We start from the raw sequence: 57,046 nt of genomic DNA, 5'->3' as shown, positions 1-57,046 counted from the left end.
AGTGTTGATCCCACGTAACACACTGCTGGATGAAAAGTGGTGTAAGGTGATCAACGATAACTCGGTTGACCAAATCAAAGTGCGTTCAGTGGTAACTTGTGATTCTGACTTCGGTTGTTGTGCGCAGTGTTACGGTCGTGACCTTGCACGTGGTCACTTGGTAAACCAAGGTGAAGCGGTTGGTGTTATCGCGGCACAGTCAATCGGTGAACCAGGTACACAGCTGACGATGCGTACGTTCCACATCGGTGGTGCGGCATCAACAGCGGCAGCAGAAAACAGCATCCAAGCGAAAAACAACGGTTCTGTGAAACTGCACAATGCGAAGTTCGTAATCAACAAAGATGGCAAGCTTGTTATCACCTCTCGTGCTTCTGAGTTGACCATTATTGACGAATTTGGTCGTACCAAAGAGAAACACAAACTGCCATACGGCTCTATGCTGAGCAAAGCCGATAGCGATGCCGTTGCAGCCGGTGAAACGGTTGCAAACTGGGAAGCGCATACCATGCCAATCATCACTGAAGTGGCAGGTCGCGTACAGTTTGTGGATATGATCGATGGCGTAACCGTTTCTCGTCAAACGGACGATCTGACTGGTCTGTCTTCAAGTGAAGTGACTGAAGCCGCAGCGCGTCCTGCAGCAGGTAAAGACATGCGTCCAGCCATTAAACTGGTTGACGCAAATGGTAAAGATGTCCTGATCCCAGGTACTGACATGCCAGCTCAATACTTCCTGCCAGGTAAAGCGATTGTGAACTTGGACGACGGTGCTGAAGTGAATGTGGGTGATACACTGGCTCGTATTCCTCAGAAGTCTGGCGGTAACAAGGACATCACCGGTGGTCTACCACGCGTTGCTGACCTGTTTGAAGCGCGTAAGCCAAAAGAGCCTGCGATTCTGGCTGAGCACTCAGGTACCGTATCGTTCGGTAAAGAGACTAAAGGTAAGCGTCGTTTGATCATCACTCGTGACAGCGGTGACACTTACGAAGAGATGATCCCTAAACATCGTCAATTGAACGTGTTTGAAGGTGAGCGCATTGAGCGTGGTGATGTGATTGCGGACGGCCCAGAGTCGCCACATGACATCCTGCGTCTGCGTGGTATCCATGCAGTGACCACTTACATCGCGAACGAGGTTCAGGAAGTTTACCGTCTACAAGGCGTTAAGATTAACGATAAGCACATCGAGACTATCGTTCGTCAAATGCTGCGTAAGTGTACGATCACCTTCGCGGGTGACTCAGAGTTCTTGCCTGGCGAGACAGTTGAGTACTCACAAGTGAAGATCGCGAACCGTAAACTGGTTGAAGAAGGCAAAGAGCCAGCTCGTTTCGAGCGTGAGCTGCTGGGTATTACCAAAGCATCTCTGGCGACTGAGTCTTTCATCTCAGCAGCATCGTTCCAAGAAACCACTCGCGTTCTAACGGAAGCAGCGGTATCTGGTAAGCGTGACGATCTGCGCGGTCTGAAAGAGAACGTGATCGTTGGCCGTCTGATCCCGGCTGGTACAGGTTTTGCGTACCACCAAGATCGTCAAGCCAAACGTGCACAAGAACAGCAAGGTCCATCGGCTGAACAAGCCACTGACAACCTCGCTGCACTGTTGAATGCAGGTTTCTCTTCTGACGACGAGTAAGTCATCAAGCTATGAAAAAAGGCACCTTAGGGTGCCTTTTTTATTGGTGCTTATCTTTTGAAATTTAAGATGTTCTACCCACACAAGGGAGGGCTGATTGGTTAAGCGCCAGGCGGTACGGCAAGGCTATCGGCAATCAACTGGATTAAATGATCTTCGAGAGAGAAACGAGCTTCAAGCACTTCACCCACTTCGGATAAATCACGATCTAAATCGAGCAGCTCATCATATTCACTGATGGTGGCGTACTGATCGTTAAAGTTCAGTAGCGGCTCAGTCGTAGTGACGATTTTGGCGTACACCTGATTAATCTCATTGGTGGCTTTAAAGCCGGTAGCTTGCCATTTATTCATGACCATGTCGTAGATCTTGAAATGACCTTCAGAAATGTAGTCCACCAATTCTTGGCAAAAGTACAGCAAAGCCTGCGGAGAAGGGAGTTCTGATACGGCAGTCTTATTAGCACAAGGCTGTAGAGCTGCCAGCTTACAATACTCAACGATCACATGTTGTCGTTTGTCCAACCAGTGATCAATGATCTCGTTCGAACCGCCCCATTGGTCTTGAGTGTTTTTGAATCTTTTTAGCATGACCATGTCCTCATGATCGGATCGTCACTGACGATCGTTCCTTTGCCTTCTTAGTAATATCAATAAGATATAACTACTGCCCTCACAAAAAGTTATAGTCAATAATTCTTGTGCTGACAAATTGTGGTGTGAATTTAGATTGCCAGTAAAATGATCCGACTGCAAGCAATCAGGAGAAGCAGAGTGGAAAAGAGTGACGGCAAGAACGCTTATTGGTGTGTTGTTTCAGGCAGCGATCTTTGGCTGGTGGATGGCCAAATTCCTTATGGCAGCGCAGAGCAGTGGGATCTGCCGCAAGATAAGGCGATCTTGGTGGATCGTTACCAAAACTCCCCTGTCTACTGGTTGAATGCTGCAGATATTGAGCAGGATCGTCCGCTCAGTTCATTACGTGAGTTATTGGGTGTGGATGAGGCGCTGTTTCTTGCTGCAAGCAAAGCGGTGCAATATGGCCATATGAGCCAAACCATACGATTTTGTCCGCAATGTGGGGGGCGTAACTATCTCAATCATCAGCAACTGGCAATGCAGTGCCACGATTGCCGAACCTTGCACTATCCGCGTATTTTTCCCTGCATTATTGTTGCCGTACGTAAACAGCAGAAAATTTTGCTGGCGCAGCACCCACGCCATCGCAATGGTATGTACACCGTGATTGCCGGCTTTGTTGAGGTAGGGGAGACGCTTGAACAGTGTGTCGCGCGTGAAGTATTGGAAGAGACAGGTATCGTCGTGACCAATATTCGCTACTTTGGCAGCCAACCTTGGGCATTTCCGTCGAGTATGATGATGGCGTTTTTAGCCGATTATGACACTGGTGAGCTTAAACCCGATTACAGTGAATTGAGTGATGCCAATTGGTTTGGTATCGAAAACCTTCCTCCTGTTGCACCTCGAGGGACGATTGCCCGCGCTTTGATTGAGCAGACGTTGGCCGATATTGCCCAAGATCAGGCTTAAAAGGCAAAAAAAACCCTCCGGTTAAGGAGGGGGTAAGTAAGATGTCGTTATGAGATGCTGAGTCGAGGACTCAGTTTATGGTTATAGTTTTCGCTAGCGAACAAATTTTTAACACCGTTAAGGGTTGGACGCAATTTAAGCATTGATTTAAAAGTTAATAACTTGATCCCGCTTGCAAAGCCAACCGCTTTTGTGGGACAAACGATGTTAGAATACGCGCCAAAGTAAAGAAGCCGAAAAAGTGGGAATCACCATGACTGAATTAAAAAATGATCGCTACCTGCGTGCTTTGCTCAAGCAGCCAGTCGATTACACTCCTGTATGGATGATGCGCCAAGCGGGGCGTTATCTCCCTGAATACCGTGCCACTCGTGCTCAAGCGGGTGATTTTATGGCGCTGTGCAAGAATGCAGAGTTGGCTTCTGAAGTGACTTTACAGCCGCTGCGCCGTTTTCCGCTTGATGCTGCGATCCTGTTTTCTGATATTTTGACGATTCCTGATGCGATGGGACTTGGGCTGCGTTTTGCGGCGGGCGAAGGACCGGTTTTTGAGCGTCCCATCTCCTGCAAAGCCGATGTCGATAAGATTGGTATTCCCGATCCAGAAGGGGAATTGCAGTATGTGATGAACGCCGTGCGTCAAATTCGCAAAGATCTGCAAGGTGAAGTGCCGCTGATTGGTTTCTCTGGCAGTCCTTGGACGCTCGCCACTTATATGGTTGAAGGGGGCAGTTCAAAAGCCTTCACCAAAATCAAAAAGATGATGTACAGCGAGTCTGCCGTGCTGCATGCGCTGTTAGATAAATTAGCTGACAGTGTGATCAGCTACCTGAATGCTCAGATTAAAGCCGGCGCACAAGCGGTGATGGTGTTTGATACTTGGGGCGGCGTGTTAACACCGCGTGATTATCAACTGTTCTCTTTGCAATACATGCACAAGATTGTCGATGGCTTGATTCGTGAAAACGAAGGCCGCCGTGTACCAGTCACGCTGTTTACCAAAAATGGTGGCATGTGGCTGGAGCAGATCGCGGCTACAGGTTGTGATGCTGTGGGTTTAGATTGGACGATCAATATCGCCGACGCTAAAGCGCGTGTGGGAGACAAAGTGGCACTGCAAGGCAATATGGATCCTTCCATTCTGTATGCTCCTGCCCCACGAATTCGTGAAGAGGTGGCGAGTATTTTGGCTGGATTTGGCCAAGGTGGCACAGGCCACGTGTTCAACTTGGGGCATGGTATTCATTTGGACGTGCCGCCTGAAAATGCCGGTGTGTTTGTTGAAGCGGTGCATGAGCTTTCGAAGCCGTACCATCCATAGTAAACGTGAAAAGCGTCTGCAGGTCAGACGCTTTTCACATCTTGAGCCCGACTGTTTTATACTTCGGTAATCCAGACAGAAAGACGAAGCGAATCATGATGAAAACTAAGGATCGCATAGTGCATGCGGCACTTGAGCTGTTTAATCAGCAAGGTGAACGTAACATCACGACTAACCATATCGCTGCTCATATTGAGATCAGCCCAGGTAATTTGTATTACCACTTTCGAAATAAGCAGGAGATAGTGCGTGATATTTTTGCGCTCTACTCGGCGGAGCTGATTGAGCGTTTTACTCCGCTACAAGGTCAGTATGAGAGCCTTTCTCTACTCAAACACTATTTGGATTCGATTTTCACTCTGATGTGGAAATACCGTTTTTTCTATGCCAATTTGCCGGAAATCTTGCAGCGCGATGAAGAGTTGCATGCTGACTATATTCGGGTTCAAGAACGATTACAGACCAATTTGATTGATATCGTGCGTAATTTTGTCAATCTGCAACTGCTGGAGTTGAATGAGGATGAGATGCCGAAACTGGTGCGGACTCTGCATCTGATTGCGTCTAGCTGGCTTGGTTATCAATCGGCGATGTCACACAAAACTCAGATCACGGAAGAGGTGATTCATCAAGGCATGTTGCAGATGATCTCCGTCGTTAAACCTTGTGCCACTAAGGCGGGGCGTGAACAGCTTCAACTGCTTGAAGAAGGTGTGCGAGCTATGCATGCCTGAGCATGAGTTATAACCAATCTGTCTTGGGCATGGAGCCGATTCGTTGCTAACTTCCTGAACATTCCCAGCCAGAAAGGAAGCTTTACGTGGATTACGATGTATTTAATGGGGATGCTGATGGCATTCTTTCTCTTGTGCAATGGCGTCTAGCACATCCTAAATCGACTCAGCTAGTCACGGGCGTTAAGCGCGATATTGCCTTACTCGATCGACTGACGGTAACGGCTGGTGATGAGCTGGTGGTATTGGATATCTCCATGGCTAAAAATCAGCTCGGCTTGCAGCGAGCTTTGCAAGCGGGAGCCCATGTATTTTATGCCGACCATCATCAGCCCGGCGATATTCCTGCCCATTCTGCACTGCAAGCGCATATTGATACCGATGCAAATCTCTGTACGGCATTGATCATTGATCGGCTACTGAAAGGGCGTTTTCGTGACTGGGCGATAACGGCTGCGTTTGGCGATAATTTACACCGTGTGGCACACACTCTGGCGGAAGAAGCGGGATTCGATGCCGCACAAACCGATGCCCTTTGTGAATTAGGAACGCTGATTAACTACAATGGCTATGGCCGCACCGTATCTGAACTGCATTTCGCGCCTGATACGTTGTATCAAACTTTACTCGCCTATCAAACACCGTGGGCTGTGCTGGCCGATCTCAACTCGCCTTTTTACCAATTACGCAGCGCTTATCAGCAAGATTTTGCTTTTGCCCTTGAGCAACCGGCTTATTATCAGAGCTCAAGTTTAACCGTGGTGATCTTACCCGATTGTGCAGCAGCGCAGCGCGTGAGCGGCGCATTCGCCAATCATCTTGCTAATCAGGATGTGCAACGTGCGCATTTGATTGTGACGTATGCGGATGAACAGCATTACACGCTCTCTTTACGCGCACCCTTGAGCGATAAACGAGGCGCGGGAGCTTTGTGTGCACAGTTTCCTTCTGGTGGGGGGCGAGAATCGGCCGGGGGAATCAATCAACTCCTCTATGCGCTGCTCGATAACGTGATTGAGGTTGTTGAGGCGTTTTACGCCTCTTAGCGCTGTAACCATTGCGAAGGGTTTTCCGCGCGGCTATTACGACGGATTTCAAAGTAGAGGGCAGGGCGTGATTGACCACCAGTATCACCCGCAAGAGCAATGGTTTCACCTGCGATGACTTTGTCGCCCTCTTTCTTGAGCAGAGTTTGGTTGAAGCCATACAGTGTCATATCACCTTTGCCGTGGTCGAGGAGCACAACCAAGCCATAACCTCGCAGGTACTCGGCAAACACGATCGTGCCCGGATAAACCGCTTTGACCTCTTGGCCGTAATTGGCATCAATGACCAAACCTTTCCAATCAATCTGCCCAGTTTGGCGTTCACCGAAGTTATGTAGCACACGCCCTTTCAGCGGCCACGGCAGTTTACCGCGTTGACTTGCAATCCCGTTCATCAATACTGCATTGCGTTTGGCGGCTTTGGCTATTTCAGCTTTGAGGCGCGTTTCGTTGCGCTGCAATTCGGCAAGGTAGACTTTGTCGCCGGAAATGCTGCTCTCAATTTTCTTTACGGTTTGCTTACGCTCACTTTGCGTTTTAGCCAGTTTGTCTCGCTGTTGGGTCTGCTCAGCCAGTAATTTCTCAATCTGTTCACGCTCGGCTTGTCTCTGCTGTTGACTGGCATTGAGATCGGCTTGGGTTTTTTCTAAAGCTTCGATAGCTTGCGCGCGGCTTTTTGCCAAATGTTGATAGTACTGGCTGATGCGGTCTTCATCGGCACTGCGATGAAAAAATTGACCATTCGTCAGTGAACGTTTAGTGAGATAGTAGGTCTGCAGTAGGCGTCCGAGTTTATCGGCTTGTTGCTGCTTCTGTGTTTCCAGCGCCTGAATATTACTATTGAGCTGAGCAATGTTGCGATTGGCATTCTCCAGATCGTTTTTGGTTTTAGTGATCTGATTTGCGATACTGTTGATGCCAAGCTCTTGTTGTTTAAGGGCTTGTTGTAGTTGGTCGAGCGATTTTTGTTGTTCGGCCAGTGATTGTTGTTGGCGAGATATTTCACTTTTTACCCCCGTTAACTCCTGTTGCGTAGCCGCAAAGAGCGACGGTGAAACCATAAATAACAGGCAGGCCAGCAGACGTCGGGTCAAGGTTTTTCCTAGAAAGTCACTGAAAATCGCGTGCGGATCCGTTGCTGTCATTGAGTTTGGTCTAGTGTTAGTGAATAAAAACGGGTGCTTCAGTATACCCAAAGCTTTGCATCAGGCGAGCCTGTGATGTCAAAAGTTTGCAATTCTCATCGCACTCGGTGGGAAAAGCGTATAAAAAAGCCCTGAGTATTCAGGGCTTTCATCATCATCGAGTCAGCTTAGCTGTACAACACTTGGCCTGACATGTCTGCTGGAATATCCAGATCCGACAGCGCCAACATGGTTGGAGCCAGATCCGATAGCTTTCCGCCTTCTTTTAGGCTGATCGCTTTGTTGCCGACATAGATAAGTGGTACAGGTAGGCTAGTGTGCGCTGTGTGTACGCCGCCCGTTTCTGGGTCAATCATCATTTCTGCGTTGCCGTGATCAGCGGTGATCAGCAGTTGACCATCCACTTCTTTGATGGCTTCAACCACACGACCAATACACTCGTCTACGGCTTCACACGCTTTCACTGCAGCTTCGTAAACGCCAGTGTGACCGACCATGTCGCCGTTTGGATAGTTACAGATGATCGCATCGTATTTGCCTGATTTGATCGCTGCAACCAGCTTGTCGGTCAGCTCTTTAGAGCTCATTTCGGGTTGCAGGTCGTAGGTGGCGACTTTTGGAGAGGCGACGAGTTGACGCTCTTCACCTGGGAATTCATTTTCAACGCCGCCGTTGAAGAAGAAGGTTACGTGCGCGTATTTCTCGGTTTCAGAAATACGTAGCTGAGTTCTACCCGCTTTTGATAGCCACTCACCGTAAGTGTTTTCCAGTGACGCTGGACCAAACGCACACTGGAGTGGGATGTCTGCTGCGTATTGAGTCAGCATCACAAAATCCAGCGCTGGGAAGGCTTTGCGGCTAAAGCCTGCGAAATCAGGCACGAAAGTACGGGTGATTTGACGCGCGCGGTCAGCACGGTAGTTCATGAACAGCAGGGCATCGCCATCTTGCATCGCGGCAGATTCTTGACCCGCTGCGCGGATTTCAGTCGCTTTCACAAACTCATCGTTTTCTTCACGAGCGTAAGCCGCTTGCAGTGCTTCAACCGCAGAGTCACAAGTAAACTCGCCTTGTGCCAGAGTCAGTAGGTCATAGGCTTTTTCAACGCGATCCCAGTTGTTGTCACGATCCATCGCGTAGTAACGACCCACGATAGAAGCGATACGACCTTTGCCCAGTTTGGCAAACAGATCTTGGAAGCGTTTCAGTGACGCTTCTGCGCTGCGTGGTGGTGTGTCACGACCGTCAAGGAAGCAGTGCAGGTAGATTTTCTCTGCGCCGCGCGCGGCTGCCATTTCTACTGCTGCGTAGATGTGGTCTTCGTGTGAGTGTACGCCACCTGGAGACATCAGACCCATTAGGTGAACGGCTTTGCCAGCAGCAACCGCTTTATCAATGGCAGCTACCAGAACTTCGTTTTGTTGGAATTCACCATCCATGATCGCTTTGGTGATGCGAGTCAGGTCTTGGTAAACAATGCGGCCAGCACCGATGTTAGTGTGACCTACTTCTGAGTTACCCATTTGACCATCAGGCAGACCTACGTCCATACCAGAAGCAGAAATCAGAGTGTGAGGGTTGTTCGCCATTAGGCTATCCATCACAGGTGTACGCGCATTGTTGATCGCGTTATTTGCGTTGTCTTCGCGGTAACCCCAACCATCTAGGATCACCAGAGCCATTGGCTTCTTAGCTGACATAGTTCTAACCTCGTCAAAATCAAAATAACTGAAACGTAAAATTAGCGTAATTTTACTACAATCTAGACGCTTTGCATCCGGTTAAGATCAATGATTCTCTCTATCAATGCAAGTAAATGTAGCCTATTGATCAAAATCGCGTTTAAGACACCAACAAGCTGGTGCCCCCAACGGCAAGGATAGCCCCTAACCAAGCATAGCGGTTTGGACACTGTTTAGTGTAGATCCAAAGCAGTGGTAGCAGCATGATGGGCGTGGTGGAGGAGAGCAGTGCGACTATGCCGACATTCCCTTCACGCAGAGCGTAGAGGATCAGCGTCATACCAACCGCCATGGCAATAAAGCCGTTGAGTGCCGTGACCAAAAAGATATTGAGCGTGATGGTTTGTGTAGGACGAGCAATGCGCGCGCCGGTTAAGCGCAGTAAAGAGTGAGCCGCAAAGGCGGTGATCATCCGCATTGCAGAGGCAGCAACCGGATCGATCTCTGTTTGCATCACGGGTTTGGCAATAATGCCCCCGAGGGCTTGGCATAAGGCGGCGGTTAAGCCGAGTCCAATTCCAACCCACACACTGCCATTGATGCTATCCAAACTAGGCCCAGTTTGCCCACGGCGACCAAAGAAAATCGCCATCAAAACGCCGCTAAACACTAAAGTAGAGCCGAATAGCTCTTGCTTAGTCATGCTTTCACTAAACAGGAAATAACCGAGCACGGCAGAAAACACCGCATGACAGGAGAAGAGTAAGCCGGACTGTCTTGGCCCCATGCGATTCAGACAAGCAAAAAGCGCGGTGTCACCGATAAAAATCCCAATCAAACCAGACAACATCATGGCTGGAATTGCACTGCTGTGTACGGTTAACCAACCTCCGCTGAAGAGGGCAATGCTGGTTAAGATGACGGAAGTACACCCCATACGCCAGCGGCTATAAGCAAAAGAGCCGAGGTGTTTCGCGGGCGTGATAGAAAGTAAACTGGCGATAGCCCAAAGACAGGCTGCGGCAAGTGCCAGCCATTCGTAACCCATTGCGTCATCCTTGCAGTTGGGAGTGATGAGGGCACTCAATATGCCATTAAGCGATCAGGAAGACAAAAGCAATTTTAGTGCGATTAGAAGGTTCACACCTTGCCGTATCAATAGTGACGACAAGGTGTGAAGGAGAGGAGGAAGAGGGAGTTTATCCGAGTAGGAACACCATCAGATAGACGATGCCAAGCCCAATCACCCCAATGACTAAACCCGTTTTTGCCATATCTTTGCTTTCGATAAGCCCCGTTGAGTAAGCAAGCGAGTTGGGCGGTGTCGAAACGGGCAAAATCATCCCCAGTGACGCGGAAAAAGCGACCACGACTAACAGCGCTTGTAAGCCGCCGACTTGCTCAAGACTACTCATCGAAGTACCAATTGCTGCGGCAATCGGCATGATCAAGTTGGCAGTCGCCGTGTTAGACATAAAGTTGGCCATCAGCCAGCACACCAATGAAAGGGCAATCACAATCAGCATAGGTGAGAGAGATTGATAGTCGATGGCGTGTGCTAACGCTTGGGCGAGTCCAGTCTGTTCAAGGCCGATGCCAATCGCTATCCCGCCGGCAACTAACCAAAGCACATCCCAGTTGATTTGTTTCAGCTCTTCTTTGCCCATGATGCCAGTGAGGGTGAACACGGCCAGTGGAATAATCGCCACCACATAAGTGTTCATGCCGTGCCATGTGGTGGTCATCCACAGCACAATAGTTAAAGCAAACGTGATGTAGACCAGCATGGCACGCCAGCCGCGTTGAAATTCGCCTTTGAGTTTTAAGGTCATTGTGGCTTGTGAGGAGGGGAAAAGCTTTTGCAGTAAGAACCAAGCAATCGTCAGTTGTACCAATACGAACGGTAACCCCATCATCATCCATGACAGAAAATCAATGCTGTTTTCGCCCGTTAGATACTGCAGTGCGATGGCATTAGGTGGCGTGCCGATCGGGGTTGCGATGCCTCCTGTGTTGGCCGCAATCGGAATGCACAGCACCAGAGCTTTGATGCCTAAATCCCCTTTGGGGGCAGAGGCAACAATAGGGCCAAGCAGCGCCAACATCATCACTGTGGTCGCTGTGTTGGACATAAACATCGAGAAAACTGAGGTGATCAGCATTAACCCTAGCATGATGTACTTAGGCTGGTGGCCAAAAGGTTTGAGTAGCACTCGCGCTAAGTTGTTATCCAATTCGTATTTAGATGCGGCGATGGCTAAAGCAAAACCGCCCATAAACAAAATGATAATGGGAGAGGAAAAGGCACTGAAAATATCGGTGTATTTAAGGAGTTCACCGAGCGGATGATGCGGATCGGGCACTCGAAAGCCATGCAAACCTTTATCGGAAATCATGACGAGCTCAAGGGCAATGATCAGGATCGACGTGGCAAACACAGGAACAGGCTCCAACACCCACAGTAGTGCGGCAAGAAGAAAAATAGCCAGTAAACGGTGTTGAACCAAGGTGAGATCTTGAATCGGGATTGCATCAATCGGCATCAATAGTACGCCCAACGGCAGTAAGAAACAGATCAGGAGTTTGACGAGTAGACCTCGTTCCAGTTGCGGCATGGGCTTTCCCTCTTAGCTCAAGTGAAAGCTTAGAGTAAGCGACTGAAATCTATGGGTCTTAGAGGGCGGTTAAATTTTTGGTTTTTGCTATCAGTGACAGTGCAGATGTGTGGCGAGCTTCAAAAGACAACATCCCAGCCGAAGCTGGGATGTTGAGTCTTCCGACTTGAAGCAGCGTTGGTGTTGGCTGCAACTCTAAGTCGTATATTAAGCTTGGTGTGCGTAGGGCTCGCCCATGCGGGTTGGTGCGCCCAGTGCCATGCTGTCATCAAAGCGAATAGCTTGTTTGGCAAACAGGTTGATCACGGTGGAGCCCAGTTTAAAGCGACCCATCTCTTCGCCTTTTTTGAGAACCACGGCTTGGTTACCGTTGGCTGGGTAGTCCCAACGATACACGGTGTTGCCACGCGGCGGAGTCACTGTGCCCGCCCAAACCAGTTCAATACTGCCGACAATGGTGGCACCCACTAGCACTTGTGCCATCGGGCCAAATTCGGTATCGAAAATACACACTACACGTTCGTTACGGGCAAACAGGTTCGGTACATTTTCCGCTGTCAGAGGGTTTACCGAGAACAGATCGCCCGGTACGTAGATCATTTGACGCAATGTGCCATCACAAGGCATATGTACGCGGTGGTAATCCCGTGGCGAGAGATACAGAGTGGCGAAATCGCCATCGCGGAACTCTTCCGCGAGCTTGGCATCACCACCGAGCAGCTCTTGGGCTGAGTAAGTGTGGCCTTTGGCTTGGATAAGTTTACCGTCTTCAATCGCACCAAACTGACTCACGCACGCATCGGCAGGATGAGTAATCACCTTTTCGCCTTCAGAGAGAGGGCGCACGCCAGCTTTTAGCTCACGTACAAAAAATTCATTAAACGTCTTGAAGTGGGTCGGGTCAGAGTGCAGAGCCTCGTCCATGTTGACGTTATATTGCTTGATGAACCAGCGGATGATGGCCGTGGTCAGGCTGCCTGCACGCGCAGACGCCAACTTGCCAACCAAGCGGGTCAGGGCATGTTGTGGAATCCAATATTGCAGTCCAACTTTAATCTTATCCATGGTTTACATTCCAATAGAGTGGTGATGGGCGCGAGATGTTACTGAAAATCGCGCCTTCTGTCAGTAGATGCTCTAAACTTGCTAACAATTTGCTCTTACAGATCGGCTTTTTTGCTGCGCGAATACTGCCGATTGGCTTTGTTTTCCGTCATGCTTTGCACAATTCGATGGTAATTATCAAAACGCAGTGCGCTGATTTCTCCCTTGTTTACGGCCTCACGCAACAAGCAACCCGGGTCATCCCCATGTTTGCAATCACGAAATTTACAGCCGCCTAAGTAAGGGCGAAATTCGACATAAGCTTTGGTGACATCATCGGTTTCTAAGTGCCACAAACCAAATTCACGTACCCCGGGTGAGTCAATCAAATTACCTCCACTCGGAATATGATAGAGTCGTGCGGCGGTGGTGGTGTGTTGGCCTAAGCCAGAGGTTTCAGAAATCGCTCCTTCTTCCACATCTTCTTCCAATTCTGGAAGTAATGCATTGACCAAGCTGGATTTGCCAACCCCCGATTGACCCACAAACACGTTGGTGCGATCGCGCAGTTTCACTTCAAGATCCGCAATCCCTTCACCGGTTTTCTTACTGACGTAGAGCACGTCATAGCCAATCGCGCGGTAATCATTTAACCATGTGCTGTATTGCTCTCGAAGCTCTGGGCTGAGTAGGTCAATCTTGTTCAGCACGATGAGGGGGGCAATCCCTAAGGTTTCAGAGGCGATCAAGTAGCGATCAATAATATTCAGAGAGAGCTCTGGCAATACGGATGATACGATCACCATTTGATCCACGTTTGCCGCAACGGGCTTGAGGCCATCGTAATAGTCAGGGCGTACCAAGATGGAGCTGCGTGTTTCGACGGCCTCAACGACACCAGAAATGCCCGCAAGCGTTTCTGCGCCGGGACGCCACAGCACTTTATCGCCAGACACGAGGCTTTCTATACCACGGCGCAGGTTACAGCGATGAATTTCGCCTGTCGCTGGGTCTTCAATATCGGCATGTTGGCCAAAGCGAGTGATCACCAACCCTTGTTGAGCATTGCCCAATAAGGTTTCATCCCAAACGATAGACTCTTCTTGTTTGAGTTTTTTATGTTGGTTATTTCTAACCCGGCGTACTTGACCATGTGTAAGCTTTTTCTTTTTTGTCACAGCGTTCTACTTACTCTCTGCTAGATATAAGACGTATCAAATCTCAATTTGATACGTATCCTGTCGATCTGAATTTGGGTATAGTACCTCTTTTGTGAATAAACCCCTATAGGCGCACCATTATGTCTTTCAGCGACCAGAACCTGATTTGGATTGATTTAGAGATGACGGGACTTGATCCTGAAACGCACAAAATCATTGAGATGGCGACCATTGTTACCGACAGTGAGTTAAATATTTTAGCTGAAGGCCCAGTGATTGCGATTCATCAACCCGAATCCGAACTCGCGAAAATGGATGAATGGTGTACCACAACACACACCGCAAGTGGCTTGGTGGCGCGTGTGCGTCAAAGCAAAGTAAGTGAAGAAGAAGCCATAGATCAAACGCTCGCGTTTTTAAAGCAGTGGGTGCCGGAAGGCAAATCTCCGATTTGTGGCAACAGTATTGGCCAAGATAGACGCTTCCTTTACAAACATATGCCGCGTTTGGAAGCGTACTTCCATTATCGTTATATCGATGTCAGCACCATCAAAGAACTGACTCGTCGTTGGCAACCGGAAGTGCTAAAAGAGTTCAGTAAAACAGGTAGCCATCTTGCTTTGGATGATATTCGAGAGTCGATCGCCGAGCTTCAGTTTTATCGTAAGGCGGTATTCAAGATCTAAATACGGGGCGTTCAATGCTATAAAAAGAGCAATTGTTCGACATCTTGCATGCTTTTTCGGCAAGCGAAAAAAAAAAGAGTTTTTTTCACGAGAAGCTCTTGCATCGCAAGAAAATGCTCTTATAATTCGCAGCCCTAAACGACGGAAAACGTTGTTGATGCGACACTAGCTCAGTTGGTAGAGCGCAACCTTGCCAAGGTTGAGGTCACGAGTTCGAACCTCGTGTGTCGCTCCAGATTGATAGTTGTCACCGTACTGAACGATGAAATGCGACACTAGCTCAGTTGGTAGAGCGCAACCTTGCCAAGGTTGAGGTCACGAGTTCGAACCTCGTGTGTCGCTCCAGATTGATAGTTGTCATCGTACTGAACGATGAAATGCGACACTAGCTCAGTTGGTAGAGCGCAACCTTGCCAAGGTTGAGGTCACGAGTTCGAACCTCGTGTGTCGCTCCAGATTGAAGTTGTTACCGTACTTAACGATGAAACGCGACACTGGCTCAGTTGATGAGCAAACCTAGCTAAGGTTGAGGTCACGCCTTTTTGTTTTAAAGAAGGGAACCTCGTGTGTCGAGCCAGATTCAAGTTGTCATCGTACTGAACGATGAAATGCGACACTAGCTCAGTTGGTAGAGCGCAACCTTGCCAAGGTTGAGGTCACGAGTTCGAACCTCGTGTGTCGCTCCAGTTTCATAGCCCTTATCGTGCTTAACGATAACACACGGACGCGGGGTGGAGCAGCTTGGTAGCTCGTCGGGCTCATAACCCGAAGGTCGTCGGTTCAAATCCGGCCCCCGCAACCAAATCTTTCGTAGATGCAGTTGCATCACGACAAATGCGACACTAGCTCAGTTGGTAGAGCGCAACCTTGCCAAGGTTGAGGTCACGAGTTCGAACCTCGTGTGTCGCTCCAAATTAATAGTTTCATCGTACTTAACGATGAAGTGCGCCACACTCGCTCATTTGATGAGTAAAACCTAGCCAAGGTTGAGGTCACGCCTTTTTGTTTTAAAGAAGGGAACCTCGTGTGTCGCTCCAGTTTCTTGCCTATTACAGAAAACTGAAGAAAAGATTTATTGCGTTTAGCGCTATATACGGACGCGGGATGGAGCAGCTTGGTAGCTCGTCGGGCTCATAACCCGAAGGTCGTTGGTTCAAATCCAGCTCCCGCAACCAATTTCAAAGCTTTCACTGTGCTTAACAGCGACAAAATACGGACGCGGGGTGGAGCAGCTTGGTAGCTCGTCGGGCTCATAACCCGAAGGTCGTCGGTTCAAATCCGGCCCCCGCAACCAATTTCAAAGCTCTCACTGTGCTTAACAGTGACACAATACGGACGCGGGGTGGAGCAGCTTGGTAGCTCGTCGGGCTCATAACCCGAAGGTCGTTGGTTCAAATCCAGCCCCCGCAACCAATTCTTTAAAGAGAGACTGTGCTCATGCGCAGATTTTTCTTTTTTAGGGTGTTCAGCATTTTGCTAAAGCTCTTTCTATAATGCTGTGAAGCATCATCTCAGTGAGTCATTCATTGCGCGTCAGCTCAATAATATCGCTCCCATGTATCAAATATTCTCTTTTCAAGCAGCCGAAAGCGTACCCGCTGATTACGGATTTCGCTTACTTTGGCGTCTTCATTAACAGAGTTATCCACAAAAAAAAAACTGTGGATAAAACAGTTGATAAACTCTGTATCTTAGCTTTTCGAGTTGACTTCTCTGAGGATCTTTGCTTGCTTCTAAGGCTTGGCTTGGTGAGCACTTTTGGTTAAGTCATTGTTTTTTATCAACTTGTCATTTTTCTCTCTAAGCAAAAAATAGAGCTCTAAGATCATTGCAGTCTAAAAACTTGATCCTAGTCATTTACCTAGGTTGTGATTAACTTTTTTTAGCGATAGAAAACAGCGTCTGATTAAAAATGTTGTCCACATAGCGCAAATTGGGATGGGCATCAAACAATCATTTCCTTAATTATGCAAGTTGCTCTATTCATGCATCCCTTGGCAGCCCCTTTTCAATAATGCGAATTAGGCGAGCATGCTGGCGAGGTGTGGCGGTCTTTTGGGTCTGCTCCTCCAAAGCCCAATGAATATGCTCATCAAGTAATTCACTTTGCCCTAGATGACGTTGGAGTGTATCGATAATCCGCGGAGAGGAAGGAGCGTTGCCCATGGCAATGATTAAATTGCGCCGCCACTGCTGATGACCAATGCGCCGAATGGCTGAGCCTTCCATATTTTTCAGGAAAGTCGCCTCATCCCATTCAAATAACACCACTAAATCCGCATTGTTGAGACTTTGTCGGCGATGAAAGTCACTTTGCTGAGTTAAAGGGGCCAAGCGATTCCAAGGACAGACGAGTTGGCAGTCATCACAACCGTAAATTCGGTTGCCCATTGCGCGTCGAAACTCCAAGGGGATAACCCCTGAATACTCAATGGTAAGGTAAGAAACACAGCGGCGTGCATCCACCACGCCTTCGGCAACGATGGCATTGGTTGGGCAGCTTGTTATACACGCTGTACACTTGCCGCATTGATTTTCGCTTGGTTCATCAACGGGTAAGGGAATATCAACCAGTAATTCCCCCAAGAAGAACCAAGACCCGTTCTCTTTATCTAAAATCAGCGAATGTTTTCCTGTCCAACCTAATCCTGCTTTTTGTGCCAGAGGGCGTTCAAGAATCGGGGCGGAGTCGACAAAAGGACGGTAACCCAGTTTTCCCACTTCTTGTTCGATTTTTTCCCCCAGTTTTTTGAGCTGGTTTCGAACAAGCTTATGGTAATCGCGTCCTAAAGCGTAACGGCTGATATAAGCTTGGTTGGGATCGCTTAAGTTGGAAGCAAACTGCGCTTGTGGTGGGAGATAGTTGATGCGAGCACTGATCACCCTAAGCGTTCCGGGTAAGAGTTCTGCAGGGCGTGCGCGCATCATGCCGTGCCTCGCCATCCAATCCATTTCACCGTGGTAACCTGCGTCTAGCCAAGCCTGCAATGCTGGTTCATGTTCACTCAAATCGACGTCGCAAATCCCGACTTTTTCAAAGCCGAGTTCGATCGCCCATTGTTTGATCTGATTTGCCAGTTGTTGGTAGTCCATGTCGGGTACTCAGGATAAGGGGCGGGGATCTTAACGGATCTTTTTACCCTCTTCTAGCGTTAATCCTTATGAGATATTGAAGGATCTACGATATTTTTCGCTTTGTTAACAGAACAGATCTTGTCTCTTAATTCCAACCCAGTTTACTATTCGAGTTCTTTTGATTTCTTTATAGTCAATAACGACCCTGTCGAGAAAGCGTAATGAACAGCAAGATTTTTCCCCTAAAAGATGAGCAAGCCACGATTGAATTAGGTCGTGCTTTAGCATTGATATGCTCACAACAGACGACGCTTTATCTGCACGGCGATCTTGGAGCGGGAAAAACCACCGTCAGCCGCGGTTTTATTCGTGCCTTGGGCCATCAAGGCAACGTCAAAAGCCCAACCTACACACTGGTTGAGCCATATCAATTGGGGTCGTGGCAGGTTTATCATTTTGATCTTTATCGTTTAGCGGATCCTGAAGAACTCGAATTTATGGGGATTCGCGATTACTTTAGCGCAGATGCGATTTGTTTAGTCGAGTGGCCAGAAAAAGGGTATGGACTATTGCCGAGTGCTGATCTTGATATCGATTTGCGTTACGACGGCGAGCAGCGAGTTGCCACGCTGACAGCCAATAACCATTATGGATGCGACCTTTTGAGTCAGTTGGAGTTATGTTGAACGTTAGCCGTTTTGTATTCTTACTCTTTGGATTCGTTTTACTCGCGATCGCTCCTCAAACTTGGGCGAACGTTTTGGAAGGCGTGCGCGTGTGGCCTTCTCCTGATGAGACACGAGTGGTATTAGATGTCAAATCCGAGGTGGATTACAGCTATTTTACCCTAAGCTCTCCTGAGCGCTTGGTGGTTGATCTCAAACAGAGCACCTCTCGCGCTAAGTTACCGGTTAATGTCACTGAAAGTGGCATTTTATCGAAAGTTCGCGCTTCGTCTCCCCCTGAAAAAAGTACATTTCGTTTGGTGTTTGAGCTCAAACAAAAAACAACGCCAACCTTATTTAAATTGGCTCCGACACCCGGTGGTCAATATGGCCATCGTTTAGTCATTGATATGCCACATGGCAAAGTGAGTGAGAGCTCTTCCGCCAGCACGCCGAGTTCACCCGCTCAAGTCAGTAAAGATGCCTCTCAACTCTTAGGGAATGACGATATTGTGGTGGCGATTGACGCGGGACATGGCGGTGAAGATCCCGGTTCCATTGGTCCTACACGCAAATATGAAAAAGACATCACCTTGAGCGTGTCTAAAAAGTTGGCGGATCAACTCAATGCAGTGCCGGGAATGAAAGCGGTACTGACTCGCCGTGGTGACTATTTTGTAAATCTGAATAAACGTACGGAAATTGCGCGTCGTAGCAAGGCGCACTTGTTGGTTTCGGTGCATGCGGATGCGTTTCATACTCCACAGCCGCGCGGGGGATCGGTGTTTGTGCTGAATACCCGCCGTGCCAATACCGAAATTGCCCGTTGGGTGGAAAATCACGAGCAACAATCTGAATTGCTGGGCGGTGCTGGCGAAGTACTTTCGAAAACCAATAACGATCGTAACGTGAGTCAGACCCTACTGGATCTGCAATTTAGCCATTCACAAAAAGAAGGCTATAAAGTTGCCTCTAATATTTTGCGAGAGATGGGTAAAGTCGCTCATCTGCATAAGACTGAACCCGTTAATGCAAGTTTGGCGGTATTGAAGTCGCCAGACATCCCATCGGTGCTAGTGGAAACAGGCTTTATTTCGAACCCATCAGAAGAAAAACTGCTGGTTCAACGCAGTCATCAAGATAAGTTAGCTCGTGCTTTGGCAACGGCCATTGTGCAGTATTTTGAAGATAATCCGCCAGAGGGCACACTGTTTGCCAACCGAGGTAAAGCGCAGAAACATAAAGTGCAGCGTGGCGAATCGATTGGCCTGATTGCTAACCAATATGGGGTGAGTGTCGATGCTTTGAAAAAAGCCAATAACCTCAAGTCCTCGACGATTTCGGTCGGGCAACTGCTGACTATTCCAGCTTCTTCAGCACCAAACCCAGTACCTGTTCCTGTGATGGCAAATCCTGTAGAAACGGAAACCATTACCCATGTGGTAAAAACGGGCGATTTTCTTGGCAAGCTTTCAAGCACGTACAAAGTTTCTGTTGCGGCGATCAAAAAAGAGAACAATTTGAAGTCCGATACGCTGGTGCTCGGGCAAAAGCTGAAAATCACCGTGAGCTTAAAAGATAAGCCGCTACGTAAGCACAAGGTGCAGCGCGGTGAATTCCTGAGCAAAATCGCTGATCAATACAATGTTAGCGTTGATAGCATTCGCCAAGCCAACCAGCTACGCTCTGACCAATTGTTGGTTGGGCAGCAACTGATTATCCCGAATAAATAAGCGCTCATGACGATTCGAATCCTACCCGCCCGTTTAGCCAACCAAATTGCAGCGGGTGAAGTTGTAGAAAGACCGGCTTCAGTAGTCAAGGAGTTGGTGGAAAACAGTTTAGATGCCGGAGCCACTCGAATTGATATTGATATCGAGAAGGGGGGCGCTAAGCTCATTCGTATTCGCGATAATGGTTCGGGTATTGATAAGGATGAACTAGGGCTTGCGCTGAGTCGTCACGCGACCTCTAAAATTCACACCCTCGATGATCTGGAAGCGATCATGAGCCTTGGTTTTCGTGGTGAGGCCTTAGCCAGTATTAGCTCTGTCTCACGCTTAACCCTTACTTCGCGCACGGTAGCTCAAGAAGAAGCGTGGTCTGCCTACAGTGAAGGCCGCGATATGGCGGTCAAGTTACAGCCCGCGGCTCACCCTGTGGGTACGACCGTGGAAGTGTTGGATCTGTTTTTCAATACCCCGGCACGGCGTAAATTTCTGCGCACCGAAAAAACCGAATTTACCCATATTGATGAGCTGCTCAAACGAATTGCTCTGAGCCGTTTTGATGTCAGCTTTACTCTGCGCCATAACGGAAAAATCGTGCGTCAGTATCGTGCTGCAACGACTTTACCGCAGCAGGAAAAACGTTTAGCTGCGGTGTGTGGCAACCCGTTTGTGCAACATATGTTGCGCATTGAGTTAGAGCACCAAGGGCTTAAACTGCATGGCTGGATCACCACACCCGAAGGCGCGCGTCAGCAGAGCGATCTGCAATACTGTTACGTAAATGGCCGGATGATGCGTGATAAGCTGATCAATCATGCGATTCGCCAAAGCTACGAAACCAGCTTACGTGCCGATCAATTTGCTACCTATGTGCTGTTTATTGAACTCGATCCTCATCAAGTAGATGTCAACGTGCATCCAGCCAAGCATGAAGTGCGCTTCCATCAAGCCCGCCTCGTTCATGATTTTATCTATCAAGCCTTAAGTAGTGCGCTAGTACAAAGTGCGCAGGTGATGGCTCCGACCATTAATGAAGGGGCGTTTCATTTACCTCACTGCGCGGAAGAGGTAATTCCTCCGGTTGTGCCGATGATAGAGACCACGCAACAAGAAAGAGTGTGGCAAGCGGTGCAAAATACGCCAGATTATCCGCGCAAAGCTCCACGTGATAACGATAGGGATGAGATCGACAATCCGCAGGTTAGAGAGCGAGCGGTCAGCAATCCTTGGGTCGCTTCACCCAAGCCTGCAAGTACTGGCAAAGAAAGATATGGTTCAGCATCCGTCAGCAAAAAAGAGGCCGCGGTTTATCAAACCTTGATGCAAACTCCCGATTTATTGGATGAAGAAACGAGTACTGCCAGCACCGTCGTCTCATCAATTGAAGCCGTCAAGGCTAATACTGCTATCGAAAAACTGGGTAAAGCGATCCAAGTGGTGGCGGGACAGTACCTATTGATGAGTAGCCCACAAGGCTGTGTGCTTATCTCGCTATACCAAGCTCAGCAACTCAAACTGCGTGGATTACTCAATGCTCAGCATGGTGCGCTGAAAGCGCAGCCACTGCTGGTGCCACTCGCGCTAAAACTGAATGAATCTGAATGGCAAGTGGCGCAGCGTCATTCATCGGCCCTGTTGCAACTGGGGATTGAACTGAAAACGCGCACCAACCACAGCATTATGGTGATGGCGGTTCCGCAGCCGCTGCGCCAGCAAAATTTACAGCAATTGCTGCCGGATCTGTTATCTTACGCGGCGAGTTGCTCGGAAAGCCAAGCCTTGAGCCATCAAGCGTTGGCGGATTGGTTAACTCAACGCATCGTTGTAGAAAAAAGAGACTACACTTTAGCCGAGGCGATCGGCTTGATCGCAGAGCTGGAGCAGCTCTGGCAAGGCAACTTGCCTTTGCAAGACCCGCATTTTATTACTTTGGTGGATTTTTCCGCCTCAATTACAGCATTACACTCATGACTCAAAAGTTACCTCTCGCCCTCTTCTTAATGGGCCCAACGGCCTCTGGCAAAACGGATTTAGCCATTCGCTTACGTCAGAAATATCCGGTGGAGATCATCAGCGTCGACTCGGCGCTGATTTATCGAGGGATGGACATAGGCACCGCAAAACCTGATGCTCAAGAGCTGGCACTGGCACCACATCGTTTGATCGATATTCTCGATCCGAGCGAAGCGTATTCGGCTGCCGATTTTCGTCGTGATGCATTAAAAGAGATGGCAGATATCGTCGCTCAGGGCAAAATCCCACTCTTGGTGGGAGGCACAATGCTCTACTTTAAAGCCTTACTCGAAGGCTTATCACCGCTACCTGCCGCAGATGCCGCGATTCGCCAGCAGATCGAACTGGAAGCGGAAACGCTGGGCTGGCAGGCGTTACATGATCAACTGCAACAGATTGATCCCGTCTCAGCACAGCGAATTCATCCCAATGATCCACAAAGATTGTCGCGGGCATTGGAAGTTTATCGAATTTCAGGTAAAACTCTTACTGAACTGACGCAAACCAAAGGGGAAGCAATTCCTTATGAGGTGCTGCAGTTTGCAATTGCTCCCAAGGAAAGGGCAGAACTCCATCGTCGGATTGAACTTCGCTTTGAGAAGATGGTCGAATCAGGGTTTGAAGAAGAGGTCAAAGCATTATATGCCAGAGATGATCTTCATCCGGATATTCCTTCGATTCGCTGCGTCGGTTACCGACAGATGTGGGATTACTTAGACGGTCATGGAACCTTAGATGAAGCGATTTATCGCGGCATTTGTGCCACCCGTCAATTGGCCAAGCGACAGATCACCTGGTTACGCAGCTGGGATGATTTAACTTGGTTAGATAGCGAAAACGTTGATCAAGCCGTTGAAACGCTCTCGAATGCGATAGCTTCCAACGAAATAAGCTGTGTATAATGTGATCGCTTTTGCGTGATGTACCCCGGAAAGGATCCGCTATTGGTACTCTGTTGAGCATCGGTAGCAACGGGGATTTTGATTCGTTTAGCTCAGATGCAAGGCTGCATATAATTCTGCTGCACCGCTAGCTAAATAATTACTAGAAAAGACAAAATAAGGAAAAACAAAATGGCTAAGGGGCAATCTCTACAAGACCCATTTCTGAATGCACTACGTCGTGAACGTATCCCAGTTTCTATCTACCTTGTCAACGGCATTAAACTGCAAGGTCAGATCGAATCATTTGATCAATTTGTGATCCTGCTGAAGAACACCGTAAACCAAATGGTTTACAAGCATGCGATTTCTACTGTGGTTCCTGCTCGTCCAGTTAGTCACCACAGCGGCGACCGTCCAGCATCGGATCGTCCAGCAGAGAAGTCTGAAGAGTAATTCTTTGCACAATCATTTAAGGAGTTGATCGCTTGTTTGACCGTTATGAAGCCGGTGAGCGAGCCGTACTTGTTCATGTCAACTTCACGCAACGGGGTGAGTGGGAAGATCTGAGCGAATGTAAAATGCTCATTTCCTCCGCTGGGGTGACAACACTGCATGTAGTAACAGGCAGTCGTCAGACCCCTCACCCTAAATATTTCGTTGGTGAGGGCAAAGCCCAAGAAATCGCCGAAGCTGTGCAAATGCATGGTGCTAACGTGGTGATTTTTAACCATGCTCTTTCTCCTGCCCAAGAACGTAACCTTGAAAGACTGTGCCAATGCCGAGTCATTGATCGTACGGGTCTTATCCTTGATATCTTCGCTCAACGTGCTCGTACCCATGAAGGTAAACTACAAGTCGAATTGGCTCAGTTGCGCCATATCTCGACTCGTTTAATTCGTGGTTGGACGCACTTAGAAAGACAAAAAGGCGGGATTGGTTTACGTGGGCCGGGTGAAACCCAGCTTGAAACAGACCGACGTTTACTGCGTGAACGAATTAAAGCGATTTTGCGCCGCTTAGAAAAAGTGGCCAAACAGCGTGAACAAGGGCGCCGTGCTCGTAGCCGTGCAGAAATTCCAACCATCTCGTTGGTGGGTTATACCAACGCAGGGAAATCTACCCTGTTTAACCGAATCACTGAAGCCGGTGTGTATGCGGCGGATCAACTGTTCGCAACGCTCGATCCTACTTTGCGGAAAATCGATCTGGTGGATGTAGGGCCGGCTGTTTTAGCCGACACAGTAGGTTTTATTCGCCATCTTCCGCATGATCTTGTTGCGGCTTTTAAAGCGACGTTACAAGAGACACAAGAAGCTGACATTTTGTTACATGTTGTTGATGCCAGTGACGAACGCTTTCGTGAGAATATCCAAGCGGTAGAGACTGTTTTGCAAGAGATTGATGCTCATGAAGTCCCCACTTTGTTGGTGATGAATAAGATAGATAATCTCGAAGAGCAATCTCCACGTATAGAACGGGATGATGAAGGCGTTCCGAGAGTAGTGTGGATCTCTGCCATGCAGGGTGCGGGTATTGAGCTACTCTTTGAGGCATTGAGTGAGCGTTTGGCTAGCCAAGTGGTGGAGCACCACTTACGTATTCCGCCGCGACATCAAGGACGTATCCGTAGCACATTTTTCCAAATGAACTGTATTCAACAGGAAGAATATGATCCGGAAGGCAATTTACTGATCACTGTGCGGATGCAACAGGTCGATTGGGCTAGACTAGAAAAACGAGAGCAAGCAGATTTATGTGACTTTATAGTTACTTAAAGGACTGCTAGAGTATAACGTCATATCAAATGATGGAGTTTTCTAATGGCGTGGAATGAGCCTGGTAATAATAACGGCAACAATGGCCGCGATAATGACCCATGGGGGAACAACAATCGCGGTAACAAAGGTGGCCGAGATCAAGGTCCGCCAGATTTAGACGAAGTGTTTAATAAACTGAGTCAAAAGCTGGGGGGCAAGTTTGGTGGCAAAGGTGGTAAAGGCCCTTCGTTTTCCGGTGGCGGTGCGATTGGCTTTGGTGTCATTGCAGCTATCGCTGTTGCGGTTTGGTTCTTTACTGGTTTTTATACCATCGGTGAAGCTGAGCGCGGTGTTGTGCTACGCCTTGGCAAATACGACCGCATTGTTGATCCGGGTCTGAACTGGCGTCCACGCTTTATTGATGAAGTGACACCAGTCAACGTGCAAGCGATTCGCTCTCTGCGCGCCTCAGGCTTGATGCTGACCAAAGATGAAAACGTGGTTACTGTATCGATGGATGTGCAATATCGCATTGCTGATCCATACAAATACTTGTATCGCGTGACCAATGCGGATGACAGCTTGCGTCAAGCAACGGACTCTGCGCTTCGTGCGGTAGTCGGTGACTCACTGATGGATAGCATCCTAACCAGTGGTCGTCAGCAAATTCGTCAAAGCACGCAGCAGACACTCAATCAAATCATCGATAGCTATGATATGGGCTTGATGATTGTTGATGTGAACTTCCAGTCGGCTCGTCCACCTGAGCAAGTAAAAGATGCCTTTGACGATGCAATTGCGGCGCGTGAGGATGAAGAGCGTTTCATCCGTGAAGCCGAAGCTTACAAGAACGAAATTTTGCCTAAAGCAACAGGTCGCGCTGAGCGTCTGAAGAAAGAAGCACAAGGTTATAATGAGCGTACAATCAATGAAGCGCTCGGTCAGGTTGCTCAGTTTGAAAAGCTGTTACCTGAATATCAAGCTGCGCCGAAAGTGACACGTGATCGTCTCTACTTGGATGCGATGGAAGAGGTCTACAGCAATACCTCGAAAGTGCTGATTGATTCTGAATCGAGTGGTAATCTGCTCTACCTGCCGATTGATAAGCTTGCGGGACAGGATGCGAAAAAAGCGGAACCACGTCCGAGCAAATCGTCATCATCGTATGATCAGATTGAGCTTGAGTCACAACAAACGACAGAAACGAATACCGACACTCAGTCGCGTAGCACCACACGTCAAGGGAGATACTAAGAATGCGTAAGTTATTAATCCCTAGTATCGTACTGATCATCGCCGCATTATTGATGTCGATGTTTGTGATCCCAGAGGGTGAGCGTGGAATCGTGATCCGTTTTGGTCGAGTGTTGAAAGATAATAACGATCTGGCGAAGATTTATGAGCCGGGCCTGCATTTTAAAATGCCACTGTTTGATCGTGTAAAAACCCTAGATGCACGTATTCAAACCATGGATGGCCGTTCAGACCGTTTCGTGACGTCCGAGAAAAAAGACGTGATCATCGATACTTATGTTAAGTGGCGTATCGAAGATTTCGGCCAATACTACTTGGCAACCGGTGGTGGTAATGCGTTGACCGCAGAAGCCCTATTGGAGCGTAAAGTGACTGACGTCTTGCGTTCTGAAATCGGTGCGCGTGAAATCAAGCAGATCGTTTCTGGTCCTCGCAATGTTGCCGTATTACCTGAAAATGCAGATTCTTCTGAATTGACGACGGAAGCAGCGAAAGAAGCGTTGGAAATCGATGGTCAGCGTGATCAAATTATGTCTGAAGTACTGAACGATACTCGTGAAAGTGCGATGAAAGACTTAGGGGTATACGTAGTCGACTTCCGTATGAAGAAGATCAACCTACCGGATGAGATCAGTGAATCTATCTATCGCCGTATGCGTGCAGAACGTGAATCTGTTGCTCGTAAGCACCGTTCACAAGGTCGTGAAAAAGCGGAAGTGATCCGTGCGCAAGCCGAGCTTGAAGTAGCAACCATTCTTGCTGAAGCGGATAAGACGGCGCGTGTGACTCGTGGTACTGCAGATGCAGAAGCCGCGAAGATTTACTCGGATGCTTATAAGAAAGATCCTGAGTTCTTCAGCTTCCTGCGCTCACTGCGTGCGTACGAGAAATCGTTTAACAGCAAAAATGATATTCTGGTATTGGATCCAAACAGCGAGTTCTTCCAATACATGAATAATGCGAAAGGCGCAGCCGCCAAGTAAGCATTAGTTAACGTTATTAAAGGCTCCGTAAGGGGCCTTTGTTATTTGGAGTCAATATGTCGCAGACACTTTGGGTTGCATTAGGTTTAGTGTTGATCGTTGAAGGGCTAGGACCATTATTCGCGCCGAGAGGATGGCGTCAGATGGTGGCACAATTGAGCTTACAACCGGATAATCAGTTGCGTCGCATCGGCGGTTGTTTGGTGGTGGCTGGCGTGGTGATAGCCTACGTTTTCGCTCGTTAAAATCGCGAATTACGTAGGCTGCCCAGTGGAAAATGATTCCATCAGTAGTGTGGAGGCGGCGTTTCGTGCGCAGGATCCGCCAGAGTGGAAGTGTCCATATTTTTGACTTTACCGACCACGTATTTCATCTGATCTTGCATCTTACTTAGCAGCAGTTGCTGCTGGGTTAAGGCGTCATTAAGAGTTTCGATGGTTTGCTCTTGAAAAGCTAATTTGCACTCTAAATCTTCAATGCGCTCTTGAAGTTGGGTTAGCGACATCTCTTGCATTTTCAGTTCTCCATTCGCCAAGCTTGAGCGATACCCGCAGAGCTGCCCGCTACGGCGCGCTGTTGGGCATCAAAAGCCGCATCATACACGACAGCTTGGGTAGGACCGTGATCTTTTTTGTTTTCAGATTCGAAGCTGGCGATTTTCTTACCATCTTGCGTATTCCATACTTCGACTAATCCAGAGGGGGTTCCCGTGATCAGCTTTTTTCCATCATCAGAAAAGCGAGCGGTGGAAAAAATCAGTTGGCGTCGAAAACTCTGTAACTGGATGGGCTTGCTGTCTGCGGTGAGATCCCAAATGAGCGCTTGATTGCCACCATCTGAAGTAAACGCCAGTTTACCGTCTCGTTGTAAAGTGACCCGATTGACTCGCTGCTCATGTTCAAATTGGCGAACGATTTGCCCTGTCTTGGTATCCCATAAATAAGCGTGATAGTCATTGCCTCCGGTGAGCGCATAGCGTCCATTGGCAGAGAGCGCGACAGAATTGACTTTTTCACGGTGAGCAAGGAACTCCATGCGCCGCCCACTGACTAAGTCAACGTAAATCGCTTTGCCATTGGTCAATCCGAGCAGTACCTGTTCGCCATCACTGGAGAGATCAACATCGCGGATCAGTCCGTCGGTAATCGACCAAAGTCCTTTGCCTTGGGTCCAAGCGAGATCCCAAACGGCAAAGTTATTCTGGCTTGCGGTGACCGCGAAACGTTCGCTATCAGCGATACGGATCACGGAAACAGGGTTAGCTTGTGGATCTTGCGCGCCAAGATCGGCAAGTTTCTTATCTTGCAACAGATCCCATAGTACTAACTGCTGCTGCTTGGAATAGATAAGAGCAAATCGGCCGTCACGACTTAAGCCAAAGGCGGTTGAACCTTCAGGGGCTAAGTCCCATTGCTGCTCTGCTTGGTTGGTAAAAAAACAGCCACTTAACATTAAGATGACAAGCAAAGCGCAGAGTGAGTGATAAATTCTTCGCATCAAGTCGAATTATCCGTTTGTTGTGTAAAGACAATCATGAAACATATCGCTATATTGGTACAACTCTTTGTTGTGCACCAGTTGGTTGCTGGTTTTTGTGCACAACGCCAAAAGGATTACCTCATAATTGGAGAACCCGATGAAATCACTTTTTAAAGTGTCACTGCTGGCTGCGACGGTAATGCTCGCGGTTGGTTGTCAGAAAGAAGAAGTACCAAAAACCGAAACCACTCCTGCCGCACAAACCGCAGCAGCGAAAACGGTTGAGTTCAAGTCTGAAGATGATAAAGCGGCGTACGCAATTGGCGTATCGTTTGCAAACTATCTTAAAACCAGTATTGAGAAGCCAAGTGAAATTGGCATCGATCTGAACAAAGATCTGGTACTGAAAGGTATTGAACATGTGTTTGCTGGCAACCCAGAAATGAGCGAAGAAGAGACACGTGCTGCGCTTGAAGCGTTAGATAAGCGTGTGGCTGAAACCATGCAAGCCAAAGCCGCTGAAAAAGCAGCAGAGAACAAGAAGAAAGGTGATGAGTTCCGCGCCCAATTCGAGAAAGAGTCTGGTGTTGTGAAAACACAATCGGGTCTGCTGTATCAAGTGATGACACCAGCAGAAGGTGATAAGCCAAAAGATACCGATACTGTGCAAGTTCACTACAAAGGTACCTTGATTGACGGTTCGCAATTCGACAGCTCTTATGAGCGTGGCGAGCCTGCGACTTTCCCTCTAAACCGTGTGATCCCAGGCTGGACCGAGGGTGTACAACTGATGTCAGTCGGTTCTAAGTTTAAACTGGTTATTCCGCCTGAACTGGCTTACGGCGAGCAAGATACGCCAACCATTCCTGCGAATTCAACCTTAGTGTTTGAAGTGGAATTGTTGAAAATTGAAAACGGCAAAGACGCTGCTCAGTAATCAATAATCCCGTGCTCGATATTGAAACGAGCAGAGGAATGGAAGAAGGCCTGACGTTGTGCAGGCCTTTTTGTATGCGCGGATTCTAATAAGAACTTGTCCTAAATCACTTGTTGGTGATATTGCAGAATCGTGGTTTAAAATTTTCTGATAAACTTACAGCAATTTGTTGATTTTTCATTCTAAGGTTTAAGCACAGTGACAATGACAGAAACCATGAATGTCGATTTACTGCTTGAGATGGAATCGGTGCACGTAAAGCCGTTTACGGAGCACGATAAAGTGATTCTGCGCTCTTACGAGGCGGTAGTTGATGGCATCGCGAGCCTGATTGGCCCATTTTGTGAAATCGTTCTGCACTCGCTTGAAGATCTCAACACATCGGCGATCAAGATTGCCAATGGTGAAAACACAGGTCGTCAAGTGGGATCGCCAATTACCGATATGGCCCTGAAAATGCTGCGTGATATAGAAGGATCTGAGCGTAACTTCTCCCGCTCTTATTTCACGCGCGCCAAAGGTGGCGTATTGATGAAATCGATCACGGTAGCGATCCGTAACGGTGAGAATCGAGTGATTGGTCTACTCTGTATCAACGTCAACCTCGATGCGCCTTTCTCACAAGTACTGAAATCGTTTATGCCAACTCAAGAAGCGCAAGAGGCGGCCTCTTCGGTTAACTTTGCCAGTGATGTGGAAGAGCTGGTGGATCAAACGGTTGAACGTACCATCGAAGAAATCAACGGTGATAAGTCAGTCTCGAACAATACCAAAAATCGTCAAATCGTGATGGCGCTGTTCGATAAGGGGATTTTCGATATTAAAGATGCGATCAACCGAGTCGCCGATCGGTTGAATATCTCTAAACATACTGTGTATCTCTATATTCGTCAGCGTAAAACTGAGGATGATGAGAAGTGAAACCACTCACTTACACCTTAGTCGTGAACGGGCCACAATACGGTACGCAATCGGCCCGCAACGCCTATCTATTTGCCAAAGCGCTGATTGAGAAAGGACATATTTTAAAAAGCGTGTTTTTTTATCAAGACGGTGTGCTTAATGGCTCGGCAACGCATGTACCAGCCAATGATGAGTTTAACCTGCTACAAGGTTGGCAATCTCTTGCTCAATCCCATCAAGTACAGCTTGAAACTTGTGTTGCAGCAGCGCTGCGCCGTGGTGTTGTGAGTGAGCAAGAAGCGTCGCAACACAGCTTAGCGAGCCATAACCTTGCGGCTCATTTCACTCAAGCGGGACTGGGCAGTTTGGCACAAGCATTACTGGAACAAGACAGGGTGGTGCAGTTTTGAATAAAGTCGCATGGGTATTTCATACGCCACCTCATGGTAGCGCGGCAGGGCGAGAAGGCTTAGATGCCATTCTTGCGACGTCGGCCTACAGTGAAGAACAAGCCCTATTTTTTGTTGGCGAAGGTGTGTTGCAGTTGGTCAATCATCAGCACCCCGAATCGATTTTAAGCCGTGACTATATTTCGGCATTCAAGCTTTTGGATCTCTACGACATTGAAGCGCGTTATGTCTGCCAACAGAGCTTGGCTAGCTGGGGGCTGAGTGAACAAGATTTACTGATTGAGGTGGAAGTGGTTGATGCCCAAGCTCTGGCGCAGTTACTGCACCACTACGATCAGTTACTGACTTTCTAAGGAGCCCCTATGCTACATATTGTTAAGCACTTAGAAAAACTCCCTTTGCTTAGTGCTTATTTACTCGATGGTGATGTTGTTCTATTGACGGAGAATGCTGTCTACGCGGCGGCAGTACATTCACCATATCAAGCGAGTATTAAAGATCAGAACCTATGGTTGGTGCTTTATGAGGATCTGCACGCGCGTGGTTGGCTAGAAAAGTGCGATCCGCGTATTTCGGTTGTCACCATGAGTGACTTTGTTGATTTGACAGTAACTCATGATAAATCAATAACCTGGTAGGTTGTCTTTTTCTAATTATCCTGAGCAGAACAACGCTCACACAGGATCAGTAAAAAAGATCTGTATATTTCTTGACACACATCCCACTGCTGCATAGAATTTTGCGTCCCTATTTGTGCAAACTGTTTGCATGGAAGGGATAGATTTTTCACAAGCTTACTTTAAGTAAATCAGGAGCTAGTTAATGGCAACTATTAACCAGTTGGTTCGTAAGCCACGTGCTAAGCAAGTTGTTAAAAGCAACGTGCCAGCACTAGCTGCGTGCCCACAAAAACGTGGTGTATGTACTCGTGTTTACACTACTACACCTAAAAAACCTAACTCAGCACTTCGTAAAGTATGTCGTGTACGCCTAACTAACGGTTTTGAAGTTACTTCATACATCGGTGGTGAAGGTCACAACCTACAAGAGCACAGTGTTGTTCTGATCCGTGGTGGTCGTGTTAAAGACCTCCCAGGTGTTCGCTACCACACAGTTCGTGGTGCACTTGACTGTGCAGGCGTGAATGACCGTAAACAAGCTCGTTCTAAGTACGGTGTGAAGCGTCCTAAGTCTTAATGCCCTTCTTCTTATGAGAGAAGCGTTAAGTAAGGCCAAACACTAAAATTAAATTTTAATTTTGAAAAAACTGAAAAGTTTTGGATAACCTGAAGAAGACAACGGAGAATATTCCATGCCACGTCGTCGCGTCATTGGTCAGCGTAAGATCCTTCCAGATCCAAAGTTCAAATCTGAACTGCTGGCAAAATTCGTTAACATCCTTATGGTTGACGGTAAAAAATCTACTGCAGAGAAAATCGTTTACACTGCACTAGACACCATGGCTGAGAAATCTGGTAAAGATCACTTAGCTGTATTTGAAGAAGCTCTTGAAAACGTTCGCCCAGCGGTAGAAGTTAAATCTCGCCGTGTTGGTGGTTCAACTTACCAAGTGCCAGTTGAAGTACGTCCAGTACGTCGTAATGCTCTGGCAATGCGTTGGTTGGTTGAAGCTGCGCGTAAGCGTGGTGAAAAATCTATGGCTGCTCGTCTAGCTGCTGAAATGCTGGATGCGGCTGAAAACAAAGGTTCTGCTGTTAAGAAACGTGAAGACGTTCACCGTATGGCAGAAGCGAACAAAGCGTTCGCTCATTACCGCTGGTAATACCTTCTGTGCTGCGAGGTTCTCTCGCAGCACATTTCTATTTTCTAAGGTTGACCTTAGTAAGAGGATACAATCGTGGCTCGTAAAACTCCTATTGAGCGCTACCGTAACATCGGTATCTGTGCTCACGTAGATGCAGGAAAAACAACCACTACTGAGCGTATTCTGTTCTACACTGGCCTCTCTCACAAAATTGGCGAAGTTCACGACGGTGCTGCGACTATGGACTGGATGGTCCAAGAGCAAGAGCGTGGTATTACCATTACCTCTGCGGCCACCACCACCTTCTGGCGTGGTATGGAAGCGCAATTCCAAGAACATCGCATCAACATCATTGATACCCCTGGACACGTTGACTTTACGATCGAAGTAGAGCGTTCGCTTCGTGTGCTTGATGGTGCAGTGGTCGTATTCTGTGGCACATCAGGTGTTGAACCTCAGTCTGAAACCGTTTGGCGTCAAGCTGACAAATACGGCGTTCCACGCATGGTATTCGTCAACAAAATGGACCGTGCCGGTGCAGATTTCTTACGCGTAGTAGGCCAAATTAAACATCGTCTTGGTGCGAACCCTGTTCCTATCCAACTCAACATTGGTGCAGAAGAAGAGTTCAAAGGTGTCATCGACCTTATCAAGATGAAAGCCATCAACTGGAATGAAGCCGATCAAGGCATGAGCTTCACTTATGAAGAAATTCCTGCGGATATGCTTGAGCTTGCCCAAGAGTGGCGTAACCACCTTGTGGAAGCCGCAGCCGAAGCCAGTGAAGAGTTGATGGAAAAATACCTTGAAGATGGTGAACTTAGCGAAGTAGAGATCAAACAAGCTCTGCGTCAGCGCACCATCAACAACGAAATTGTTCTCGCAGCTTGTGGTAGTGCATTTAAGAACAAAGGCGTGCAAGCAGTTCTGGATGCGGTGATTGAGTTTCTACCATCACCAACCGATGTTCCTGCGATCAAAGGTATTGATGATCGAGAAAACAGTGTTGAGCGTCATGCTGACGATAACGAACCGTTTTCTTCACTCGCGTTTAAGATTGCTACCGATCCTTTTGTTGGCTCGCTGACCTTTATTCGCGTCTACTCTGGAGTGGTTAACTCGGGTGATGCGGTTTATAACTCAGTGAAGCAAAAGAAAGAGCGCTTTGGCCGTATCGTACAGATGCATGCTAACAAGCGTGATGAAATCAAAGAGATTCGTGCGGGTGACATCGCTGCGGCTATCGGCCTGAAAGATGTGACTACGGGCGATACTTTGTGTGATCCGAATCATGTTGTGATTCTGGAGCGTATGGAGTTCCCTGAACCAGTAATTCAGATCGCAGTAGAGCCTCGCTCTAAAGCTGATCAGGAAAAAATGGGTATTGCTTTAGGTAAACTCGCGGCAGAAGACCCATCATTCCGCGTTGAGACAGACGCTGAAACGGGTCAAACGCTGATTTCTGGTATGGGTGAGCTTCACCTAGATATTATCGTCGATCGCATGAAACGTGAGTTTGGTGTCGATTGTAACGTAGGTAAACCTCAGGTGGCTTATCGTGAAACCATTCGTGGTAAATCGGAAGTCGAAGGTAAGTTCGTTCGTCAGTCAGGTGGTCGTGGTCAATACGGTCACGTATGGCTGAAAATTGAACCTGCTGAGCCTGGTCAAGGGTTTGTCTTCGTTGACGCAATCGCGGGTGGTGTGATTCCAAAAGAATTTATCAACCCAGTTGCGAAAGGTATCGAGGAGCAAATGAACAACGGTGTGTTAGCGGGCTATCCAGTGCTGGATGTCAAAGCTACCCTGTTTGATGGTTCATTCCACGATGTCGACTCCAGCGAAATGGCGTTTAAAATCGCTGGTTCTATGGCATTCAAGAAAGGTGCGCTTGAAGCTCAACCTGTTCTTCTTGAGCCGTTAATGAAAGTTGAAATAACCACACCAGAAGACTGGATGGGTGATGTTGTGGGTGACTTAAACCGTCGTCGTGGCATCATCGAAGGTATGGATGAAGGTCCTGCGGGACTGAAAATCATCCACGCTAAAGTCCCACTGTCTGAGATGTTTGGTTATGCAACTGACCTGCGTTCTGCCACACAAGGCCGTGCTTCTTACTCTATGGAGTTTGCTGAGTACGCTGATGTGCCGAAAAATATTGCTGACGCAATTATCGCAGAGCGTGGTTAACCGTTGTTTGGTTAATAACGAATCTATTGCGCTGACGTGAGTTGGCGCATAAAATAGCAATTTCTGGCGCGCCTTGGGTAGAGCTTACCCAAAGCGAATCATAACTAGGAAGGAACACGATCGTGTCTAAAGAAAAATTTGAACGTACGAAACCGCACGTAAACGTTGGTACTATCGGCCACGTTGACCACGGTAAAACAACTCTAACTGCAGCTATCTGTACTGTACTTGCAAAAGTATATGGCGGTAAAGCTCGTGACTTCGCGTCAATCGACAACGCACCAGAAGAGCGTGAGCGTGGTATTACAATCAATACTTCTCACGTAGAGTACGATACTCCAAACCGTCACTACGCACACGTAGACTGTCCAGGACACGCGGATTATGTTAAGAACATGATCACCGGTGCAGCACAGATGGACGGCGGTATCCTAGTTGTAGCGGCAACTGACGGTCCAATGCCACAAACTCGTGAGCACATCCTGCTGGGTCGCCAGGTAGGTATTCCTTACATCATCGTATTCATGAACAAGTGTGACATGGTTGACGATGAAGAGCTTCTAGAGCTGGTTGAAATGGAAGTTCGTGAGCTGCTGTCTGAGTACGATTTCCCAGGTGATGACCTGCCAGTAATCCAAGGTTCAGCACTAGGCGCGCTAAACGGCGAAGCACAGTGGGAAGCGAAGATTGTTGAGCTAGCAGAAGCACTGGATTCATACATTCCAGAGCCAGAGCGTGCAGTAGACATGGCATTCCTGATGCCAATCGAAGACGTATTCTCAATCCAAGGTCGTGGTACAGTAGTAACTGGCCGTATCGAGCGCGGCATCCTGAAAGTGGGTGACGAAGTTGCGATCGTAGGTATCAAAGACACAGTAAAAACTACTTGTACAGGTGTAGAGATGTTCCGTAAGCTGCTTGACGAAGGTCGTGCAGGTGAGAACGTAGGTGCACTACTACGTGGTACTAAGCGTGAAGAAGTAGAGCGTGGTCAAGTACTGGCGAAGCCAGGTTCAATCACACCACACACTAAGTTCGAATCAGAAGTATACGTACTGTCAAAAGACGAAGGTGGCCGTCATACACCATTCTTCAAAGGTTACCGTCCACAGTTCTACTTCCGTACAACTGACGTAACAGGCAGCATCGAGCTTCCAGAAGGCGTAGAAATGGTAATGCCAGGCGACAACATCAAGATGGTTGTAGACTTGATTGCACCAATCGCGATGGACGAAGGTCTACGCTTCGCTATCCGTGAAGGTGGCCGTACTGTAGGTGCTGGTGTTGTAGCTAAGATCATCGCTTAATCGCGTTAATCTTGCCGCGCAATGCTGCATCGAAAAAGGGAAGCTTCTGCTTCCCTTTTTCATTTTTGGTTATAAGTCATCTTAGGCTTATATCTTCTTTTGGCTTTATCCCGCTCATAATCAAAACAACACATTAGCATCGACCAAATGACCAGAGCGTTGGCGCTGCACTTTCAGTTGAGCATTTCTCTTTCTTATCGCCATTTTTCTTATAACAATCCGATCTGAGCAAAACAGTAAACGCAGTAGAAATAAGAGTGATTCTCTTTTATTCTTTGTTCATGAATGAAATGAGGTTGGGTTATGTACGTTTGTTTGTGTCATGGTGTCTCAGACAAAAAGATTAGGAGATTGGTTGCTGAACAGGGTATTACGGATATCAAGGGCATCAAGCGCTGTACAGCACTGGGTTCTCAGTGTGGTAAGTGTGTACGCCAAGCTAAAGAGATCATCGAAGAATCGCTGATTGCTCAGTTTAAACTGGCAAGTTAATCACAGCTTCTTTTTGACTCTCCTCTAATTGGTTCTACAGTTAATAGAGCCAAAGAGGAGGGCTATGCTATGAAAGGTGATCCAGTCATAATTCAACATCTCAATAAAGTACTGGCTAATGAGCTTATTGCCATCAATCAATACTTCTTACATGCACGCATGTATAAAGATTGGGGCTTGAAGCATCTTGCCGATAAGGAATACCACGAATCCATTGATGAGATGAAACACGCTGACCATCTTGTGGAAAGAATCTTGTTTTTAGAGGGGATTCCCAATCTACAAGATCTTGGCAAACTGATGATTGGTGAAGATGTGCAAGAGATGTTGGAGTGCGATCTCAAGCTTGAGTTGATTGCGATTCCTGATCTCAAAGAGGCGATCGCTTACGCCGAAAAAGTACGTGACTACGTTTCTCGTGATCTGTTCCAAGAGATCTTAGAAGATGAAGAAGAGCATGTTGATTGGTTAGAAACTCAACTTGGTCTGATCGATATGACGGGTATCCAAAATTATCTGCAAGCTCAGTTTGTTGATGACGAATAATACCCCGTACTAACACATATCATTCCTAGGCAGAAAACGCGGTTTTCTGCCTAACCGCTTCCTGTTTCCCCCTCGATAATTTCCTTGCTAAAGCTGCTTCCTTTCTGTACTATTCCCGCTCCTTAATTCTCGGTCAATTATCATTAGTTCCTTGCTTCCTCTGGATGACCGGGCCAACTCTGGAAGCTGAATAATCCGTAAGGAGCAAATAATGCGTCATTACGAAATCGTATTCATGGTGCACCCAGATCAAAGCGAGCAAGTTGCTGGCATGATCGAACGTTACACTGGCTCAATCACTGAAGCTGGCGGTAAAATCCACCGTCTAGAAGATTGGGGTCGCCGTCAACTGGCTTACCCAATCAACAAACTGCACAAAGCTCACTACGTTCTGATGAACGTTGAAGCTGACCAAGCAGCCGTTGATGAGCTAGAAACTGCTTTCCGTTTCAACGATGCAGTTCTGCGTAACATGATCATGCGTACTAAAGCTGCTATTACTGAACCTTCAATCATGCTGAAAGCTCGTGAAGAGCGTGTAAAGCGTGACGAGATGAAGTTCGACGCAGACGTTGAGTAATGGTTTGATGACCAATCGAATCGAGTTGAGCGGCGTTGTCGCAAAGGCTCCGGTTCGAAGCCAAAGTCCATCGGGTGTTAAACATTGCCATTTTTGGCTAGAGCATCGCTCTACGATGGTAGAAGCTGACCTCCCAAGACAAGTTTTTTGTCGATTACCTGTGGTGGTGAGTGGGGCTAGGTCAGAAGCGTTAACTCAAAACTTAGTACAAGGCAGTAGCATTTTGGTAAGTGGTTTTTTGGCTTACCAAACCAGCCGAAATGGCGTAGGTAAATTAGTGCTGCATGCCGACAAAATTTCTCAAATATAGATCAGGAGATAGCCCATGGCTCGTTTCTTCCGTCGTCGTAAATTCTGCCGTTTTACTGCAGAAGGCGTACAAGAGATTGATTACAAAGACGTAGCAACTCTCAAGAACTACATCACTGAAGCTGGTAAAATCGTTCCTAGCCGTATCACTGGTACAAGTGCTAAATATCAGCGTCAGCTAGCTCGTGCAATCAAACGCGCTCGCTACCTAGCTCTACTGCCATACACTGACAAACATCAGTAATTGGCACCGTTTATTAAGAAAGAGGATTAAGCAATGCAAGTTATTCTACTTGATAAAATCGGTAACCTAGGCAGCCTTGGCGATACAGTAAACGTTAAATCTGGTTACGCTCGTAACTTCCTTATCCCACAAGGTAAGGCAGTAATGGCAACTAAAGCTAACGTTGCAATGTTTGAAAGCCGTCGTGCAGAGCTGGAAGCAAAAGTTGCTGAGCAACTGGCTGCCGCTCAAACTCGCGCTGACCAAGTTAACGCTCTGGAAGCAGTTGTTATTGCTTCTAAAGCAGGTGACGAAGGTAAACTGTTCGGTTCTATCGGTACTCGTGATATCGCTGATGCAATCACTGCAGCTGGCGTTAAAGTATCTAAGAGCGAAGTTCGCCTACCTGAAGGTGCTCTGCGCAACGTTGGTGCTTACGAAGTTAGCGTTCAACTTCACTCTGAAGTGTTCGCAACTGCAAAAGTACAAGTTGTTGCTGAGTAATTTCAGTTACTGACGAATACGAAAACACCAGCTTCGGCTGGTGTTTTTTTATGGGTAGCATTTAAAACTCAAACAGTAGATTAACCGAAATCACGCTGTCTGCTTTGCTTAATCCTTCCGGCACTCGGTTATGGTATTGGCGTGATTGGCGAATTTTTAAGGCAATGTGGTCAGTGATGTCGTTGGTTAAACTGATATTGCTATCAAGACTGGTGTTACTTCGCCCTGAAACCATGGTCATTTCTGCCTCAAATCTGAGGTTGTCTAAAGCTTGCCACTCAGCTTTAAGATTGCTACGAAATATCGCTTCCTGAACGAGGTCGGGAAAGACGATATCGTCATCATCAATTTCGTCTAGGTTGGGTTTTTGGTAGCGAAAGCCAGGCCCTAACTCCAGCTCTAAAACCATCTCATCGGTGTATGCGAATTGATAACCGAGCCCTCCTGATAGGGTATGGTCTTTGAAATAAGCGGTGTAACGCGAGTTGGTGCCGTAAAAGCTGCCGTATAAATACGTCTTCGGTCCGAGTTTATAGTCGCTTTGGAAGGCGAAGGTGGACTGGCGTTTATCTTCTTTGCCATTTTTATCAAGCTTATAAAACTTCCACTCCCCATAAGTACGGTGACGACCCATAGTATATTCCGATTTTAAGCGTGAATTGAGTGACTCTGACTCGGTATTACCGGAGTGCGCCTGATAGCCAAACTCGACTTGATGTTTCCAAGGAGAGGGAATGCTGATGTCCGTATCCTGATTAGAATTTTCATTGGCTTGCGCTACTGTTGACAGCATCAAGCTAATGCCTAAAAGCCATTTGGTGGACACAACAACCTCTTTGATCACTATTGAGGTGGCATAGTAAAAATTCATTACTGAGTTTGGGTCAACCCTAGGTCAATTCTGGTTAGGCGGCGCACAAACTTTCGTTGCTTTAATTACAAATGACGGATTCTCGTTATAATGACGGACATTCAAACGTTACTTAAAGCGAAGTCATGGCAGATCCACGTACTGATAATCGAAACCGTAAAATTCCCGACGCACAAGTCGATGCAATTAAAGTCCCACCGCATTCATTAGAAGCTGAGCAATCCGTCATTGGTGGACTGCTTCTCGACAATGAACGTTGGGATACGGTTTCTGAGCACGTGATGACTCAGGACTTCTACAGCCGCCCGCATCGTTTGATTTTTGACGGGGTAAAATCGATTTTGGAGGCGGGTAAACCGCTCGATCTCATCACCTTGTCCGAATATCTTGAGCAGCGTGAGCAGTTGGAAGATGTCGGTGGCTTTGCCTATTTGGCCGATTTGGCCAAAAACACGCCCAGTGCCGCCAACATTAATGCCTATGCGGAGATTGTGGCCGAACGGGCTTTGGTGCGTAATCTGATCGGTGTTGCCAATGAGATTGCTGATGCGGGATACGATCCTCAAGGGCGTAACGCTGAAGATTTGCTGGATCTGGCGGAAAGTAAAGTTTTTGCGATTGCCGAAGCGCGTACCAGTGAAAACGAAGGCCCGAAGAACGTGGATAGCATTCTAGAGCGCACGCTAGAGCGGATTGAGCTGCTCTACAAAACGCCGCAGGATGGGGTCACTGGAGTGAACACGGGCTTTACCGACCTGAATAAAAAGACGGCTGGTTTGCAAGGCTCCGATCTGATCATCGTCGCAGCGCGTCCTTCGATGGGTAAAACCACTTTTGCGATGAACCTGTGTGAAAACGCCGCGATGGAGCAAGATAAACCTGTGCTGATCTTCTCGCTGGAGATGCCCGCCGAACAGATCATGATGCGTATGTTGGCCTCGTTATCTCGTGTCGACCAAACCAAAATTCGTACCGGTCAGCTGGATGATGAAGATTGGGCGCGTATCTCTTCCACCATGGGTATTCTCATGGAGAAGAAGAACATGTACATCGATGATAGCTCAGGCTTAACCCCCACTGAAGTTCGCTCGCGTGCCCGACGCATTGCTCGTGAACACGGAGGCTTGTCGCTCATCATGGTCGACTATTTACAGCTGATGCGTGTACCGGCATTGACCGATAACCGTACACTGGAAATTGCTGAGATTTCACGCTCACTCAAAGCGTTAGCTAAAGAATTGAATGTGCCCGTGGTTGCGCTTTCGCAGTTGAACCGTTCTTTGGAGCAGCGTGCGGATAAGCGTCCAGTCAACTCGGATCTGCGTGAATCGGGTTCGATTGAGCAGGATGCTGACTTGATCATGTTTATCTATCGAGATGAGGTGTATCACCCAGATAGTCCGCTAAAAGGCACGGCGGAAATCATTATTGGTAAGCAACGTAACGGCCCGATTGGTTCGGTACGTTTGACTTTCCAAGGTCACTATTCTCGTTTCGACAACTATGCTGGACCTGCATTTGACGATGAGTAATTCGATGAACTATATGAAGGCGGCCACCGCCTACATCAATTTAGAGGCGTTGCAGCACAACTTGCAGCGCGTTAAGCAGCAAGCGCCAGAGAGTAAAATCATGGCGGTGGTGAAAGCCAATGGTTATGGACACGGGCTGCGCCATATCGCACGTCACGCCCTTGGGGCGGATGCCTTTGGCGTGGCACGCATTGAAGAGGCTTTACAGCTGCGCGCCAGTGGCGTAGTGAAACCCATTTTGTTGCTTGAGGGATTTTATTCTCCCGGTGATTTGCCAGTATTGGTTACCAACAACATCCAGACCGTCGTGCATTGTGAAGAGCAATTACAAGCGCTGGAGCAAGCTCAGCTAGAGACTCCGGTCATGGTATGGCTGAAAGTCGACAGCGGGATGCATCGGCTAGGGGTTCGCCCTGAACAATATCAAGATTTCGTGGCTCGTTTGCACCAGTGCGAGAATGTGGCTAAACCACTGCGTTACATGAGCCATTTCGGCTGTGCCGATGAGTTAGATAAATCGACGACGGTAGAGCAAACGGAACTGTTTTTATCCCTGACGCAAGGCTGTCAGGGTGAGCGTTCGCTGGCCGCTTCTGCCGGATTATTAGCTTGGCCGCAAAGCCAGCTTGAATGGGTAAGGCCGGGAATTATTATGTACGGCGTTTCTCCCTTTGTGGAAAAGAGTGCGGTTCAGTTAGGTTATCAGCCAGTGATGACCTTAAAGTCGCACTTGATCGCGGTCCGCGAAGTGAAAGCGGGGGAGAGTGTCGGTTATGGCGGTACTTGGACCAGCCAGCGAGACACCAAAATTGGTGTGATTGCGATTGGTTATGGTGATGGCTATCCACGCACTGCACCGAATGGGACGCCAGTGGTTGTCAATGGGCGTCGGGTGCCGATTGCTGGGCGCGTATCTATGGATATGTTGACGGTAGATTTAGGGCCGGATGCTTGCGATCGCGTCGGTGATGAAGCCATGCTGTGGGGTAATGAGCTGCCCGTAGAAGAAGTGGCCGCGCATATTGGTACGATAGGGTATGAGTTAGTGACGAAACTCACCTCGCGAGTGGAAATGTCTTATTATGGAGCAGGCGTTTAGCCTGCTTTGTGTTGTCCGTGCATGACCACCGCTTATCGCTGTGGCCATGCATGTCACTCTTCTTCTCTTGCACTCTTTGGGCGTTACTCGCCTTGAATGGTCGCAATCACCCTTCTTATTCCGCCGTGATTGCGATGCTCACCCAAATAGATACCTTGCCAAGTACCGAGCGCTAACCTGCCTTGTTGAATGGGAATGCTGACGCTACATCCAAGTAGTGAAGACTTGATGTGCGCGGGCATATCATCATCGCCCTCATCAATGTGCCGATAATAAGGCGCCCCTTCAGGAGCAGCGTGGTTAAAATGGGCTTCCATATCTTGGCACACCGTCGGATCGGCATTCTCATTGATGGTAAGACTGGCCGAAGTATGCTGTACAAATAAATGTAATAAACCGACATTTAGTCTTTTGATTTGCGGCAATTGTTGTTCAATTTCATCAGTGATCAGATGAAAACCACGTGCTCGTGGGCGTAACTGGATGGTGTGCTGATGCCACATAAAGCCCGCTCCTTAAGTGTATTGGCAAAGTGAAGGTTTAAGGGTAAGGTGAGCGACAGAAATTACCAGACAAAAATGAGTGACGGTCGGTGTTTACGTGACCTATCGCAAAGTGGGTGTTAATGAGTTCGCTCATAATGATGCACTGAAAATTAATTACATGTGATTCCGGCGCGGAATACTCATTTTTAACCTATTCTTTTTGCTTAAATCGGGGATTCCAACGTTAAAGCTCCGCCTTTAGCGTACTGGAATAAAACCACAGTAACATCGGGATAGATGCCATGTTGAAAAATATCAATCCAACGCAAACCCAAGCTTGGAAAGCGCTGACCGCGCATTTTGAATCTGCTCAGGATATGGATCTCAAAGCACTTTTTGCGCAAGACAGCGAGCGTTTTGCCAAATACTCTGCGCGCTTTGGTCAGGACATTTTGGTCGATTATTCGAAAAACCTAGTGAATGCGGAAACGATGCAACACTTGTTTGCGTTGGCCAAAGAAACGGATCTGCAATCTGCCATCACCGCGATGTTTAAAGGTGAAGCGATCAACCAAACGGAAGATCGTGCGGTACTGCACACTGCGCTGCGTAATCGTAGCAATTCACCTGTGTTGGTGAACGGTGAGGATGTAATGCCCGCAGTGAACGCTGTGTTGGCTAAAATGAAAGCCTTCTCTGAGCGTGTCATTGGCGGTGAGTGGAAAGGTTTCACCGGCAAGGCGATTACTGATGTCGTTAATATCGGCATTGGTGGATCCGATCTCGGCCCTTACATGGTGACGGAAGCTCTAGTGCCTTATAAGAACCATTTGACCATGCACTTTGTGTCAAACGTCGATGGTACACATATGGCGGAGACACTGAAAAACGTCGATCCTGAAACCACACTCTTCTTAGTGGCTTCCAAAACCTTCACTACCCAAGAAACCATGACCAACGCCCACACGGCGCGTGATTGGTTCTTGAAAGCGGCAGGAGATGAAGCACATGTTGCCAAGCACTTTGCGGCGCTATCAACCAATGGTAAAGCGGTGGCTGAGTTTGGTATCGACACCGACAACATGTTTGAATTCTGGGATTGGGTAGGCGGTCGTTACTCACTGTGGTCAGCGATTGGTTTGTCTATCGTGCTGTCTATCGGTTATGACAACTTTGTTGAGCTGCTGGCGGGGGCACATGAAATGGATCAGCATTTCGTGAACACGCCGTTTGAAAGCAATATTCCGGTCATTCTGGCGCTGATTGGCATTTGGTATAACAACTTCCATGGTGCAGAGTCTGAAGCGATCCTGCCTTATGATCAGTATCTGCACCGTTTTGCCGCTTACTTCCAACAGGGCAACATGGAATCGAACGGTAAGTATGTTGACCGCGATGGTAACCCAGTGACTTACCAAACTGGCCCAATTATTTGGGGTGAACCCGGTACGAACGGCCAGCACGCTTTCTATCAGCTTATCCACCAAGGCACTAAGCTGATCCCATGTGATTTTATCGCGCCAGCGGTGAGCCATAATCTGGTTGGCGATCATCACCAAAAGCTGATGTCTAACTTCTTCGCGCAAACCGAAGCCTTAGCCTTCGGAAAATCCGCGCAAGCTGTGCAAGCGGAACTCGAAAAAGCGGGTAAATCGGCGGCAGAAATCGCAGCGTTAGTGCCGTTCAAAGTATTTGAAGGTAACCGCCCAACCAACTCGATTCTGGTTAAGCAGATTACGCCACGCACGCTGGGTAACTTGATTGCGATGTACGAACACAAAATCTTCGTACAAGGTGTGATTTGGAACATCTTCAGTTTCGATCAATGGGGCGTGGAACTGGGTAAGCAACTGGCGAACCAAATCCTGCCTGAGTTAGCGGATAGCGCAGCAGTGACGTCACATGACAGCTCGACCAACGGTCTGATCAACGCCTTTAAAGCGTTTCGCGCCTAATTACGCCCAATAACCAATTGATAGACAAGGCCTTACCTGTGCAGTAAGGCCTTTTTCTTGTCTTTGAGTTTCTCTGTAAGTGGCGAAGTCCCTTCTTTGTATTGCCATTGAAAGTTCATTTTTCCTACCAGTTTGGTCATAAAACAGACATGCAGCAGGGTTTAACTAAACGCACTGTCAGAGTGATAGGGCTTATGCTGGTATGTCAGAAACGGCCATTCAGACTAAAACACAAGCACGTCAATGCAAGGTGTTTGCTCACCACCATGTTCAACACTATCGCTCGCAGTTAGAGCGCCGGATCTCCCACTCACCTCAATTTCGACAGGGCAAAGTGATCAACGCTATGCCTCATATTATCGCTACGCCATCATGGTGGCAGACAGCTTGGAGTTACTTTGGGGGGAGAGCTCAGCTCAAGCCTAATGCTCGATTGCCCGTAGCACCTCTCAACCTTCAAGCGTTGCAAACACGCAGCCAGGCACTTCGAGTCACTTGGCTTGGCCACTCTAGTTTGTTTATTGAAGTCGATGGGCTACGAGTATTGACCGATCCGGTTTTTGACTACGCTTCGCCTTGGATTGCGAAAGCGTGGTTTGCCAGAAACCTACCTAATAGTGGTGTGCGGGAGCAGTTACCACTGCCGGATGTGATTGTGATCTCTCACGATCATTATGATCATTTAGAGCAGGCCAGTGTTGTCTATTATGCCGCGCATTCGGTCACCTTCTATGTTCCGCTGGGTGTCGGGCAGCATTTGATTCGCTGGGGAGTCTCACCTGAACGAATTATCGAATTCGATTGGTGGGAGCAGATAAAACGAGAAGGCGTCGAGTTTATCTGTACTCCGGCTAATCACAATTCGGGGCGTTATTATCTCGATCATAATGCGACCTTGTGGTGTTCATGGGTCATAAAAGGCCATCAAGAAACACTCTATTTCAGTGGTGATAGTGCCTATGATACACATTTTGCAAAGATTGCTGAGCACTGTGGGCCGATTGATTTGGCTTGTCTAGAAGTGGCCGCCGATGTTAAGCAGCACCAAGGTTATCCCGTTGAAAATTGGGGACACATGCAGGCGAAACACACAGTTCAAGCCTTTCACGACTTACAAGCCAAAAAACTGCTGCCGATTCACTGGGCGACTTATGAGTTGTTTACCCACCAATGGGATGAGCCGATTGCCGATCTGGTTAAGCATTGCCAAGAGCAGTCGATCACTTTGCTAACCCCTATGGCAGGAGAAAGCCTAACCATAGCAAACCACAGCGAAAGCCATGCTTGGTGGCAAGGTTTAGAAACTGAGCCCATGAGTGGTGCTCGATATTGGCAAATGGGCTTAGCGTGTTCTTTATTATTGCTGCTGATGGTGGTGTAAATGTCACCCCCAGTGCTCGGGGATAGCAGAGAAAACAAAACCGGACAAGAGTGTCCGGTTTAATCAAGATCATTGAGAGCGATGAACTAACAGTGGCTGCCAACGTGAGCGTTGAATTACTCGAAACAGATTTCGATAAACGCATTGCCCCAAGGAGAAGAAAACGGCATCAGTATGATTGCCCCTTCACACTTATGACGAATTGTGTGTCCTCGGCCGGAGACGACAACGGGGGTCGCCATATCAAAATCAAAGCCGCTTTCTGCCAAAATTCGCTTCGCTCCACCTGTGACCATATTGGTGATCTCGCCGACCATATCAGTCACTTCTTCATTTAAACCATTCGGACGCTCACCCAGCATATTTTGCATGATTTCCAAAGCAAGGCTCTCGTCAAAAGTGATCGACATAGAACCGCGCGTCGTTGGGCCAATCATGCCGATCAGACCAGAAACATCGCCGCGAGCGATTTCGTCTTTTTTAATCCGTGGTTTTTGTGGCTTCAACTCAAGGGAAGCCATGGTTTTCAACACGTTCATTAAAGACGCTAAAAACGGGTTTACAAATTCAGCGCGCATAACCTTCTTCTATTGTTGCTTCTTCTCTTTCGAGAGACAGGTCTGACAAACCCCATGTGATTCGATGACATGGTTGCTTATCGTAAAACCGTGTTTCTCCGCGTTACTTGCTAACAAGGCTACCAGACTATCATCCCGAGATTCAATCACGTTACCGCACTGGTCACAAATCAACAGATGTGAGAAGTGCTTATGAGCGTTACATGAACAGCAAGAGATAAAGCTGTTAGTCGACTCTACTCGGTGAATAAAGCCTTGTTCTAGCAAAAAATCCAGTGCTCGATATACAGTTGGAGGTTTAGCTTGCGGTTCACTTTTTTTCAGATCTTCCAGCAGTTCATACGCACTTGATGAGCGTTTGCTGGCACAGATCAGCTCAAACACAGTTTTACGCTGTGATGTGAGGCGAACCCCTCTTGCTGCACATATTTCTTCAATTTGCTTGGTTAGCTTGTTGTCCAAAACCATCACCATCACTGTTGGACTTTAGTAATAATATACTATGTCGAGATGAATATCGTTGACCGACAAAATAAAATCCACATGAAAGTAGATGCGAGGTCAACTCATCCTGTTGAATAGACGTAAATTACCTTATCTTGCTCAAAAACGATACTGTTAAGCTTATTAGTTGTGGTAAGTAGATCGTGGCAAGCCGACTAGGATCAAGCTTGTTCGGCTCACGAAACCTGCTAGTCGCGCCCATTTACCGTAAAAGCGATTTACTGAACAAGGCATGGCGCTCACGCTAAGTTGCGATTAAAATGCCGGACTTCGATTTTTTCGCCACCGTGCGGTGGTTGTTTTTGACTGAAATGGGGACGTTCACCTATGACTCACTCATGCAGACTCTCAGTTGCTCCAATGCTTGATTGGACCGACCGCCACTGCCGTTATTTCCACCGTCTGCTCTCTGCGCAGACTCTGCTGTACACCGAAATGGTGACGACTGGCGCGATCATCCATGGTCGTGGCGATTTTCTGGCGTATAACCAAGAAGAGCATCCTGTAGCGTTACAGTTTGGTGGTTCCAATCCTAAGGATTTAGCGCATTGTGCCAAGCTGGCTCAAGAGCGAGGCTATGATGAAATTAACCTCAACGTAGGCTGTCCATCCGATCGGGTGCAGAATGGCCGCTTTGGCGCTTGTCTGATGGGCGAGCCGGACTTGGTGGCGGAGTGCGTAGCCGCCATGCGTGCGGTTGTCGACATTCCGGTGACGGTCAAAACGCGTATCGGTATTGATGATCAAGACTCGTACGAGTTTTTAACTCAGTTTATCGCCACGGTTGCGGAAAAAGGTGGCTGTGAGCAATTTACTATCCATGCACGTAAAGCTTGGTTAAGTGGTCTGAGCCCGAAAGAAAACCGTGAAATTCCACCACTGGATTACCCACGAGCGTACCAGATCAAACGTGATTTTCCGCACTTAACCATTGCAGTTAACGGTGGAGTGAAGAGCTTGGAAGAAGCGAAACTGCATCTTCAACATCTTGATGGTGTGATGATTGGGCGTGAGGCGTATCAAAATCCGTATTTGCTGGCTGAGGTGGATCAGCAGATTTTTGGTTTAGAAACGCCTGTGAAAAAACGCTCACAAGTCATCCATGAAATGATGCCTTATATTGAGCGTGAACTTTCACAAGGCACCCATCTTGGTCATATGACTCGCCATATGTTAGGACTGTTCCAAAATATGCCGGGTGCACGCCAATGGCGACGCCATATCAGTGAGAATGCACATAAACCGGGAGCGGGATTGGAAGTGGTTGAACAGGCGTTGGCCAAGATCCCTTACCAAGAGTTAGGTGTGTAAAAAACACCAAACATTAGCGAAAATGCTTACTGTTTTTTGATAAGCCAAGTGAGATGACGTCGTTTGGCTTATTTTTTCTATCTTAATCAAACGGTTGGCTTCTTTCTAAAGTTGGCATGAAAACTGCAAATTAACAATGAATGACGCAGAGGAGTGCTGATGATGTTTGAATTAATCTTTATTTTTGTCTTTGCCGCTACACTATTGGTCACAGGCATCACTTTAATGAGTGTATTCGGTGCGATGGCGTTGGCTTTTTTGATCATGGCGCTGTTTGGCATGTTGGGCATAGTATTAAAGTTACTGCCTTGGTTACTGGTGGTGTTGGTGGTGATTTGGCTGATGCGCGATAAAGCGAAGGCTTCACGTTAGGAGATGACAAAACCCTATATCGAGAATAGGTTTGTGTTACCATCATCGCCTCAAAAATATTGAATTGAAATCGAACGGAGCATAGTTCATGAACCGAACTGCATCGGCGGCGCTGGTCACCGCACTGATGGTCATGCCTTTATCGGCCTCTGCCGCTGAATCATTTTATACTGCGTCAGTGGGCGCTGAGATGTGGTTAGCGAGCACGAAAATTGATAACACTCGTCGTGATGATGCGAACGCGCCTAACCTTTATTTTACGTTTGAGCACGGTTTTCCTTACCTGCCGAATGTGGGCTTGCGTTATACCAATTTAGAAGCGGATTTCGCTTCGTTCGATAAGATCGATTACACCTTTTATTATCAATTGCTCAATCGCGAATTGATGAAGTTCGATGCGGGTATCACTCTAACCCAATATGCGAACAGTGATTACCGTGCGCCAGATGCCCGTCGCTACGATTTTGATCAAACCTCGTTTAACTGGTATGCCAGCGCTGAAATTACCATTCCTCATACGCCTTTTGATGTGATTGGCCAGTTTGATTTTGGTAACAATAGTGACCTGAAATCGTCCGATGTGATGGCTGGCTTGCAATACCATCTGCCGATCCGAGCGGGAGATCTCGCATTCAAAGTGGGCTATCGAGTGGTAGATCTTGAGTTCACTGAACTGGCTAAGCAGTCCACCGATGTAAAGCAATCTTTTGTTTTTGTCGATGGCTGGTTTGTGGGGGCACAATTTAGCTTCTGATGAATTTCTCATTATTGAGTTTTTTGCTAACCAATACGTTTTAAATGAGCCACAAGTTGGCTCATTTTTACTATTTGGACCATGCTTAGTTTTATCAATAAGCCAAGGATGGAAAGCAAAATGACGATTCCGGAGTTAAGAGAGCTATATCAAACCCAGCAGCTCGTTGAGGCCATTATTGAGCCCTCCTTTCAAGAAGGGGAATGGATTGTCGAATTTCGCCATCAAATGGGAGGATTCGTGCTGCTCACCGATGAAAATGGCGAAGAGTGCCGTTATATCGATCTCGATAGCGCTTCGCAATCCGCCATGGCGGTTGGGTTTCGTCAAGTTCGAATTGAAAACCAGTAGCGAGATGGTTAAGTCAAAAAGTTATAAAACATTCACATCTATTCTTTCTTGTTATTAAAAAGAGTGATTAATCTATCGTCATGCAATGAATAGGGAAGTCGTGACGATGTCTACAGGAAACACTTTACCCCCGGCGCTAGCGGCACTCGCTAGTCCGTTAAATGATGCACAGCTCAATCAACTCCAACAAACCGTAACCCAACTGAATGCTCAGCAATTAGCTTGGGTCAGTGGTTATTTCTGGGGATTGAGCCAACCCAATGCATTGAGCGTTCCACACATTTCCGCTGGGCAGACTGCGTCTGCTGCTTCGGGTAAGCTGACGATCATTTTCGCTTCGCAAACGGGAAATGCGAAAGGCGTTGCTCAAGCGTTATTGAAAGAAGCGCAAGCTGCAGGCATCCTAGCCCAGTTATTTGACGCGAGCGATTACAAAGGCAAAGACTTAGCCAAAGAAACCCATGTGATTTTTGTCGCCTCAACCAATGGTGAAGGTGAAGCGCCGGATAATGCACTGGCACTGCATGAGTTTCTCAAATCCAAAAAAGCCCCCAAGCTGCCTAATCTTAAATACGGCGTCTTAGGGTTGGGGGATTCCAGTTATCAGTTTTTCTGCCAAACCGGCAAAGACTTTGACCAGTTTTTAGAAAACCTTGGGGCGCAACGTCTGGTTGAGCGCTTGGATGCGGATGTCGATTATCAGGCTGCAGCGACTGAGTGGCGCAAGCAAGTGCTGTCTATTTTGAAAGATGAGCTGACAGGAGCTGCGGCAGTGACGAGCGTGGCTACTTTCGCAGTGAGCCAGACAGCTGAGAGTCACTACAGTAAAGAGCAACCTTACACGGCGAGCTTATCGACGAGCCAAAAAATTACTGGTCGTGATTCAGGCAAAGATGTCCGCCATATCGAAATTGATTTGGCGGATTCTGGCATCACATACCAACCGGGTGATGCATTAGGTGTGTGGTATGAAAACCGTCCACAGCTGGTTAATGCCCTACTCGATAGCGTAGGACTTTCTGGTCATGAAGAAGTACAAGTGGATGGCGAAACGCTTTCTCTGCATTCGGCACTGACTCATCATTATGAAATTACTGCAGCCAATCCACAGTTGGTGGCGCAATTTGCTGAGCTTGCACAAAGCGAAAAGCTCACCTCTTTAGCCCAAGATAAAGAGGCACTGCGTGAATACGCGACGCGTACGCAAGTGATTGATGTGTTGCGCGAAGAAAAAGTCACACTTTCTGCGACTCAGCTGTTATCACTTCTCCGTCGTTTAACGCCGCGTCTTTATTCGATTGCCTCTAGTCAAAGTGAGGTGGGGGAAGAGGTGCATCTGACGGTTGGGGTGGTCGAGTATGAGTATGAGGGAGAGCAACGCTTGGGTGGTGCATCCAGCTTCTTGGCTCATCAATTAGAAGAGGGTGCTCCGGTTAAAGTCTTTGTTGAGCACAATAACAACTTCAAATTGCCGAATGATGATAATGCGCCGCTGATCATGATTGGCCCAGGAACGGGAATTGCCCCTTTCCGTAGCTTCATTCAAGAGCGCGAAAACCGTGGTGCAGCAGGGAAAAACTGGTTGCTGTTTGGTGATCGCACCTTTACCCAAGACTTCCTCTACCAAGTCGAGTGGCAAAAGTACCTTAAGTCTGGCGTGCTTAACCGCTTAGATGTGGCTTTCAGCCGTGATCAGCATGAAAAAGTCTATGTACAGCATCGTTTGTTAGAACAGGCGGAGTTGGTGTGGCAGTGGCTACAGGAAGGTGCTTATTTCTACGTGTGTGGTGATGCATCACGCATGGCGAAGGATGTGCACCAAGCATTGATTACTGTCGTAGAGCAACAAGGTGGCTTGAGTCGTGAGCAAGCCGAAGAATATGTGAGTGAACTGCGTAAAGCAAAACGTTATCAAAGGGATGTCTACTAATGAGCACAAATCAAAACCCATCAGTACAAGAAGTGCTTGGCGAAGTGCTCGGCCCATGGTCGGATAATGAACGCCTAAAGCGCGAGAGTCATTTTCTACGCGGGACGATCGAGCAAGATCTGCAAGATCGCATTACGGGCGGCTTTACCGCGGATAACTTCCAGCTCATCCGCTTTCATGGCATGTATCAGCAAGATGATCGTGATATCCGTGCTGAGCGTAGCAAGCAAAAACTTGAGCCTTTACACAATGTCATGCTCCGTGCGCGTATGCCGGGAGGGATCATCACTCCTCACCAGTGGCTCGCGATCGATAAGTTTGCAACCGAACATACTCTGTACGGCAGTATTCGTTTAACCACACGACAAACATTTCAGTTTCACGGTGTGCTTAAGCCGAATATCAAACTGATGCATCAAACCTTAAACAGCATTGGTATCGATTCGATTGCGACCGCAGGGGATGTGAACCGTAACGTTTTGTGCACCTCTAACCCCGTGGAATCCCAGCTGCATCTCGAAGCCTACGAGTGGGCAAAAAAGATCAGTGAACACCTACTACCGAAAACACGCGCTTATGCCGAAATTTGGTTGGATGGTGAAAAAATCGAAGGGCCAGATGAAGAACCCATTTTAGGTCCAAACTATTTGCCGCGTAAGTTCAAAACGACCGTTGTGATCCCACCACATAACGATGTGGATGTGCACGCCAACGACTTGAACTTTGTCGCGATTGGTGAAAATGGCCAGTTGGTCGGTTTTAACGTGTTGGTGGGTGGTGGCCTTGCGATGACGCACGGCGATACTTCAACCTATCCTCGTCGTGCCGATGATTTTGGTTTTATTCCACTGGAAAAAACCTTGGAAGTAGCGGCGGCCGTGGTCAGTACGCAACGCGATTGGGGTAACCGTTCTAACCGTAAAAATGCCAAAACCAAGTACACCTTAGATCGTGTCGGGGTGGAGGTATTCAAAGCCGAAGTTGAAAAACGTGCGGGAATTACCTTTGCACCAAGCCGAGCTTATGAATTTACCAGCCGTGGTGATCGGATTGGTTGGGTTGAAGGCATCGATGGCAAACATCATTTAACCCTGTTTATTGAAAATGGCCGCTTATTGGATTTTCCGGGTAAGCCACTGAAAACGGGTGTCGCTGAAATTGCTAAGGTGCATCAAGGCGATTTCCGGATGACGGCTAACCAAAACCTGATTGTGGCTGGTGTGCCAGCGGATCAGAAACAGCACATTGAGCAGCTCGCACGTGATCATGGTTTGATTGATGATGGTGTGAGTGAGCAGCGCATCAATTCTATGGCGTGTGTGGCTTTCCCAACTTGTCCATTGGCGATGGCGGAAGCCGAGCGTTTTCTCCCTTCTTTTGTCACAGAAGTGGAAGGTATTTTGGCAAAACATGCGTTACCAAAAGAAGAGAACATTATTTTGCGTGTGACGGGCTGCCCGAATGGGTGCGGTCGAGCCATGTTGGCTGAGATTGGCCTAGTCGGTAAAGCACCGGGTCGCTACAACCTCCATTTAGGCGGCAATCGAAATGGAACGCGCATTCCTAAGATGTATAAAGAGAACATTACCGACACGCAAATCCTTCAAGAAATTGATGAGTTGGTGGGACGCTGGGCTAGCGAGCGTCTGGAAGGTGAAGGATTTGGTGACTTCACCATCCGCGCAGGCATTATTGAAGAGGTCATTATCTCGAAGAGGGATTTCTATGCCTAATCGTACCGTTCCAACACTAGAAGAGTTACTAACGCTAAATAAGGTGCAGCAAACGTTGCGCCTAACGGAAGTCAATCAGCATCTGGAATCCCTCAGCGCGCAAGAGCGTGTCGAATGGGCTCTAGAAAATCTGCAAGGCAATCATGCACTGTCATCGAGCTTTGGTATCCAAGCCGCAGTGATGCTTCATTTATTGACTTCAGTGAAGAGTGACATTCCCGTTGTTTTAACCGATACCGGCTATCTGTTCCCCGAAACCTATCAGTTTATTGATGAGCTTACTGAGCGGCTCAATCTGAACTTAAAAGTTTACTCAGCGCCTGTATCAGCAGCTTGGCAAGAAACTCGCTATGGAAAACTATGGGAGCAAGGTGTTGAGGGAATCGAACGCTACAACCAGATTAATAAAGTAGAACCGATGCGTAGAGCATTAGATGAACTCAACATTGGCACTTGGTTCTCGGGCTTACGACGTGAGCAGTCACAGTCACGAGCAAGCCTACCGATTTTATCGGTACAAAATGGCGTGTTTAAATTCCTGCCTGTGATCGATTGGACCAATAAAGAGGTGCACTATTATCTCAAGGATAACGATCTGCCTTACCATCCACTTTGGGAACAAGGCTATCTTTCGGTTGGAGATACGCACACCACACAGAAATGGCAACCGGGGATGAGTGAAGAGCAAACTCGCTTCTTTGGTTTAAAGCGTGAGTGTGGGTTACACGAAGATAATAGCGAGCACCAGTAAGCCGCGTTCGTTTTCTCTATACACATATATAAAGAGAGGCTGCCGAGATCCAGCCTCTCGCCATATCTGAGCCGATAAAAGAATAACTCTGTGGATAAGTTGTCATCAAGGTCTGAGTAAAGTGGGATAAATAAGCCCTTGCGCGCAAATGCAGCGGTTAAGCGTTATTTCTATAAATTTTCTCAAAAAACACTTGCCAGTGTGAAGCGGATCTCTATAATGCGCCCTCGTTGACGCAGCAAGGGCTCACAGCCAAATCGATGCTTCAACAGGCCAGAAAAGAAAATTGAAAAAAGTGTTTGACACAAAATCGATTCTCGCTAAAATGGCCGCCTCTTCTGAAGCAGACCGCCAAGAAGAACGCTCTTTAACAATATAAACCAATCAATCTGTGTGGGCACTCGTTGATGATAATCAAAAAAGATTTATCAATGAACTGAGTGACCATTTGAATGAGCAATCATTCAGCACAGTCAATTCAACATTACTTCGCTTTTTATTAAGCAAAGAATGTAATCAGTATTCATTGAGCCGAAGCGAAAGCTTCACAAAACTTTTAATTGAAGAGTTTGATCATGGCTCAGATTGAACGCTGGCGGCAGGCCTAACACATGCAAGTCGAGCGGCAGCACAGAGGAACTTGTTCCTTGGGTGGCGAGCGGCGGACGGGTGAGTAATGCCTGGGAAATTGCCCGGTAGAGGGGGATAACCATTGGAAACGATGGCTAATACCGCATAACCTCGTAAGAGCAAAGCAGGGGACCTTCGGGCCTTGCGCTACCGGATATGCCCAGGTGGGATTAGCTAGTTGGTGAGGTAAGGGCTCACCAAGGCGACGATCCCTAGCTGGTCTGAGAGGATGATCAGCCACACTGGAACTGAGACACGGTCCAGACTCCTACGGGAGGCAGCAGTGGGGAATATTGCACAATGGGCGCAAGCCTGATGCAGCCATGCCGCGTGTATGAAGAAGGCCTTCGGGTTGTAAAGTACTTTCAGTAGGGAGGAAGGTGGTTAAGTTAATACCTTAATCATTTGACGTTACCTACAGAAGAAGCACCGGCTAACTCCGTGCCAGCAGCCGCGGTAATACGGAGGGTGCAAGCGTTAATCGGAATTACTGGGCGTAAAGCGCATGCAGGTGGTTTGTTAAGTCAGATGTGAAAGCCCTGGGCTCAACCTAGGAATCGCATTTGAAACTGACAAGCTAGAGTACTGTAGAGGGGGGTAGAATTTCAGGTGTAGCGGTGAAATGCGTAGAGATCTGAAGGAATACCGGTGGCGAAGGCGGCCCCCTGGACAGATACTGACACTCAGATGCGAAAGCGTGGGGAGCAAACAGGATTAGATACCCTGGTAGTCCACGCCGTAAACGATGTCTACTTGGAGGTTGTGACCTAGAGTCGTGGCTTTCGGAGCTAACGCGTTAAGTAGACCGCCTGGGGAGTACGGTCGCAAGATTAAAACTCAAATGAATTGACGGGGGCCCGCACAAGCGGTGGAGCATGTGGTTTAATTCGATGCAACGCGAAGAACCTTACCTACTCTTGACATCCTCAGAAGAGACTGGAGACAGTCTTGTGCCTTCGGGAACTGAGAGACAGGTGCTGCATGGCTGTCGTCAGCTCGTGTTGTGAAATGTTGGGTTAAGTCCCGCAACGAGCGCAACCCTTATCCTTGTTTGCCAGCACGTAATGGTGGGAACTCCAGGGAGACTGCCGGTGATAAACCGGAGGAAGGTGGGGACGACGTCAAGTCATCATGGCCCTTACGAGTAGGGCTACACACGTGCTACAATGGCGTATACAGAGGGCAGCGATACCGCGAGGTGGAGCGAATCTCACAAAGTACGTCGTAGTCCGGATTGGAGTCTGCAACTCGACTCCATGAAGTCGGAATCGCTAGTAATCGCAAATCAGAATGTTGCGGTGAATACGTTCCCGGGCCTTGTACACACCGCCCGTCACACCATGGGAGTGGGCTGCAAAAGAAGCAGGTAGTTTAACCTTCGGGAGGACGCTTGCCACTTTGTGGTTCATGACTGGGGTGAAGTCGTAACAAGGTAGCGCTAGGGGAACCTGGCGCTGGATCACCTCCTTACACAATGGTTATCGTGATGAGTGTCCACACAGATTGATTCGGTTTAGATTAGAGAAGAGTATCTTAGTGTCCCGTTCGTCTAGAGGCCTAGGACACCGCCCTTTCACGGCGGTAACAGGGGTTCGACTCCCCTACGGGATACCATCTTTAAGCGTTTTCGCTGAGAATGTTTAAAAATGGTTTTCATTAGAAAATCTTGCTCTTTAACAATTTGGAAAGCTGACAAAACAACAAATTATTGTTGTTTGTAAAGTTCTCAATGTTTATCGAAAGATAAACACCAACAACACATTCAAGTGTGCTTGGTATCGAATAAGACTTCGGTCTTGTTCAAAATTTGAGTCCGGCAAAATCTGTCTCGCACTCATGTAAATTAAACGCGAGACAACTTAGGTTGTTTAAACAACAACCCGAAACTCCTTCGGGTTGTATGGTTAAGTGACTAAGTGTACACGGTGGATGCCTGGGCAGTCAGAGGCGATGAAGGACGTACTAACTTGCGATAAGCGCAGATAAGGCAGTAAGAGCCGTTTGAGTCTGCGATTTCCGAATGGGGAAACCCAACTGCATAAGCAGTTACTGTTAACTGAATCCATAGGTTAACAGAGCAAACCGGGGGAACTGAAACATCTAAGTACCCCGAGGAGAAGAAATCAACCGAGATTCCGGTAGTAGCGGCGAGCGAACCTGGATTAGCCCTTAAGCGCT

Annotated in this window: 56 protein-coding genes, 10 tRNA genes and 2 rRNA genes (2 of these 68 cut by a window edge); 54 read left to right on the top strand and 14 right to left on the bottom strand. The window is 47.8% G+C overall.

All coding sequences use genetic code 11. The features are described from left to right. Window positions 1-1,642, top strand: the 3' portion of a protein-coding gene (gene rpoC / locus CEQ48_RS17390; RefSeq protein WP_089072081.1) for a DNA-directed RNA polymerase subunit beta'. It extends 2,564 nt beyond the left edge of the window; 1,642 of the gene's 4,206 nt are visible here — the last part of the coding sequence; the start codon falls outside the window, past its left edge; its stop codon occupies window positions 1,640-1,642. A 101-nt stretch (window positions 1,643-1,743) separates the two neighbouring features. Here the strand turns inward: rpoC and rsd are convergent, their stop codons facing one another. Next, the gene (rsd, locus tag CEQ48_RS17385) at window positions 1,744-2,238 is read right to left on the bottom strand and encodes a sigma D regulator (RefSeq protein WP_089072080.1); all 495 of its coding nucleotides are present in this window, start codon (window positions 2,236-2,238) and stop codon (window positions 1,744-1,746) included. A gap of 177 nt (window positions 2,239-2,415) precedes the next feature. Here rsd and nudC point away from each other — a divergent pair, with 177 nt between their 5' ends. The 4 genes from nudC to CEQ48_RS17365 all read left to right on the top strand — a co-directional run bounded on the left by nudC (window position 2,416) and on the right by CEQ48_RS17365 (window position 6,293). Next, window positions 2,416-3,192, top strand: coding sequence for an NAD(+) diphosphatase (nudC, locus tag CEQ48_RS17380; RefSeq protein ID WP_181712698.1), 777 nt, complete (start codon window positions 2,416-2,418; stop codon window positions 3,190-3,192). 253 nt (window positions 3,193-3,445) lie between these two features. After that, window positions 3,446-4,513, top strand: a complete 1,068-nt coding sequence (hemE, locus tag CEQ48_RS17375; protein WP_198301191.1) for a uroporphyrinogen decarboxylase — start codon at window positions 3,446-3,448, stop codon at window positions 4,511-4,513. Between the two features lie 98 nt (window positions 4,514-4,611). Beyond that, window positions 4,612-5,247: a TetR/AcrR family transcriptional regulator gene (locus CEQ48_RS17370; protein ID WP_001920521.1), complete on the top strand. Its 636-nt coding sequence runs from the start codon at window positions 4,612-4,614 to the stop codon at window positions 5,245-5,247. Between the two features lie 86 nt (window positions 5,248-5,333). After that, window positions 5,334-6,293: an acetyltransferase gene (locus CEQ48_RS17365; protein WP_089072077.1), complete on the top strand. Its 960-nt coding sequence runs from the start codon at window positions 5,334-5,336 to the stop codon at window positions 6,291-6,293. Here the strand turns inward: CEQ48_RS17365 and CEQ48_RS17360 are convergent. The 6 genes from CEQ48_RS17360 to rsgA all read right to left on the bottom strand — a co-directional run bounded on the left by CEQ48_RS17360 (window position 6,290) and on the right by rsgA (window position 13,957). Beyond that, entirely contained in the window at window positions 6,290-7,438 is a 1,149-nt protein-coding gene (locus CEQ48_RS17360) for a murein hydrolase activator EnvC family protein (protein WP_089072076.1), read from the bottom strand. The two genes, CEQ48_RS17365 and CEQ48_RS17360, sit on opposite strands and share 4 nt — an antisense overlap. Before the next feature lie 167 nt (window positions 7,439-7,605). Next, window positions 7,606-9,138 carry a 2,3-bisphosphoglycerate-independent phosphoglycerate mutase gene (gene gpmM / locus CEQ48_RS17355; RefSeq protein WP_089072075.1) on the bottom strand — a complete coding sequence of 511 codons (1,533 nt, stop codon included), beginning with the start codon at window positions 9,136-9,138 and terminating at the stop codon, window positions 7,606-7,608. Window positions 9,139-9,280: 142 nt separating this feature from the next. Next, window positions 9,281-10,168 (bottom strand): DMT family transporter, encoded by an 888-nt coding sequence (locus CEQ48_RS17350; RefSeq protein ID WP_089072074.1) that lies wholly within the window; start codon window positions 10,166-10,168, stop codon window positions 9,281-9,283. Between the two features lie 151 nt (window positions 10,169-10,319). Continuing rightward, a complete protein-coding gene (locus tag CEQ48_RS17345) occupies window positions 10,320-11,735 on the bottom strand; it encodes an SLC13 family permease (RefSeq protein ID WP_001135825.1) in 1,416 nt (471 codons plus the stop codon). 207 nt (window positions 11,736-11,942) lie between these two features. Next, on the bottom strand, window positions 11,943-12,800 hold the full coding sequence (asd, locus tag CEQ48_RS17340; protein WP_089072073.1) for an archaetidylserine decarboxylase: 858 nt from the start codon (window positions 12,798-12,800) through the stop codon (window positions 11,943-11,945). A 95-nt stretch (window positions 12,801-12,895) separates the two neighbouring features. Beyond that, window positions 12,896-13,957: a small ribosomal subunit biogenesis GTPase RsgA gene (gene rsgA / locus CEQ48_RS17335; RefSeq protein WP_157724700.1), complete on the bottom strand. Its 1,062-nt coding sequence runs from the start codon at window positions 13,955-13,957 to the stop codon at window positions 12,896-12,898. Window positions 13,958-14,079: 122 nt separating this feature from the next. Here rsgA and orn point away from each other — a divergent pair, with 122 nt between their 5' ends. The 10 genes from orn to CEQ48_RS17285 all read left to right on the top strand — a co-directional run bounded on the left by orn (window position 14,080) and on the right by CEQ48_RS17285 (window position 16,038). Continuing rightward, a complete protein-coding gene (gene orn, locus CEQ48_RS17330) occupies window positions 14,080-14,625 on the top strand; it encodes an oligoribonuclease (RefSeq protein WP_000010185.1) in 546 nt (181 codons plus the stop codon). 159 nt (window positions 14,626-14,784) lie between these two features. After that, window positions 14,785-14,860 (top strand) — tRNA-Gly (locus CEQ48_RS17325). 34 nt (window positions 14,861-14,894) lie between these two features. After that, window positions 14,895-14,970 (top strand) — tRNA-Gly (locus CEQ48_RS17320). A gap of 34 nt (window positions 14,971-15,004) precedes the next feature. Further along, a tRNA-Gly gene (locus tag CEQ48_RS17315) sits at window positions 15,005-15,080 on the top strand. A 155-nt stretch (window positions 15,081-15,235) separates the two neighbouring features. After that, window positions 15,236-15,311 (top strand) — tRNA-Gly (locus CEQ48_RS17310). Between the two features lie 39 nt (window positions 15,312-15,350). Then, window positions 15,351-15,427 (top strand) — tRNA-Met (locus CEQ48_RS17305). A gap of 34 nt (window positions 15,428-15,461) precedes the next feature. After that, window positions 15,462-15,537: transfer RNA gene (locus CEQ48_RS17300), tRNA-Gly, on the top strand. Window positions 15,538-15,723: 186 nt separating this feature from the next. Then, a tRNA-Met gene (locus CEQ48_RS17295) sits at window positions 15,724-15,800 on the top strand. A 42-nt stretch (window positions 15,801-15,842) separates the two neighbouring features. Beyond that, window positions 15,843-15,919, top strand: a tRNA-Met gene (locus CEQ48_RS17290). A 42-nt stretch (window positions 15,920-15,961) separates the two neighbouring features. Continuing rightward, window positions 15,962-16,038: transfer RNA gene (locus CEQ48_RS17285), tRNA-Met, on the top strand. A gap of 570 nt (window positions 16,039-16,608) precedes the next feature. On the opposite strand, the gene queG is transcribed toward CEQ48_RS17285, so the two are convergent. Then, window positions 16,609-17,718 (bottom strand): tRNA epoxyqueuosine(34) reductase QueG, encoded by a 1,110-nt coding sequence (gene queG, locus CEQ48_RS17280; protein WP_089072072.1) that lies wholly within the window; start codon window positions 17,716-17,718, stop codon window positions 16,609-16,611. A 203-nt stretch (window positions 17,719-17,921) separates the two neighbouring features. Here queG and tsaE point away from each other — a divergent pair, with 203 nt between their 5' ends. From tsaE to CEQ48_RS17235, 9 genes are all read left to right on the top strand, one after another. Then, complete coding sequence (gene tsaE, locus CEQ48_RS17275; protein ID WP_089072071.1) at window positions 17,922-18,386, top strand: tRNA (adenosine(37)-N6)-threonylcarbamoyltransferase complex ATPase subunit type 1 TsaE; 465 nt, start codon at window positions 17,922-17,924, stop codon at window positions 18,384-18,386. Further along, window positions 18,380-20,098, top strand: coding sequence for an N-acetylmuramoyl-L-alanine amidase (locus tag CEQ48_RS17270; protein WP_198301190.1), 1,719 nt, complete (start codon window positions 18,380-18,382; stop codon window positions 20,096-20,098). The genes tsaE and CEQ48_RS17270 overlap by 7 nt, the downstream gene beginning before the upstream one ends. Window positions 20,099-20,104: 6 nt before the next feature. Beyond that, on the top strand, window positions 20,105-22,066 hold the full coding sequence (gene mutL / locus CEQ48_RS17265) for a DNA mismatch repair endonuclease MutL (RefSeq protein WP_089072069.1): 1,962 nt from the start codon (window positions 20,105-20,107) through the stop codon (window positions 22,064-22,066). Then, window positions 22,063-23,010: a tRNA (adenosine(37)-N6)-dimethylallyltransferase MiaA gene (gene miaA, locus CEQ48_RS17260; protein ID WP_089072068.1), complete on the top strand. Its 948-nt coding sequence runs from the start codon at window positions 22,063-22,065 to the stop codon at window positions 23,008-23,010. Before mutL ends, miaA begins: the two co-directional genes overlap by 4 nt. 171 nt (window positions 23,011-23,181) lie before the next feature. After that, window positions 23,182-23,445, top strand: coding sequence for an RNA chaperone Hfq (hfq, locus tag CEQ48_RS17255; protein WP_001051872.1), 264 nt, complete (start codon window positions 23,182-23,184; stop codon window positions 23,443-23,445). 32 nt (window positions 23,446-23,477) lie between these two features. Then, complete coding sequence (gene hflX / locus CEQ48_RS17250; protein WP_000460371.1) at window positions 23,478-24,767, top strand: ribosome rescue GTPase HflX; 1,290 nt, start codon at window positions 23,478-23,480, stop codon at window positions 24,765-24,767. 45 nt (window positions 24,768-24,812) lie between these two features. Then, on the top strand, window positions 24,813-26,003 hold the full coding sequence (gene hflK, locus CEQ48_RS17245; protein ID WP_089072067.1) for an FtsH protease activity modulator HflK: 1,191 nt from the start codon (window positions 24,813-24,815) through the stop codon (window positions 26,001-26,003). Window positions 26,004-26,005: 2 nt separating this feature from the next. Next, on the top strand, window positions 26,006-26,986 hold the full coding sequence (gene hflC / locus CEQ48_RS17240) for a protease modulator HflC (RefSeq protein ID WP_089072066.1): 981 nt from the start codon (window positions 26,006-26,008) through the stop codon (window positions 26,984-26,986). Window positions 26,987-27,042: 56 nt separating this feature from the next. Further along, complete coding sequence (locus CEQ48_RS17235) at window positions 27,043-27,231, top strand: DUF2065 domain-containing protein (RefSeq protein ID WP_181710923.1); 189 nt, start codon at window positions 27,043-27,045, stop codon at window positions 27,229-27,231. A gap of 41 nt (window positions 27,232-27,272) precedes the next feature. On the opposite strand, the gene CEQ48_RS17230 is transcribed toward CEQ48_RS17235, so the two are convergent. Both CEQ48_RS17230 and CEQ48_RS17225 read right to left on the bottom strand, forming a co-directional pair. Then, entirely contained in the window at window positions 27,273-27,491 is a 219-nt protein-coding gene (locus CEQ48_RS17230) for a SlyX family protein (RefSeq protein ID WP_001890311.1), read from the bottom strand. Window positions 27,492-27,502: 11 nt separating this feature from the next. Next, window positions 27,503-28,438: a WD40 repeat domain-containing protein gene (locus CEQ48_RS17225; protein WP_181710924.1), complete on the bottom strand. Its 936-nt coding sequence runs from the start codon at window positions 28,436-28,438 to the stop codon at window positions 27,503-27,505. Between the two features lie 184 nt (window positions 28,439-28,622). On the opposite strand from CEQ48_RS17225, the gene fkpA reads away from it, so the two are divergent. The 15 genes from fkpA (at window position 28,623) to rplI (ending at window position 38,631) form a co-directional block, all read left to right on the top strand. Next, window positions 28,623-29,402: an FKBP-type peptidyl-prolyl cis-trans isomerase gene (gene fkpA / locus CEQ48_RS17220; RefSeq protein WP_089072063.1), complete on the top strand. Its 780-nt coding sequence runs from the start codon at window positions 28,623-28,625 to the stop codon at window positions 29,400-29,402. 204 nt (window positions 29,403-29,606) lie between these two features. Beyond that, entirely contained in the window at window positions 29,607-30,323 is a 717-nt protein-coding gene (locus tag CEQ48_RS17215) for a helix-turn-helix transcriptional regulator (protein ID WP_000140991.1), read from the top strand. After that, window positions 30,320-30,715 (top strand): sulfurtransferase complex subunit TusD, encoded by a 396-nt coding sequence (gene tusD / locus CEQ48_RS17210; protein ID WP_089072062.1) that lies wholly within the window; start codon window positions 30,320-30,322, stop codon window positions 30,713-30,715. Before CEQ48_RS17215 ends, tusD begins: the two co-directional genes overlap by 4 nt. Next, window positions 30,712-31,068, top strand: coding sequence for a sulfurtransferase complex subunit TusC (gene tusC, locus CEQ48_RS17205; RefSeq protein WP_001044894.1), 357 nt, complete (start codon window positions 30,712-30,714; stop codon window positions 31,066-31,068). Before tusD ends, tusC begins: the two co-directional genes overlap by 4 nt. A gap of 9 nt (window positions 31,069-31,077) precedes the next feature. Next, the gene (tusB, locus tag CEQ48_RS17200) at window positions 31,078-31,353 is read left to right on the top strand and encodes a sulfurtransferase complex subunit TusB (protein WP_000902447.1); all 276 of its coding nucleotides are present in this window, start codon (window positions 31,078-31,080) and stop codon (window positions 31,351-31,353) included. A gap of 184 nt (window positions 31,354-31,537) precedes the next feature. Then, complete coding sequence (rpsL, locus tag CEQ48_RS17195) at window positions 31,538-31,912, top strand: 30S ribosomal protein S12 (protein ID WP_000201237.1); 375 nt, start codon at window positions 31,538-31,540, stop codon at window positions 31,910-31,912. Window positions 31,913-32,027: 115 nt separating this feature from the next. Continuing rightward, entirely contained in the window at window positions 32,028-32,498 is a 471-nt protein-coding gene (gene rpsG, locus CEQ48_RS17190) for a 30S ribosomal protein S7 (protein ID WP_001138050.1), read from the top strand. 75 nt (window positions 32,499-32,573) lie between these two features. Continuing rightward, window positions 32,574-34,670: an elongation factor G gene (gene fusA / locus CEQ48_RS17185; protein ID WP_000101804.1), complete on the top strand. Its 2,097-nt coding sequence runs from the start codon at window positions 32,574-32,576 to the stop codon at window positions 34,668-34,670. A gap of 122 nt (window positions 34,671-34,792) precedes the next feature. Beyond that, window positions 34,793-35,977 (top strand): elongation factor Tu, encoded by a 1,185-nt coding sequence (gene tuf, locus CEQ48_RS17180; RefSeq protein ID WP_000031640.1) that lies wholly within the window; start codon window positions 34,793-34,795, stop codon window positions 35,975-35,977. 303 nt (window positions 35,978-36,280) lie between these two features. Further along, window positions 36,281-36,469 (top strand): (2Fe-2S)-binding protein, encoded by a 189-nt coding sequence (locus CEQ48_RS17175; RefSeq protein WP_001884452.1) that lies wholly within the window; start codon window positions 36,281-36,283, stop codon window positions 36,467-36,469. Between the two features lie 69 nt (window positions 36,470-36,538). Then, a complete protein-coding gene (gene bfr / locus CEQ48_RS17170) occupies window positions 36,539-37,015 on the top strand; it encodes a bacterioferritin (RefSeq protein WP_089072061.1) in 477 nt (158 codons plus the stop codon). A 211-nt stretch (window positions 37,016-37,226) separates the two neighbouring features. Beyond that, window positions 37,227-37,595: a 30S ribosomal protein S6 gene (gene rpsF, locus CEQ48_RS17165; RefSeq protein ID WP_089072060.1), complete on the top strand. Its 369-nt coding sequence runs from the start codon at window positions 37,227-37,229 to the stop codon at window positions 37,593-37,595. Between the two features lie 7 nt (window positions 37,596-37,602). Further along, window positions 37,603-37,905 carry a primosomal replication protein N gene (priB, locus tag CEQ48_RS17160; protein WP_000184784.1) on the top strand — a complete coding sequence of 101 codons (303 nt, stop codon included), beginning with the start codon at window positions 37,603-37,605 and terminating at the stop codon, window positions 37,903-37,905. 15 nt (window positions 37,906-37,920) lie between these two features. Continuing rightward, window positions 37,921-38,148, top strand: a complete 228-nt coding sequence (gene rpsR, locus CEQ48_RS17155) for a 30S ribosomal protein S18 (protein ID WP_000090471.1) — start codon at window positions 37,921-37,923, stop codon at window positions 38,146-38,148. Between the two features lie 33 nt (window positions 38,149-38,181). Then, window positions 38,182-38,631, top strand: a complete 450-nt coding sequence (rplI, locus tag CEQ48_RS17150) for a 50S ribosomal protein L9 (protein WP_001196054.1) — start codon at window positions 38,182-38,184, stop codon at window positions 38,629-38,631. 61 nt (window positions 38,632-38,692) lie between these two features. Here the strand turns inward: rplI and CEQ48_RS17145 are convergent, their stop codons facing one another. Beyond that, window positions 38,693-39,457 (bottom strand): DUF481 domain-containing protein, encoded by a 765-nt coding sequence (locus CEQ48_RS17145; RefSeq protein ID WP_000105221.1) that lies wholly within the window; start codon window positions 39,455-39,457, stop codon window positions 38,693-38,695. Between the two features lie 170 nt (window positions 39,458-39,627). Between CEQ48_RS17145 and CEQ48_RS17140 the strand changes: the two genes are divergently transcribed. Further along, entirely contained in the window at window positions 39,628-41,034 is a 1,407-nt protein-coding gene (locus CEQ48_RS17140; RefSeq protein ID WP_000774910.1) for a replicative DNA helicase, read from the top strand. A 13-nt stretch (window positions 41,035-41,047) separates the two neighbouring features. After that, the gene (gene alr / locus CEQ48_RS17135) at window positions 41,048-42,133 is read left to right on the top strand and encodes an alanine racemase (RefSeq protein WP_001913997.1); all 1,086 of its coding nucleotides are present in this window, start codon (window positions 41,048-41,050) and stop codon (window positions 42,131-42,133) included. 83 nt (window positions 42,134-42,216) lie between these two features. Here the strand turns inward: alr and CEQ48_RS17130 are convergent, their stop codons facing one another. Continuing rightward, a complete protein-coding gene (locus CEQ48_RS17130) occupies window positions 42,217-42,636 on the bottom strand; it encodes a secondary thiamine-phosphate synthase enzyme YjbQ (protein WP_089072059.1) in 420 nt (139 codons plus the stop codon). A gap of 284 nt (window positions 42,637-42,920) precedes the next feature. Here CEQ48_RS17130 and pgi point away from each other — a divergent pair, with 284 nt between their 5' ends. Both pgi and CEQ48_RS17120 read left to right on the top strand, forming a co-directional pair. Then, on the top strand, window positions 42,921-44,573 hold the full coding sequence (gene pgi / locus CEQ48_RS17125; RefSeq protein WP_089072058.1) for a glucose-6-phosphate isomerase: 1,653 nt from the start codon (window positions 42,921-42,923) through the stop codon (window positions 44,571-44,573). Between the two features lie 202 nt (window positions 44,574-44,775). After that, window positions 44,776-45,954, top strand: a complete 1,179-nt coding sequence (locus CEQ48_RS17120) for an MBL fold metallo-hydrolase (protein ID WP_089072057.1) — start codon at window positions 44,776-44,778, stop codon at window positions 45,952-45,954. A gap of 116 nt (window positions 45,955-46,070) precedes the next feature. Here the strand turns inward: CEQ48_RS17120 and CEQ48_RS17115 are convergent, their stop codons facing one another. Both CEQ48_RS17115 and zur read right to left on the bottom strand, forming a co-directional pair. Further along, window positions 46,071-46,532: a chemotaxis protein CheX gene (locus tag CEQ48_RS17115; protein WP_001200951.1), complete on the bottom strand. Its 462-nt coding sequence runs from the start codon at window positions 46,530-46,532 to the stop codon at window positions 46,071-46,073. 9 nt (window positions 46,533-46,541) lie between these two features. Beyond that, window positions 46,542-47,006: a zinc uptake transcriptional repressor Zur gene (gene zur, locus CEQ48_RS17110; protein WP_000245564.1), complete on the bottom strand. Its 465-nt coding sequence runs from the start codon at window positions 47,004-47,006 to the stop codon at window positions 46,542-46,544. 390 nt (window positions 47,007-47,396) lie between these two features. Between zur and dusA the strand changes: the two genes are divergently transcribed. From dusA to CEQ48_RS17055, 11 genes are all read left to right on the top strand, one after another. Next, window positions 47,397-48,347 (top strand): tRNA dihydrouridine(20/20a) synthase DusA, encoded by a 951-nt coding sequence (gene dusA, locus CEQ48_RS17105; RefSeq protein WP_000888085.1) that lies wholly within the window; start codon window positions 47,397-47,399, stop codon window positions 48,345-48,347. Between the two features lie 159 nt (window positions 48,348-48,506). After that, window positions 48,507-48,719 (top strand): envelope stress response protein PspG, encoded by a 213-nt coding sequence (gene pspG, locus CEQ48_RS17100; RefSeq protein WP_000971083.1) that lies wholly within the window; start codon window positions 48,507-48,509, stop codon window positions 48,717-48,719. An 88-nt stretch (window positions 48,720-48,807) separates the two neighbouring features. Continuing rightward, window positions 48,808-49,473 carry a TIGR04219 family outer membrane beta-barrel protein gene (locus CEQ48_RS17095; RefSeq protein ID WP_089072056.1) on the top strand — a complete coding sequence of 222 codons (666 nt, stop codon included), beginning with the start codon at window positions 48,808-48,810 and terminating at the stop codon, window positions 49,471-49,473. Further along, window positions 49,439-49,597, top strand: a complete 159-nt coding sequence (locus tag CEQ48_RS17090; protein WP_198301189.1) for a Fe3+ hydroxamate ABC transporter substrate-binding protein — start codon at window positions 49,439-49,441, stop codon at window positions 49,595-49,597. The genes CEQ48_RS17095 and CEQ48_RS17090 overlap by 35 nt, the downstream gene beginning before the upstream one ends. Next, on the top strand, window positions 49,594-49,824 hold the full coding sequence (locus CEQ48_RS17085) for a hypothetical protein (protein ID WP_000154955.1): 231 nt from the start codon (window positions 49,594-49,596) through the stop codon (window positions 49,822-49,824). The genes CEQ48_RS17090 and CEQ48_RS17085 overlap by 4 nt, the downstream gene beginning before the upstream one ends. A 106-nt stretch (window positions 49,825-49,930) precedes the next feature. Next, window positions 49,931-51,754 carry an assimilatory sulfite reductase (NADPH) flavoprotein subunit gene (locus CEQ48_RS17080; protein ID WP_198301188.1) on the top strand — a complete coding sequence of 608 codons (1,824 nt, stop codon included), beginning with the start codon at window positions 49,931-49,933 and terminating at the stop codon, window positions 51,752-51,754. After that, complete coding sequence (gene cysI, locus CEQ48_RS17075; RefSeq protein ID WP_089072053.1) at window positions 51,754-53,487, top strand: assimilatory sulfite reductase (NADPH) hemoprotein subunit; 1,734 nt, start codon at window positions 51,754-51,756, stop codon at window positions 53,485-53,487. The genes CEQ48_RS17080 and cysI overlap by 1 nt, the downstream gene beginning before the upstream one ends. Continuing rightward, window positions 53,480-54,238: a phosphoadenylyl-sulfate reductase gene (locus CEQ48_RS17070; protein ID WP_089072052.1), complete on the top strand. Its 759-nt coding sequence runs from the start codon at window positions 53,480-53,482 to the stop codon at window positions 54,236-54,238. The genes cysI and CEQ48_RS17070 overlap by 8 nt, the downstream gene beginning before the upstream one ends. Before the next feature lie 557 nt (window positions 54,239-54,795). After that, window positions 54,796-56,338, top strand: a 16S ribosomal RNA gene (locus CEQ48_RS17065). 68 nt (window positions 56,339-56,406) lie between these two features. Further along, window positions 56,407-56,482, top strand: a tRNA-Glu gene (locus tag CEQ48_RS17060). Window positions 56,483-56,770: 288 nt separating this feature from the next. Next, a 23S ribosomal RNA gene (locus CEQ48_RS17055) occupies window positions 56,771-57,046 on the top strand; it runs 2,611 nt beyond the window's last position. Together the 16S and 23S rRNA genes with 1 tRNA gene alongside form the textbook arrangement of a ribosomal RNA operon.

The sequence above is a fragment of the Vibrio tarriae genome, assembly GCF_002216685.1.
Classification (GTDB): domain Bacteria; phylum Pseudomonadota; class Gammaproteobacteria; order Enterobacterales; family Vibrionaceae; genus Vibrio; species Vibrio tarriae.
Note: the sequence above shows the minus strand (reverse complement) of the source record. Positions and strands in the feature narration are given on the sequence as shown.

Coding starts and splice junctions, on each gene's coding strand:
- CEQ48_RS17140 (WP_000774910.1), top strand. CDS start 39,628: ATGGCAGATCCACGTACTGATAATCGAAACCGTAAAATTCCCGACGCA.
- rplI (WP_001196054.1), top strand. CDS start 38,182: ATGCAAGTTATTCTACTTGATAAAATCGGTAACCTAGGCAGCCTTGGC.
- rpsG (WP_001138050.1), top strand. CDS start 32,028: ATGCCACGTCGTCGCGTCATTGGTCAGCGTAAGATCCTTCCAGATCCA.
- CEQ48_RS17270 (WP_198301190.1), top strand. CDS start 18,380: ATGTTGAACGTTAGCCGTTTTGTATTCTTACTCTTTGGATTCGTTTTA.
- CEQ48_RS17120 (WP_089072057.1), top strand. CDS start 44,776: ATGTCAGAAACGGCCATTCAGACTAAAACACAAGCACGTCAATGCAAG.
- CEQ48_RS17095 (WP_089072056.1), top strand. CDS start 48,808: ATGAACCGAACTGCATCGGCGGCGCTGGTCACCGCACTGATGGTCATG.
- tusB (WP_000902447.1), top strand. CDS start 31,078: ATGCTACATATTGTTAAGCACTTAGAAAAACTCCCTTTGCTTAGTGCT.
- CEQ48_RS17235 (WP_181710923.1), top strand. CDS start 27,043: ATGTCGCAGACACTTTGGGTTGCATTAGGTTTAGTGTTGATCGTTGAA.
- zur (WP_000245564.1), bottom strand. CDS start 47,006: ATGGTGATGGTTTTGGACAACAAGCTAACCAAGCAAATTGAAGAAATA.
- CEQ48_RS17225 (WP_181710924.1), bottom strand. CDS start 28,438: ATGTTAAGTGGCTGTTTTTTTACCAACCAAGCAGAGCAGCAATGGGAC.
- CEQ48_RS17130 (WP_089072059.1), bottom strand. CDS start 42,636: ATGTGGCATCAGCACACCATCCAGTTACGCCCACGAGCACGTGGTTTT.
- CEQ48_RS17175 (WP_001884452.1), top strand. CDS start 36,281: ATGTACGTTTGTTTGTGTCATGGTGTCTCAGACAAAAAGATTAGGAGA.
- dusA (WP_000888085.1), top strand. CDS start 47,397: ATGCTTGATTGGACCGACCGCCACTGCCGTTATTTCCACCGTCTGCTC.
- hemE (WP_198301191.1), top strand. CDS start 3,446: ATGACTGAATTAAAAAATGATCGCTACCTGCGTGCTTTGCTCAAGCAG.
- miaA (WP_089072068.1), top strand. CDS start 22,063: ATGACTCAAAAGTTACCTCTCGCCCTCTTCTTAATGGGCCCAACGGCC.
- rpsR (WP_000090471.1), top strand. CDS start 37,921: ATGGCTCGTTTCTTCCGTCGTCGTAAATTCTGCCGTTTTACTGCAGAA.
- fkpA (WP_089072063.1), top strand. CDS start 28,623: ATGAAATCACTTTTTAAAGTGTCACTGCTGGCTGCGACGGTAATGCTC.
- hflC (WP_089072066.1), top strand. CDS start 26,006: ATGCGTAAGTTATTAATCCCTAGTATCGTACTGATCATCGCCGCATTA.
- CEQ48_RS17115 (WP_001200951.1), bottom strand. CDS start 46,532: ATGCGCGCTGAATTTGTAAACCCGTTTTTAGCGTCTTTAATGAACGTG.
- pgi (WP_089072058.1), top strand. CDS start 42,921: ATGTTGAAAAATATCAATCCAACGCAAACCCAAGCTTGGAAAGCGCTG.
- CEQ48_RS17370 (WP_001920521.1), top strand. CDS start 4,612: ATGAAAACTAAGGATCGCATAGTGCATGCGGCACTTGAGCTGTTTAAT.
- asd (WP_089072073.1), bottom strand. CDS start 12,800: ATGGATAAGATTAAAGTTGGACTGCAATATTGGATTCCACAACATGCC.
- CEQ48_RS17345 (WP_001135825.1), bottom strand. CDS start 11,735: ATGCCGCAACTGGAACGAGGTCTACTCGTCAAACTCCTGATCTGTTTC.
- CEQ48_RS17090 (WP_198301189.1), top strand. CDS start 49,439: ATGGCTGGTTTGTGGGGGCACAATTTAGCTTCTGATGAATTTCTCATT.
- pspG (WP_000971083.1), top strand. CDS start 48,507: ATGATGTTTGAATTAATCTTTATTTTTGTCTTTGCCGCTACACTATTG.
- queG (WP_089072072.1), bottom strand. CDS start 17,718: ATGGACTACCAACAACTGGCAAATCAGATCAAACAATGGGCGATCGAA.
- alr (WP_001913997.1), top strand. CDS start 41,048: ATGAAGGCGGCCACCGCCTACATCAATTTAGAGGCGTTGCAGCACAAC.
- mutL (WP_089072069.1), top strand. CDS start 20,105: ATGACGATTCGAATCCTACCCGCCCGTTTAGCCAACCAAATTGCAGCG.
- CEQ48_RS17070 (WP_089072052.1), top strand. CDS start 53,480: ATGCCTAATCGTACCGTTCCAACACTAGAAGAGTTACTAACGCTAAAT.
- CEQ48_RS17360 (WP_089072076.1), bottom strand. CDS start 7,438: ATGACAGCAACGGATCCGCACGCGATTTTCAGTGACTTTCTAGGAAAA.
- tsaE (WP_089072071.1), top strand. CDS start 17,922: ATGAACAGCAAGATTTTTCCCCTAAAAGATGAGCAAGCCACGATTGAA.
- gpmM (WP_089072075.1), bottom strand. CDS start 9,138: ATGTCAGCTAAGAAGCCAATGGCTCTGGTGATCCTAGATGGTTGGGGT.
- cysI (WP_089072053.1), top strand. CDS start 51,754: ATGAGCACAAATCAAAACCCATCAGTACAAGAAGTGCTTGGCGAAGTG.
- orn (WP_000010185.1), top strand. CDS start 14,080: ATGTCTTTCAGCGACCAGAACCTGATTTGGATTGATTTAGAGATGACG.
- priB (WP_000184784.1), top strand. CDS start 37,603: ATGACCAATCGAATCGAGTTGAGCGGCGTTGTCGCAAAGGCTCCGGTT.
- rpsL (WP_000201237.1), top strand. CDS start 31,538: ATGGCAACTATTAACCAGTTGGTTCGTAAGCCACGTGCTAAGCAAGTT.
- rpsF (WP_089072060.1), top strand. CDS start 37,227: ATGCGTCATTACGAAATCGTATTCATGGTGCACCCAGATCAAAGCGAG.
- CEQ48_RS17080 (WP_198301188.1), top strand. CDS start 49,931: ATGTCTACAGGAAACACTTTACCCCCGGCGCTAGCGGCACTCGCTAGT.
- CEQ48_RS17085 (WP_000154955.1), top strand. CDS start 49,594: ATGACGATTCCGGAGTTAAGAGAGCTATATCAAACCCAGCAGCTCGTT.
- hflK (WP_089072067.1), top strand. CDS start 24,813: ATGGCGTGGAATGAGCCTGGTAATAATAACGGCAACAATGGCCGCGAT.
- bfr (WP_089072061.1), top strand. CDS start 36,539: ATGAAAGGTGATCCAGTCATAATTCAACATCTCAATAAAGTACTGGCT.
- CEQ48_RS17215 (WP_000140991.1), top strand. CDS start 29,607: ATGACAGAAACCATGAATGTCGATTTACTGCTTGAGATGGAATCGGTG.
- CEQ48_RS17350 (WP_089072074.1), bottom strand. CDS start 10,168: ATGGGTTACGAATGGCTGGCACTTGCCGCAGCCTGTCTTTGGGCTATC.
- hfq (WP_001051872.1), top strand. CDS start 23,182: ATGGCTAAGGGGCAATCTCTACAAGACCCATTTCTGAATGCACTACGT.
- rsd (WP_089072080.1), bottom strand. CDS start 2,238: ATGGTCATGCTAAAAAGATTCAAAAACACTCAAGACCAATGGGGCGGT.
- CEQ48_RS17230 (WP_001890311.1), bottom strand. CDS start 27,491: ATGTCGCTAACCCAACTTCAAGAGCGCATTGAAGATTTAGAGTGCAAA.